Origin of the sequence: Mesorhizobium kowhaii (assembly GCF_003253745.1) — a bacterium.
GTDB classification, from domain to species: domain Bacteria; phylum Pseudomonadota; class Alphaproteobacteria; order Rhizobiales; family Rhizobiaceae; genus Mesorhizobium; species Mesorhizobium kowhaii.
The window spans coordinates 223,938-277,263 of the sequence record NZ_MZXV01000040.1; the positions used below are offsets into that span (position 1 = coordinate 223,938).

The window sequence follows — 53,326 nt, forward strand, 5'->3', positions numbered from 1 at the left end:
TTTCGGTGGGTTGATACGATCTGGCTACCGGCGCATCTAGCATAAGACAATGCTCCGGACAATAGCACTTGTCTGGCTCTCAATTCGAAACATGGCTGCCTAAAACTCACACAATCACATAAAAAGCCGCTTGACGGGCAAACTTGTCTGCATCTATGGTCCATCAGACATTGATTGTGTGAGCATACAAGTTTGGATAGCCGCCCTTGCGCGGCCAGCGTCATACGAGACCCGGACATGCACGGCAAGCAACAGCTCGTTTCGACTCGCGGCCCCTGTAGCCGCACAGAAGAAGCCTGCCGGTGATGGGCAAAGCGGCAGCCTTGTCGGTCGAAAGCGCTGGGCCTGGCGCCGATGCCGGCCGCCAGGGGTTCGTCGAGTTCGTCGACGTCGAGAAATCCTATGATGGCCGTGCCTTCGCGGTGACGCGGCTGAACCTCAGCGTCGCACGCGGTGAATTCCTCACCCTTCTCGGCCCCTCCGGCTCCGGCAAGACGACGACGCTCAACATGCTTGCCGGGTTCGAGCGGCCGACGAGCGGCGTCATCACGCTGGAAGGCCGCTCGGTCGACCGGTTGCCGCCCTATGAGCGCAACATCGGCATGGTGTTTCAGAACTACGCGCTGTTCCCGCACATGAGCGTGGAGGAGAACGTCGCCTTCCCGCTCTCGGTGCGCAAGATCGACAAGCCGGACATCGCTGCCCGCGTCAGCCGCGCGCTCGACATGGTGCGGCTCAAGCAGTTCGGCGACCGGCGACCGGCGCAGCTTTCCGGCGGCCAGCAGCAGCGTGTCGCACTGGCCCGCGCGCTGGTGTTCGAGCCGAGCCTGGTGCTGATGGACGAGCCGCTCGGCGCGCTCGACAAGAAGCTGCGCGAACACATGCAGCTCGAGATCAAGCAGTTGCACACGATGCTCGGCGTCACCATCGTCTATGTCACGCACGACCAGAGCGAGGCGCTGACCATGTCGGACCGCGTCGCCGTCTTCAACAATGGCGGCGTCGCCCAGCTCGGCTCACCCGACGATCTCTACAACACGCCGCGGAGCTCGTTCGTGGCGAGCTTCATCGGCGAGAACAACACGCTGGCTGGCAAGGTCGAGCGCGTGATTGGCAAGGAATGCCGCATCGCGCTGGATGGCGGCGGAGCCATCACCGCGCAAGCCATCGGCGTCACGGACGGTGCTGCCTGCCATGTCGCCATCCGCCCCGAGCGGCTCAGCCTCGCAGCCGGCGGACACGCCGAAAACAGACTGGCGGCGACGGTCGATGGCCGCATCTATCTCGGCGACCACCAACGGCTGCTGGCCAGACTCGAAAATGGACAGGTGCTGACCGTCAAGGTCGGCCCGGAAGCGACCATGGCGAATGGGGAGCCGGTGATGGTTTCCTGCGCGCTCGGTGATTGCCGCGCCTTTCCGGCCGATGCCGGAACGGGCGGATCGAAGTCAAAAACAACAGGGGAGTAAGATCACATGAAAATCACAAAGACCCGGCTGCTCGCGCTCGCGGCGGCCACCGCCTGGATGGCGATAGGACATGCCGCTGTCGCCGACGAACTGTCGATCATGGCCAGCGGCGGCGCCTGGCAGGACGCACAACGCAAGGCATGGTTCGAGCCGTTCAGCAAGGAAACCGGAACCAAGATCGTCGAGCAGGAATATCTCGGCGATCTCGGTAAGGTCAAAGCCATGGTCGACACCGGCAACGTGCCGATCGACCTGGTGACGGTGGAGACGGCGACCGTGCTGCAGGGCTGCGACGCAGGCATTCTCGAGCGGCTCGACTATTCCAAGATCGCGCCGCGCGAAAAGTTCATCGCAGGGTCGGCGCTCGACTGCGGTGTCGGCCTCGACGCCTATGGCGATATCCTGGCTTACGACCCGACCGTGCTGAAGGAGGCGCCGACCTCGGTGCTCGACCTGTTCGACACGAAGAAGTTTCCAGGCAAGCGCGCGATGCGCAAATTCCCGGCGCAGAATCTCGAATGGGCGCTGATGGCCGATGGCGTCGCACCCGCCGATGTCTACAAGGTGCTGGGTACGCCGGAAGGCGTCGACCGCGCCTTCAAGAAGCTCGACACGATCAAGAAGGACATCGTCTGGTGGGATGCCGGCGCGCAGCCGGCGCAGCTTCTCGCTTCTCAGGAAGTGGTGATGACGACGGCCTGGAACGGCCGCATCCAGAACGCCATCGACACCGACAAGAAGCCGTTCAAGATCGTCTGGAACAACCAGATCCTCGAATACGACATGATCGCCATCCCGAAGGGCGCCAAGAGCCCCGATCTCGCCTACAAATATCTGGCCTATATCAGCCAGCCGGAAAACAACGCCAAGCTCGCCAGCTACATCACCTATGGGCCGGTGCGCACCGATGCGGCGTCCTTCGTTGCAGCCGATGCCTTGCCGAAATTGCCGAACGCGCCCGACCATCTGGCCGGCGCCTACCTCGTCGCCGACACCGAGTTCTGGGGCGACTATGGCGAGGATCTGGTCAAGCGCTTCAACGCCTGGCTCGCGCAGTAATGATGTCGGCGCTCCAGCCCAGCGAACTCGACCGGCCTCCGCTGGCCCGTAGCCGGTCAGCCGCCGACGCCGACTTCAAGTCGGTGTCGGCGGTGCTTCGCCGGGCCGATTTCGGCGACCGGCTTCGCTCGCTGGCACTGGCGGCTCCGCTGCTGGTGCTTCTGGCGCTGAGCTTCGGCATTCCGATCGTCCTGCTTCTGTCGCGTGCCGTCTACGACCCGACGATTGCCAATGCCTTGCCGCAGACTGCCCAGGCGCTCAGCGGCTGGAACGGCCAGGGCCTGCCCGACGACGCCACCTTCGTGGCGCTCGCCGCTGATCTCAGGAGCAGCCAGGCCAAGGGCACGGCCTATGAACTGGCCAAGAGCCTGAATGCCCGCCTGCCCGGCGCACGCAGCCAAGTGCTGAAGACGGTGCGCCAACTGGAAGGCGCCGGCGACAAGCCGCCGCTCGAGGTGATGAAATCCGTGCCGTTCTGGTCGCAGCCCGGCACCTGGCCTTCTATTGCCAATGGCACCCACAGCATCACCTCGTTCTATCTGATGAGCGCGCTTGACCTGCGCTGGAACAATGATGGCGGCATCGAACGCGTGCCGCCCGAACAGGCGATCTTCCTGCAGGTCTTCATGCGGACATTCTTCGTCGCCGCCGCGGTGACGCTGGCGACGCTGATCCTGGGCTTTCCGCTGGCCTATCTCATCGCCAGCGTGCCGAAGGGCCTTGCCGCCATTCTCATCGTCGCGGTGCTGCTGCCGTTCTGGACATCGATCCTGGTGCGCACCGCCGCCTGGACGGTGCTTTTGCAGAAATTCGGCCTGGTCAACGACCTGCTGTTGTGGCTCGGTGTCGCCGAGGTCCGGCTCGACCTGATGTACAGCCGCATCGGCCTGATCATCGCCATGACCCACATCCAGCTGCCGTTCACGCTGCTGCCGATCTACAGCATCATGCGCACCATCCAGCCGTCGCAGATGAAGGCCGCCTATTCGCTCGGCGCAAAACCCTTCACCGCGTTCAGGCGCGTCTATCTTCCGCAGGTTTTCCCCGGCGTCATGGCCGGCTGCCTGCTGACCTTCATCCTGTGCCTCGGCTACTACATCACGCCGGCGCTGATCGGCGGCGCAAGCGACCAGCTGATCAGCAACTTCATCGCCAACTACGTCAATGTCGAGCTGAACTGGGAGATGGCGGCGGCACTCAGCTTCATCCTGCTGGTGTTCACGCTGGCACTGTTCGGCATCTTCGCCCGCATCCTCGGCCTCGACCGCCTCAAGCTGGTGTAGCCATGCTCCTGTCTCCCTACCCAACGCTTGGAGAACGCATCCGCATCGGGCTGCTGTGGCTTTGGTGCGGCCTGGTCATCCTGTTCCTGATCGTGCCGATCCTGATCCCGGTACCGCTGTCGTTCAACAGCGGCACCTTCTTCATCTTTCCACTGGAGGGGATTTCGACGCGCTGGTACGAAGTCGTGCTCGGCACCCAGCGCTGGCAGGCGGCAATCGGCAACAGCCTGATCGTCGCTTTCGGCACGACGCTGATCGCGACGGCGCTGGGCACGCTCACCGCAATCGCGCTGTCCGACGACAAATTTCCCTGCCGCCGCATCGTCATGCCGCTGCTCTTGTCGCCGCTTATCGTGCCGGTGGTGATCACCGCTGTCGGCTCGTACCTGTTCTACGCCCGCGTCGGCCTGGCCAGCACCTATGCAGGCATCATCCTGGCGCACACCGCGCTTGCCAGCCCCTTCGTCGTCGTCACCGTAGGGGCGAGCCTGACCGGCTTCGACCGCAATCTGATGCGCGCCGCCGCCATCTCCGGGGCGAAACCGGTGACCTCGTTCTTCCGGGTGATGCTGCCGCTGATCCTGCCCGGTGTGCTTTCGGGTGCTGCGTTTGCCTTCGTCACCTCGTTCGACGAGGTGGTGGTCGTGCAGTTCCTGGCCAGCGCCAACCAGCGCACCATGCCGCTCGAAATGTTCATCGGGCTCCGCGAAAAACTGTCCCCGGCGATCACCGCCGCGGCGACGCTGATGATGGGGCTTTCCATCGTGCTCTTGGTCGTCGCCAATCTTCTGGCGCGGCGCAGCCAGCGGCGACCGGTTGCAGGCGCTTAGCTCGGTCCGAAACTTCCCCTCAGGCCACCGGCGTCCAGATGACGTCCTCGATTTTCTGTGCGCCGGTCGCCAGCATCACCAGCCGGTCGAAGCCGAGCGCGATGCCGCTGGCCTGCGGCATGATGGCGAGGGCGGCGAGAAAATCCTCATCCAGCGGATAGCGCTCGCCATAGATGCGCTCTTTCTCGTCCATCTCGATGAGAAAGCGCCGGCGCTGCTCATCGGCATCGGTCAGCTCGCCAAAGCCGTTGGCGAGCTCGACACCACAGCAATAGAGCTCGAAGCGCTCGGCGACACGCGCATCCCTGGGGCTCGGCCGCGCCAAAGCCGCTTCGGCCAGCGGGTACTCGCACAGGATGGTCGCCTGCCCCTGCCCGAGGAACGGCTCGACCTTTTCCACCATCACCCGGCTGAACAGATCGGCCCAGCTGTCATCGGGCGCGGTGCGCAGCCCGGCCCGGACTAGGGCGGCGTAAAGCGCGTCGCGATCGGTGACGCCGTCGGCGGCGACCGTGGCCAGCAGATCGATGCTGGCATGGCGGGTGAAAGCGTCGGCCACCGTCAGCCGTTCCGGCTCGGCAAACGGATCGCAGTCGCGGCCCCGGAAAGAAAAGCGCTTCGCCGCTGCCCTTGTCGCGGCCAGCGCCAGAAGGGCGGCGCAATCCTGCATCAGGCTCTCATAGGCCTCGTCCACCCGGTACCATTCGAGCATGGTGAATTCGGGATGGTGCAAGGGGCCGCGCTCGCGGTTGCGGTAGACCGGACCGAAGCTGAAGATGCGCTGTTCGCCGGCGGCAAGCAGCTTCTTGCAGGCGAATTCCGGCGAGGTGTGGAGATAAAGCGGCGACCGCGTGCCGTCCGGCCCGATCGCTTGCGTGGCGAAAGCCGCCAGATGCGCCTCGTTGCCGGGCGAGACCTGCAGGGCCGCCGTTTCCACTTCGATAAAGTCGTGGCGGGCGAACCAGTCGCGCAGGCTGGCGGCGATGGCGTTGCGCAGCATCAGCCGCGGGCGGCGGTCGGCGTGGACATGCGGCGTCCACCAGGGCGAGGCATCGGGCGACGTATCGTTCATGGGGCTCAGATCATATGGAATGGGGCTGGCGGTTGCGGCCAAGATGCGCTAGTTCGCAGCGGACGGCTGCTGAAGCCGATTTGTACCAATCAACCATTTCAGGATTGTAAGCCGTGGTGAAAGTCATCGCCAGTTCGCTCCGTAAAGGCAATGTCGTCGACAAGGACGGCAAGCTTTATGTGATCCTCTTTGCCGAAAACATCCACCCAGGCAAGGGCACGCCGGTGACGCAGCTCGACATGCGCCGCATCGGCGACGGGGTGAAGGTTTCGGAGCGCTACCGTACCACCGAGCAGGTGGAGCGCGCCTATGTGGAGGAGCGCGAGCACACTTTCCTCTATCGTGACGGCGAAGGTTTTCACTTCATGAACCCGGAAAGCTACGACCAGGTGGCGGTGTCGGAAGCCGTGGTTGGCGACATGGCGCCTTACCTGCTGGAAGGCATGGCCGTGCAGGTGTCGCAGTTCAATGGCATTGCCATTTCACTGGTGCTGCCGCAGCGCGCCACCTTCGAAGTGGTGGAAACCGAGCCGACGACCAAGGGACAGACGGCCTCGTCGTCCTACAAGCCGGCCGTGCTTTCCAACGGCGTGCGCACCCTGGTGCCGCCGCACATCGCCCCCGGCACCCGCGTGGTGGTGATGACCGCCGATGGGGCTTATGTGGAGCGAGCGAAGGACTGAGGGGGTCCTTCGCTCATAAGCCCTTTGGGCCATCGTCAGTGATCAGGTACCGGTGTTCGAAGCGCTGGCGAAGCGCAGATTCCGCATCACTGCTTAAAGCAGTTCTCGCGGGGTTTTCCTATGCGTATCGGTCTTTCGTAAGCTCGCGCTTAAAGCCCACCCTCTAACAAAGCACCGCGATATTTTTCACGAAGCGTGTCGCAGATGGCCCCCTCGGTTCGTCCTCTGACGGAAGAAGGAGAACGCCATGCGAAAACTTATCGTCACCGAATTCATCAGCGTCGATGGCATTGCCGAGGTCGAGAAGCTGCCCAGCGTGACCTGGAATGACGAGATGAACAGGTTCAAGGAGGACGAGCTTGCCGACAGCGGCGCCATGCTTTTGGGGCGCACGACCTATGAGATCTTTGCTGGCTCATGGCCCAAGGAAACCGGAGATTTTGCCGACCGGTTCAACGCGCTGCCGAAATATGTCGCCTCGACCAGCCTGAAGGCGCTCGACTGGAAGCCGGCCGAATTGCTGAAGGGACCCCTGCCGGAAGCGGCGAGGACGCTGAAGCAAGGCAGCGGCGGCAACATCTATGTGCATGGCAGCCTCAGCGTCGCGCAGGAATTGCTGCGTCACGGTCTGGTCGACCGCGTCAGGCTGCTCAGCTACCCCGGCGCCGTCGGCCAAGGCAAACCGCTATTCCCCGCCGGCGAGCCAGTGGCGCTCGAGCTGATTTCGGCCACGCCGTTCAGCAATGGCGTTGTGGCGCTGGAGTATGCGCCGGTGGCGGCGAAGTCGTAGTTGGCTTCCATGCTTGTATGACAACAGCGCTCGACCCTAGATGATCGATTGCCGACGTCGCGCCCGCCCCTCACCCGGCCTTCTTCCCTCGCCTCCCCTTGACGGCAGCGCCATTTCTAGCCTCCAGCACCCGCTCCACCTGCCGCTTCAGCTCGTCCTTGATGTCGGCCGTCTCGTTCATCAAAGTGTCGATCTTCAGGAAATCGAGCACGCGGAATTTCGACACCGCCGGGCGGACCAGGATGTCGGGGCGGCACTGCTTCAGCTTGTTGGCGATGATCGACTGCATCATCAGTTGCGTGGCGCCGAACATCAGGTCGACGGAGGTCGGCTGCTTGCGGTCGGCTTCTTCCGGCGCGCCGACCACGTCGACGCCGATGATGATGTCGGCATCGTTCTCGATCAGGTCGAACGGCACCGGGTTGTAGATGCCGCCGTCGATCAGCAGCCTTCCGTCGCGCATCACCGGGCGGAACACGGCGGGTATCGCCGCCGAGGCCGCCAGCGCCGAGTGCAGGTCGCCTTCCTCGAACACGGCGAGCTTGTGGCCAAAATAGTCCGTCGCGGTCACCTTCAGCGGGATCTTGAGCTCGGCGAAAGTTTCGGGAATGGCCTCGGGCAGGAAGGCCTTCAGGATGCGCTCGACATTGAACTGGCTGACGCGAATGCCGTTCTGCATGGCTTCGGCGATCGTTCCCGGCCGTGCCCGCCACATGCGGCTCGCCACTTCGGCGCGGCGGCCGAGGATCGAGCGGGCATAGTCGTGGATGTCCTTGCCGGTCATGCCCGCGGCCATGCCGGCGCCCATGATGGCGCCGATCGACGAGCCAGCAATTGCCACCGGCCTGATGCCCAGTTCGTCCAGCGCCTCGATGACGTGGATATGCGCCAACCCGCGCGCGCCGCCGCCGCCAAAGGCGATGCCGAAGGTTGGGCTCATCCCTTGCCGGCCCCGGCCAGTTTCGGTCCGATGACCATGATGGTCGGCTCAGTCGACAGCAGCTGTTTCGCCGCCGCCTTGACCTGATCGAGCGTCACCGCGTTGATGTAGCCGGCGCGGCGCTGCATGTAGTCGATGCCGAGATCGTCGAGCTGCAGCTCGACCAGCGTCGCGGCGATGGAACTCGAAGAGTCCAGATTGTTGATGGCGTAGGCGCCGATCATGTATTTCTTGGTCGCCGCCAGTTCCGCTTCGGTCGGGCCTTCCTCGGCCAGCCGCTTGACCACGTCGCGGACGATGCCCAGCGTCTCGGCCGCCCGATCCGACCGGGTCCCGGTGCTGACGACCAGCGCGTCGGCGTGGTCCTGGTTGATCAGCGAAGAGTTGACGCTGTAGGCCAGCCCGCGCTTTTCGCGCACCTCCTGGAACAGGCGCGAGGTGAAGGTGCCGCCGCCGAGGATCTCGTTCATCAGCACGGCGGCAAAGAAATCCGGCGCCTTGCGCTTCACGCCGGGATAGGCCAGCTGGAGCGAGGTTTGCGGCAGGTCGTAATCGACCTCGACATGCTGCGCCAGCTTCGGGTCGACATCGGCCACGGGAGCGAGCGCCTGGTTCTGCGGCAGGTCGCCGAACACCATGTCCAGCTTCTTCTTCAGCGTCTCGGGGTCGATGGCGCCGACCACGGCGACATGCAGGCCGCCGCGCGCAAAGACCGCCTTGTGAAAGGCTTTCAAATCATCCGGCGTGATGGTGGCGATGCTCTGCCTGGTGCCCTGGTCGGAGCGGGAATAGGGATGGTCGCCATAGAGTGCGCGCGCCCATTTGTTCTGCGCGACCGTGTCGGGATCGTTCTCGCCGGCGATGATGCCGGACAGGATCTGGGCGCGGATGCGGTCGATCGGCAGCTGGTCGAAGCGCGGCTCGTTGACCGCCAGCCGCAACAGGTCGAACGCCTCGTCGCGCTGCTCGGCCAGCATGCGCATCGAGCCATAGATGCCGTCGCGGCTCTCGTCGAAGCTCATCTCGGCGCCGGCATCGTCGAGCTTGATCTGGAAGGCTTCGCTGTCGAGCGGGCCGGCACCTTCGTCGAACAGGCCGGTCATCAGATTGGCCAAGCCCTCCTTGCCGACAGGATCCTGCGTCGAGCCGCCGCCGAAGACGAAGCGGATGGCGACGATCGGCACGGAATAGTCCTCGACCAGCCAGGCGGTGATGCCCTTTGGCGAGGTGACGGACTGGATGTCCATGGCGCGCGCCGTGAGCGCCGGCAGGATCAGGAAGAGGATGGAGAGGAAGAGTGTTGCGAGGGCGCGCCATGCAGCAATCGTCGGCAGCGACCAATTGCGGAACTCGGCGCTCCCCCTGACCCAGCCTCCGCTTCGCTCGGCTGACCTCTCCCCATTGGGGAGAGGAGTTTGCCAGCGCTGGCGCCAGCTTCTTCTCCCCAGCGGGGAGAAGGTGGCCGCGAAGCGGCCGGATGAGGGGGCTGTCTCGCTCATGGGGATCGAATTCATGATCAATTCCCCACCTGTTGCTGCGGCAGCAAGTAGCCGGTCGTCGACCGGTCGAGCACCAGATAGCGCGCGGCGACGGCCTTGACCTCGTCGGCGGTGACCTTGCGGATGCGGTCGGGCCATTGCTGGACGTCCTGGACGTTGCCGCCGGTGGCCAGCGTCGAGCCGTAGATGTTGGCCATGGAATCCTGCTTGTCGCGGGCAAAGATCATCGAGCGCACATAGCGGTCCTTGGCCTTTTCCAGCTCTGCCGGCGTGACGCCGTCCCTGACGATGCGCGCCACCTCGGCATCGACCGCAGCTTCGACGTCGGCGAGCTTGGCGTCGCCGCGCGGGGCGCCATAGACGGTGAAATTGGTGTCGTCGAGCATCGTGCCCTGGAAATAGGCACCGGCGTTGGACGCGATGCCTTGCTGGACGACGAGTGCCTGGTAGAGCCGGCTGCGGTTGCCGCCGCCGAGGATTTCCGCCAGCAGGTCGAGCGCTTCCGCCTCGCCCGGCTTGCCGGAATGATAGGACGGCACCACCCACTGGGTTGAAAAATTCGGCACGCTGACGCGGGCATCGGAGAGCGTGACCGTGCGCTTGGTGTTCTGCTCCGGCTCGACCGGGCGGATGCGCGGCGGCAGATCGGGGCCACGCGCCACCTTGCCATAGGTCTTCTCGGCCAGTGCCCGCACCGTGTCCGGCTCGACATCGCCGGCGACGATCAGCACGGCGTTGTTGGGCCGATAATATTTGTCGTAGAAGGCGGTGGCATCGGTCCGGTTCAGCTGCTCCATCTCCTGCATCCAGCCGATGACCGGAATGCGGTAAGGCTGGTTCTGCCACAGCGTGGCGTCGACTTCCTCGTCCAGCACCGCCTCGGGATTGTTGTCGATGCGCGAGCGGCGCTCTTCGAGGATGACGTCGCGCTCGGTCTTGATGACATCGTCGGTGAGGATGAGGTTGCGCATGCGGTCGGCCTCGAAGCTCATCATCAGCTCGAGCGCCGACGGCGCCACCGTCTCGTGGAAGGCGGTGTAGTCGTAGGAGGTGAAGGCGTTGTTGGAGCCGCCGATGTCGGAGATGGCGCGGTCGAACTCGCCGGCCGCATGGTGGGTCGTCGCCTTGAACATCAGATGCTCGAAGAAATGGGCGATGCCGGATTTGCCCGGCGGTTCGTCGGCGCTGCCGATTTTGTACCACACCATGTGGGTGACGATCGGCGCGCGGTGATCGGGGATAACGACGACCTCCATGCCGTTGTCGAGCAGGAAATCCGTCACCTTGAACGCGTTCGGCGTCGTGTTGGGCAACACGGTGCCGTCCGCCAGCGCCGGGCCGGTCATGGTGAAAGCCAGCGATGTCGCCAGCAGCGTTGCGCGCAGCCATTCAACCCTGGATGTCATCAATGGCTCCGATTTCCTAGCAGGACGATAGGCAAGGTGCTGCCGACAAGCAAAGTGAATTGTTCGTCATGTTGCCGGCAAAGGCGGCGGCAAAGAGGCCGGCCTGGATGCAAGGCGTATCACGCAACCTCGATAAACCGGATCACGGTCTCGCCGTAACTGCGCTCGTCCAGCACGGAGAAGCCGGGGCCTGGCTCGAAGGGCGCCACAGCCGCCTCCTCGACCACGCACAGCGCGCCGGGGCGAAGCCAGCCGCCGGCCCTGGCCGACTGCAAGGCGCGCTCGCCGAGGCCCTTGCCATAGGGCGGATCGGCGAAGACAAGGCCGAACGGTGCGAGCGTGCCGGCCTCGCCAAGGCCCGTCGCATCGCGGCGGAAAATCTTGGTGCGGCCAGTCAGGCCGAACGCCTCGACATTGTCGCGGATCAGGCCACGGCCTTCGGCCGATTCCTCGATGAAGACGCCGTAGGAGGCACCGCGCGACAGCGCTTCGAGACCGAGCGCGCCGGTGCCGGCGAACAGGTCGAGCACGCGCGCCCCCTCCAGTTGCTCCGCAAAGCGATGCGCCAGCACGTTGAAGACGGCCTCGCGGGTGCGATCGGTCGTCGGGCGGATAGCGCTGCTGCGGGGTGTCGCCAGGGAACGCCCGCGAAACTCACCGCCGACAATCCTCATTAGAATCCGGGCCTCATTTCAATCCGGGCCTCATTTCGTCCTGGGACCCTTGGGGCCGCTGCGCGGCCGTTCGCCGCCACCGGCGCCGCCCGGACGCTCGCCACGCGGCTTGCCAAACGGCTTGGCGCCGGCCGGTTTGCCATAGGAGGGCTTGAACGAAGCCTTGCGCGCCTTGGCGTCAGCCGCCTTGGCGGCGTCAGCCTCAGCCCTGCCCTTGCCGATCGGCCGCGCGCCCGGTGCCATCCAGACATTGGCCTTGCGCTGGCCGGGCGGCTCGATCGGCCGCTGCTCGCGCTCGGATTTCTTGCCACCGCCCGGCTTGCCACCAAAACCACCGCGCGGCTTGTCACCAAAGCCGCCACGGGGCTTGTCACCAAAGCTGCGTTCGGGTCTCGGACCGCGTTCGCCATAGCTCTTTTCCGGCCCGGCGCCCCTGTCGGGACTTGTCGACAGCTTGCCCAGTGCCTCGTCGCGGCTGCCTTCACGGCGCTTGCGGTTCTTGATCAGCCCGCCCTCGCCGATCGGCCGGCGTTCGCCGTCGCGGGTGAATTTCGGCCGTTCCGGCTCCGGCTCGCGAATCTCGGTGCGCCGCATCGGCTTGTTGGAAAACGGCTTTGAAATCTCGGCATCGAAATTGGCGCCTGATTCCTCGACAAGACGCTCGCCAAGCTGGTCGCGCAGCACCCGGCCCTTGATCTCCAGCACATGGCCCTCGGCGAGGTCATCGAGCTGGAACGGCCCGTAGGAGATGCGGATCAGCCGCGTCACATCGAGACCAAGCGAACCGAGGATGTTCCTGACTTCGCGGTTCTTGCCTTCGCGCAGGCCGATGGTCAGCCAGGCATTGGTGCCTTGCTCACGGTCGAGCGTCGCTTCGATGGCGCCGTAAAAGACGCCGTCGACGGCAATGCCTTCACGCAGGCCGGCAAGCGCGCTTTCCTCGACCTTGCCGTGGACGCGCACGCGGTAGCGGCGCAGCCAGCCGGTGGCCGGCAGTTCGAGCACGCGCGACAAGCCGCCATCATTGGTGAGCAGCAGCAGGCCTTCGGTGTTGATGTCGAGACGGCCGATGGTCATCAGCCGCGGCAATTCAGCCGGCAGCACGTCGAAGACGGTCTTGCGGCCCTCGGGATCGCGGTTGGTGGTGACGACGCCGGCCGGCTTGTGGAACAGGAACAGGCGTGTGCGCTCGATCGGCGGGATTTCCATGCCGTCGAGATGGATGATGTCGTCGGGCATGACGTTGAAAGCCGGCGAGGTCAGCGCGCGGCCATTGACCTTGACGCGGCCGGCGGCGATCAGCTCCTCGGCGTCGCGGCGCGAAGCAAGGCCGGCACGCGCCAGCCGCTTGGCGATGCGCTCGCCTGCCTCTTCCGTCGCTTCCGCGGAACGTGGACGCGGCTTGAAGCCAGCACCCGATGCCCCTTGCGGCCGATCACTGAAGTCGCGCTTGGGACGGTCGCCACCGAAGTCACGCTTGGGATGGTCAGCGAAATCGCGCTTGGGGCCAGCGAAGTCACGCTTCGGACGATCGCCGGCGTCGCGTGGCGCACGATCGCTAAAATCTCGCTTGGGACGGTCGAAGCGATTTTCGCCGCCCTCCGCCGCCGCAGCAGCCGGACGATCGCCGCGCGGTGCATAAGGCTTGCGCGGTCCTTCGCGCTTTTCATACGGCTTGCGCTCGCCTTCGGCCGCCATCGGACGATCGCCGCGCGGTGCATAAGGTTTGCGCGGTCCTTCGCGCTTTTCATACGGCTTGCGTTCACCCTCCGCCGCCATCGGACGGTCGCCACGTGGCGCATAAGGCTTGCGCGGCCCTTCGCGCTTTTCATACGGCTTGCGCTCGCCCTCGGCTGCCATTGGACGGTCGCCGCGTGGCGCGTAGGGCTTGCGCGGCCCTTCGCGCTTTTCATAAGGCTTGCGCTCGCCTTCGGCCGCCATCGGGCGGTCGCCACGCGGTGCGTAGGGCTTGCGTGGTCCCTCCCGCTTCGCAAAAGGCTTGCCTTCGGGACGCGGCCCCTTGCTGAATGGCTTGTCGCCGCCCTTGAAGTCGCGCTTCGGCCGCTCGCCTTCGGCCGCCACCGGCCGATCGCCGCGCGGTGCGTAAGGTTTCTTGGCGCCAAAGGACGGCTTGCCGCCTTTGCCGGCGGCGTCATCGCGGCTGCGCGGTCCCGAAGCTTTCGAGCCGCTCCTGACCGGACCCTTTTTGGGTCGGAATTTCTTGTCGCTGTCGTCCATGTGGCCTTTGTCCGTTTGCGCTGCTACAGCGTGGCGCATCCTTTTGGGCGCGCAACGAACGCTGTAGCACTTTTGATTTGGCGCATGATCATTTCCGAAAACCGAGTCCGATTTTCGAGGTTATGCGCTCAATAACAGGATCACCGGAGTTTGTCAGGGAAAAGTGGTCACCGGTTTTTCCGGGAAGACAAACGAAAACCAAAAGCCTGGAGTGGCGAGGAGATAATCGGAATGGATATCGCGTGAAGCGGCCGGATTTCATGGCGCTGGCGCTGAAAGAGGCTGAAGGCGCCGCCTTGCGCGGCGAAGTGCCGGTCGGCGCCGTGATCGCCAGGGGCGGCACGGTCGTTGCCAGCGCTGGTAACCGCACCCGCGAGCTTGCCGATCCGACGGCGCACGCCGAGATGCTGGTCATCCGCGAGGCCTGCCGCAAACTCTCGAGCGAGCGGCTCACCGGCCATGATCTCTATGTGACGCTGGAACCTTGCGCCATGTGCGCCGGCGCCATTTCCTTCGCCCGGCTGCGCCGGCTCTATTTCGGCGCCGCCGACGACAAGGGCGGCGCGGTGATCAATGGCGCGCGCTTCTTCGCCTCGCCGACCTGCCACCACGCGCCCGATATCTATCCGGGCATGGGCGAGACCGAAGCGGCCCTGCTGCTCAAAGGATTTTTCCGGGAGCGGCGCGACTGACCCGGGCGCAGCGCCCGGCAACGCAAAAGCAACGAAGCGTAGCCCGTCTTTACAGCGACGGCAGCCAGTCGAACCAGCCGCTGCCCTTCTTGCCTTCCGCCTCTTTCTTGAGACGGCGTTGCTTCTTGTATTCGTCCTCGCCAAGCTGATCTTGCGGCGCGGTGCTGGCCGCGACGCGATACTGCACCGGCGGTTCGCTCAGATATTTGCGGGTGTTCGGGTCGCCCTGCTTGCTTTCGGCAAGGCGGCGCTGGATCTCGGCGGCGCGGCCCGTGTCGGAATCGGCTGGACTCCAGCGCGGCGGGTGGCTCGAGCCTGAATCCGCCATTGCCTTCTTGATCGATGCCGGATCGGTCTGCACGTCGTCGACGATCTCTGACTGATAAGCCGGATCGTTCTGATGGGCGGTCGCGTCGGCGCGCAGGCGGGCGCGGCGCTGCTCCGGCGATTCGGGCCATTCGGCGCTCGCCGTCTCGATGCTGTCCTGCGGCGCCGGCAGCGCTTCCTTCTGGCCTGGCGCCGGCTTGACCAGCGTCGGACGCGGCTTGTAGTCGATCTGTTCCTTGCGCTTCGGCGCAAACGAAAAGGCGCTGGAAATATCGCCGGCCAGCTGTTCGCCGGCGGTCTTGTCGGTGCCATAGGTCGGAGAGCCCATGCAGCCGGACAAAGCGAGGCCCGATGCGACAAGCGGCGCCAGCAGCGCCAGGCGCGCGTTATATCTCTCGGTCATGCCAAAAAGTCCCACTCTAGACAGCCTCTCGATTGCCACCGGCCTTTATGTCCGGTTCCCCATCGTCCAAGCACTTGCGACGGAAATCCGGCGACAATTTGTCTTCCGGAGTTTCGCGTGTTTACCTCAACCACTCGTTAAGGGCAACGCGCGGGCGGATTTCGCCCGCCCGGCGTGGCATTTGTGCACCGACAGAGCCTTTCTGATCGCCGGCCTATCAAAGCCGGCCAAGCGCCTTCAACTCGTGCAGCACCGCCGCATCGCGCGCCGAAACGTCGGGAAACGCAGCGTCCTGTCCGACATCGGCGGTGTAGCGCCAGGACCGTGCGCATTTCACCAGGCCACGGTCCTCGGCCTTCTCGACCACCACGGCGACGCCCCTGACGTCGTCGAGCGTGAAGGCACCAGCTGGCGCCTCGCCATGAGCGATGACCAGATCGCTGGTGATCGCCATCTCGGCCATGTCGACATCGGATATCGCCGCTTCGAGCGCTGCATCGTTGATGTTGACGACCGGCACCGCTTCCAGCGACGAGCCTATCACCTTCTGAGCACGTGCGATCTCCAGCGCACCGGTGACGACGCGTCGCACCTGCCGCACCTTGCGCCACTTTTCCGCCAGCGCTTCGTTCTTCCAGTTCGCCGGGATTTGCGGGAACTGGTCGAGATGCACCGAGACGGCGTCCGGATGACGGTCGAGCCAGGCTTCTTCCATGGTGAAAGGCAGCATCGGCGCCAGCCATTTCACCAGGCAGTCGAAGAGATGGCGCACGACCTGCACCGAGGCCCTGCGCTTCACGCTCGACGGCCCGTCACAGTAGAGGGCATCCTTGCGGATGTCGAAATAGAAGGCCGAGAGTTCCACCACCATGAAATCAAGCAGCGTGCGCGTGATGCGCTTGAATTCGAAAGCGTCGTAGCCCGAGCGCACGACTTCATCCAGCTCGGCCAGCCGGTGCAGCATCAGCCGCTCCAGCTCCGGCATCTTGTCCAGCGGCACCTCCTCGCCATCGTCATGCGCAAGCGTGCCCAGCATCCAGCGGATGGTGTTGCGCAGCTTGCGATAGGCGTCGATGTTGGTCTGCAGCACATTCTTGCCGAGCCGCTGGTCTTCCCAGTAGTCGGTCGTCACCACCCACAGGCGCAGGATGTCGGCACCCGACTGCTTGATGACGTCCTGCGGCACGACGGTGTTGCCGAGCGACTTCGACATCTTGCGCCCGTCCTCGTCCATGGTGAAGCCATGGGTGACGACGGTGTCGTAAGGCGCCCTGCCCCTGGTGCCGCAGCTTTCCAGCAGCGAGGAGTGGAACCAGCCGCGATGCTGGTCGGAGCCTTCAAGATAGACGTCGGCCGGCCATTTCAGGTCAGGACGATCCTCCAGCGTGAAGGCGTGCGTAGAGCCCGAATCGAACCAGACGTCGAGGATGTCCATCACCTGCTTCCACTTGGATGCATCGTGATTGCCAAGGAAACGCTCCTTGGCGCCGGCGGCGAACCAGGCGTCGGCGCCCTCCTGCTCGAAGGCGTCCATGATGCGCTGGTTGACCGCCTCGTCCTTCAGCACATTGCCGTCGGCATCAGCGAAGACGGCGATCGGCACGCCCCAGGCGCGCTGGCGCGACAGCACCCAATCGGGGCGCTCCTCGATCATGGCGCGGATGCGGTTCTGGCCGGCGGCGGGCACGAAACGGGTGTCGTCGATCGCCCTCAGCGCGCGGCTGCGCAACGTCGAGCCGTCGCCGAGGTCCTTGTCCATATAGACAAACCACTGCGGCGTGTTGCGGAAGATGATCGGTTTTTTGGATCGCCACGAATGCGGATAGCTGTGCTTCAGCCGGCCACGCGCAAACAGCGCGTTGCGCTTGATCAGCTCATCGATGACCGCCTGGTTGGCGTTGCCCTTCTTGCCATTGTCGTCGATGACGCGTGCGGCTCCGTCCTCGCGGTCCGGGCCAAAACCCGGCGCGTCCTTGGTGAAGAAGCCGCCATCGTCGACGGCGAACGGAATGGCGCTGTCGATGCCGCGCGCGCGCAGATCCGCCGCGGCATCCATCCAGGCGTCAAAGTCCTCGCGGCCGTGGCCGGGCGCGGTGTGGACGAAGCCGGTGCCGGCGTCGTCGGTGACATGGTCGCCGGCGAGCATGGGCACGGGGAACTCATAGCCGCCGCCAAAACCCTTGAACGGGTGCGAAAGCGTAAGACTTCCAAGCTCTTGCGCCGAAACACTGCGAAGCCGATCCAAGGTGACCTTGGCCTTGGCAGCGGACTCGTCGGCCAGCGCGTCGGCGAAGATCAGCTTTTCGCCCGGCTGTGGGCCGAACGCATTCTCGGCCGCCGTGACCTCGTAGAGGCCATAGCTGATGCGTGGCGAATAGTTGACGGCGCGGTTGCCTGGGATCGTCCATGGCGTCGTCGTCCAGATGACGACGTGGGCCTGCAACAGATCCAGCGTCCCCTCTGTCAGTTTGGTCGCGCCATCATCGACAGGCCGGACCAGGCTGACGACGGGAAACTTCACCCAAATCGTGTCGGACTCGTAATCCTGGTACTCTACCTCGGCCTCGGCAAGTGCCGTGCGTTCGACCACACTCCACATCACCGGCTTGGAGCCGCGATAGAGCTGGCCCGACATGGCAAACTTCAGCAGTTCGCCGGCGATGCGTGACTCGGCATGGAAAGCCATCGTCGTATAAGGATTCTTGAAGTCGCCGATGACGCCGAGCCGCTGGAACTCGCCGCCCTGCACCGTGATCCAGTGCGCGGCGAACTCGCGGCATTCCCGGCGGAACTCGTTGACCGGAACCTCGTCCTTGTTCTTGCCCTTGGCGCGATACTGCTCCTCGATCTTCCATTCGATCGGCAGGCCATGGCAGTCCCAGCCTGGCACGTAGTTCGAGTCATAGCCGCGCATCTGGAACGAGCGGGTGATGACGTCCTTGAGGATCTTGTTCAGCGCATGGCCGATATGGATATTGCCGTTGGCGTAGGGCGGACCGTCATGCAGCACGTATTTGGTGCGGCCGGCCGCGCTCTCGCGCAGCTTGCGGTAGAGATCCATGTCCTGCCAGCGCTGGACCAGCAGCGGCTCCTTTTCGGGCAAGCCGGCGCGCATCGGGAAATCCGTCTGCGGCAAATAAAGCGTCTTGGAATAGTCGATTGTTGAATTACTGGGCGTTTCGTCGGTCATTGGTCTGCCATGTGCATGCCCGGCGGCGAAGGGCTCGGGCGTTGAAGTCTTTGCTTTGACGCATATCGATTTCCCAAAACCGAAGCCACTTTTGGGCGAAATGCGTTGATGATCTGGAAAAAGCGCGAGAGGCCGCGCGCAAGATTCCCGGCGGCTCCGGCGACCCTCAGGCCGCCCGGAACACCGGGCCGGTAATTCGTATCGTCAGCGCGTGAAGGCGCGAAAAGCTCGTCATCGGTGGGCTTTTAGCGGAGATAGGCGCAGGAATAAAGTGTCTCTCGTTCGATTCGATTACATCGTAAAATCGAAGCGGTAGGTGGTCGACACGCCGATCATGAACTGATTGCGGTCGCCGCGTTCCCTGACCAGGCTGGAATCGGCCGCCGGTCCCATCAGGCGCGAATATTCACCGAACAGGCTGGCGGTCATCGGCTCCGTCACCTTCCAGGTTATGGCGCCACCGAGGCCGGTCGATTTCAGCCCGCCGCCGGGATGATATTCGCTGAGGCCAGAGGCGACGGCCTCCTGCGCGTCGACGCCATAATAGGCGTCGAAATACTTGGCCGAGGCGAACGACACACGCGGTCCGCCCGAAATCCTGATTGTTGGCGTCACATCGTAGAAGGCGTCAGCGGCGATATCGGCGACAAAGCCGTTATGGGCGCGAATGCCGTGGCGCAGTTCGGCGCGGGCGCGCAGCCAATCGGTCGGATAGAATTCGAAGAAGCCGCCGACCTCGCCACCCCAGCGAACCGGATCGAGGCCCTTCAGTTCATCGGCATTGTCGTCGTCACGGGAAAACAGGAACTTGCCGGTCAGACCGGCGCGAACGCCGCCATCGTCGATCAGCGCCAGCGAGATGTTGTCGTTGCGTGAGGTGAAGCGGGCCGCCGGTCCTGCCTTGCCCAGCGAGATGATCGGCGAGGCGCTGAGCAGGTATTTCTTGCCGCCCTCGAAATTCGGCGCGATCATGCCGGTGGCGCCAACGGTCAGATACCAGTCGCCGGACAGCCAGCTGCCCTCGCCCGCATTGGCAGCGCCCGCGCCACCCAGCACCGCAGCGGCCAACACCACAGAGATTTTTCCGACCGGACTCATGGCCACTCCACTAACACAACGCACACGGTTTACCGATGAAAGCTTTGGCCGTCGTTTGGTAAAATTTGATTTAAACGCGAGACATCCGATCGCGGTTTGCGGCGATCCCGCCATCGGCTGGACGTTGGCAGGCGCCGGGACTAACCTCCAGGGCGCAGTATCCCGCGAGCCCGATGGAGATGGCGACAATGACCCTGCATGGCGACACCTTGAAAACCGCGATCGAACAGACACGGACAAAATGGGGATGGTTCGTCGCGCTCGGCGTGCTGCTGCTCATCTTCGGCGGCATTGCCTTCGGCAATCTGTTCATCGCCACCGTGGCTTCGGTCTATGTCGTGGGATGGCTGATGCTGATGGCCGGCGTCATCGAGATCGTGCATGCCTTCGGCGTCAAGACCTGGAGCCGCTTCTTCTACTGGCTGCTCAGCGGGCTGCTCTATGCCATTGCCGGATTTTTCGCCTTCGACAATCCGCTGCTTGCTTCGGCGGTGTTGACGTTCCTGCTTGCGATCGCGCTTGTCGCTTCCGGGGTGCTCCGGGCCTGGGTCGGCTACAGCCACAGGCCGGAACGCGGCTGGGGCTGGATCGTCGCGGCCGGTGTGATCAGCGCGCTTGCCGGCCTGATCATCGCCATGGGCTGGCCGGTCAACAGCCTGTGGGTGCTGGGGCTCTTTCTGGCCATCGACCTGATCTTCCAGGGTTGGACCTTCATCGCCGTCGGCTTGGCACTGAAAAAGTAGATTTTTGCCTGAGCATGATCTTATCCGAAAACCGGTTCCCACTTTTCGGGATCATGCTTAGAACGCCATGGCCGCGTCGAGCACGGAGAGCGGCCTGACGCCTGCAAGCAGCGCGCGCGCTTCGGCTTCATCGCGCTTCATCTGCGCGACCAGCGCATCGAGCCCTTCGAACTTCACCTCCGGGCGCAGGAAACCGAAGAAGGAAACCTGGCAGACCTCGCCATAAAGGTCGCCTGAGAAATCAAAGACGAAGGTTTCCAGCAGCGGCGCTCCATTGTCGTCGACGGTCGGGCGGCGGCCGAAGCTGGCGACGCCGTCGTGAAGCGTGCCGTCGGCGCGACGAAAGCGGACGGCATAGATACCCTCCTTGAGCGCAGCTTCCGCGGAAAGCCTCATATTCGCGGTTGGAAAGCCAAGCGTGCGGCCGAGCTGCTGGCCGCCCATCACCTCGCTTTCGACGGTGAAGCGATAGCCGAGCAGTCCGGCGGCCTCGGCCACCGCGCCCTCGCTCAGCAAGCCGCGGATGCGGCTCGACGATACCACCTCGGCGCCCTCGTCACGAAAGGCGTCGACGAGCGTGACGCCGAAGCCATGACGCTCGCCGGCCGCCATCAGGTAGGCCGGGCCGCCCTGACGGTCCTTGCCGAAATGGAAATCGAACCCGGTCACGGCGTGGGTAATGCCAAGGTTCTTTTCCAGCACATCGGTCACGAATGCTTCCGCCGACAGCGAGGCGAAGTCGCGCGTGAACGGCTGCTCGACGAGCGCGGCAAACCCCAGCAACGACAGGAGCCGCGCCTTCATCGGCGGCGGCGTCAGCACGAACAACGGCATGTCAGGCCTGAAGACCTTGCGCGGATGCGGTTCGAATGTCAGCACCAATGCTGGTACTCCGCGCCGCCCGGCCTCGGCCAGGGCTCGCTCGAGCACCGTCTGATGGCCGCGATGGACACCGTCGAAATTGCCGATCGCCACCACGCCGCCACGCAAATCGGCGGGCAGCGGCGCGGTTGCCAAAATGTGCTGGAAGGCCGCCATCGTCACCTACCGCAGTCTGGGAATGACAGCCACCGGACGATACCCATGCTTTTCCAGGAAGGTCGCCAGCCTTGCCGGATCCGGTTGCAATGCATCGCCATAATCGCGTGCATGGATGCCGCCGGACACATAGAGAACGTCGAAACCATTGTCGACCGCGCCCTTCACGTCGGTCATCATGCCGTCGCCGATGGCCAACACCTGCGAACGCTCGAGCGGCCGGCCAAGAAGCTCCACAACCTCCTTCATCGCGACGTTATAGACCGGCGCGTAAGGTTTTCCGGCGATCAATGTGCGGCCGCCGAGCTGGGCATAGTCGCGTGCCAGCGCGCCGGCACACCAGATGATGCGCTCGCCGCGCTCGACCACGATATCGGGATTTGCACAGATGAAGGGCAGGTTCCTGGCGCGCAACCGCCGCAGAAGCTCCGTGTAGTCCTCGGGCTTCTCGACCTCGTCATCGAACAGACCGGTGCAGACGACGCCGGACGCCTCGAATTCCTCGACAAGCTCGACGTCGAGACCGTCATAGAGCGTGAAATCGCGGTCGGCGCCAATATGGAAGATTTTTCGGGGGCCCTCGGCGATCAGGTCGCGGGTCACGTCGCCTGATGTGACGACACGGTCGTAGGCTGATGGTGGCACGCCGATCGCGTTCATCTGCGCCACCACATCGGCACTTCTGCGCGGCGAATTGGTGATCAGGACAACGGGGATTGCTGCCCCTCGAGCCCTCGCCAGCGCCAAGGCTGCGACAGGAAAGTGCCTCTCGCCATTGTGCACCACACCCCAGACATCGCACAGGATTGCCGAATAAGCCTTCGACACGTCTTCGAGCGAGCCGATGATTTCAGGCGAAGCCGCCATGCCGTTTCCTTCAGTCATGATCATTGCGAGCACCGCGGCCGACGGTTCGCCGCAGCCGGTTCGGATTAGCCGAACCGCCCCGACCTGTCACCAGCTTTCGCCCGGACGCCTGCGTATCATCAGTTGATCGGCCTTTTTGCCAACGCGAGATGTCCACAGGCCCGTGAGGTGATCCACATCGGATGATGAGCAAGGTTGCCGGATTGGTTAGCGGTTGGTGAAGCGCGGACCAAGCAATCGAGCGGTTTCCCAAACCCGTCCTTCAGCGTTTTGTGGAAAGTTGACGCCTGGTCAAGAATCCGCCGGCGGGGGCCGCAGCAATACATGCATGAACTCTGGCGTCGGTTCTGCCGCGACAAACGCGGCAACTATGCTCTTATGACGGTCGTTGCGATGGTTCCGCTGATGGGCGGCCTGGCGATGGCGGTCGACTTCACCGAGATGAACCGTGAAAAGCAGGCGGTGTTGAATGCGCTCGATGCCGCCAACTTCGCCACGGCGCGACGGTTGACGGAAGGTGCGACCGACGACCAGTTGAGAGCCTATGCGCTCGACTTCTTCAACGCCAACCTCAACAACGTCGATGCCGCCAATACGACGCTCAACGTCACCTTGCCGAGCAACACCACCGGCGGCGGCTTGCTCAAGATGAGCGCGCGGCTTGACTACAAGCCCTATTTCTATCCTGCCTTCGGCCAGCTCGTCGGCAAATCCCAAACCGACGCGAACCAGAAGATCAGCTTCGACGTCACCTCGGAAGTGCGGTTGAAGAACACTCTGGAAGTTGCCCTGGTGCTCGACAATTCCGGATCGATGACCACCACCGGAACCGGCTCGGGGCAAAAGCGCATCGATCTTCTCAAAACTGCGGCCAAACAGCTGGTCGACACGCTGGCCCAGCAAGCGGCAATGATCAAGCAGGTCGACAAGCCGGTGCAATTCGGCCTCGTGCCGTTTGCCGCCTCGGTCAATGTCGGTGCCAGCAACGGCAATGCATCCTGGATGGACACCGAAGGCCTGTCGCCGGTATCGAACGAGAACTTCGACTGGTCGACGCTGAACACGGCCGCCAAATACGCCCAGCAGACCAACGGCATCTGGTACAAGCGCGGCTCCGGATGGGGTGCCGATGAAGGCCAGATGTTGACCCGGTTTTCGCTCTACCACGACATTAAGGTTGTCACCAACCACGAGCGTGTCACCAACAGCAAGCGCGTGGTGTGCGACGAGTACAACTCGAACAACACCTGCAAACGAAACCACGACGAGTATGACTACATCGATTCCTATGGCCCGTTCGCCAGTTGGCAGGGCTGTGTCGAGGCCCGCCCCTACCCCTACAATGTCAGCGACGCGCCGCCGTCCGGCGGCTCGGCGAACACCGGCATAGGGGTCGGCGATCCGGCAACGATGTTCGTGCCGATGTTCGCCCCGGACGAACCCGGCAACCATTGGAAGCTCACCCAGGATCCCGATGAGGCCATGCCGACAACCTATGGCGCTGTGAACAGCTGGTGGAATGACGACCCGACGAGCAGCACCGGCCAATCCCGGCTGCGCAACATGGCCAAATATTTTCAGCCGCGGCCGATCGATGCGCCGGCGCTGCCGGCTGGCAACGGTCCGAACTACAGCTGCACCACCAACCCGATCACGCCATTGACCGATGTCAGCGTCGCCGACGGACTCACCTCGATCAAGGCCGCGATCGACCTGATGCAGCCGAATGGGGGCACCAGCGTTCCCGAGGGCATGGCCTGGGGCTGGCGGGTGGTTTCGAGCGGCGAGCCGTTCACGCAAGGACGCCCGGAAGCAGAACGAGGCAACGACAAGGTCGTGATCGTGCTGACCGACGGCGCCAACACCTACTACACGCCTTCGTCGCTCGGCTACTCCGACCCTGCCGATTCGAAGTCGACCTATGCGTCCTATGGCTATCTCAACCCCGGCTACAACGGCACTTCGGTCGGCCGCCTGTTTCTGGGCACATCGAGCGCCATTGGCCAGTTGGACTATTCGAACGGCAATTACACAGGCGCACTCAACGAGCAGATGGCGACGCTTTGCAACAACGCCAAGGCCGCCAACATCATGGTGATGACGGTGGCGCTCGACCTGTCCACGACCAAAACCGCCGATCAAGCGGCGATCGCGGCGCTGAAATCCTGCTCGTCGAACTCGCGCTTCCGCAAGGATCCGACGGACGCGAGCAAGCCGGCCAAGCTGTTCTGGAACGCCACCGGCGCCACCTTGTCGAACGATTTCAAGGAAATCGGCAACGAATTGTCGAACCTGCGCGTCGTCAGCTGATCCGAAGGCACTAAAGCGCGTCGCGTTTGAACGGATTCAGGCGACGCGCTTTAGGTCTTTGTTTTTATGCATGTCGTTCTCCCAAGACCGGGCCACTTTTGGGCGACATGCACTGGCAGCCCTCTGGCGCAACGGCTGGCGCGGCCATGCTCTTGCGGGCGCCTGCCGGTGCGGGCAGATATTGGCCGCTCGCTTTCCGCACATCCACAGCGGCGCGCAGGGGAACGAACAGATGCCCGAAACCGCCAACCATCTCGCCTTCGCGCTGGTCTGCCTCGGCATGGTGCTGACGCCAGGCCCCAACATGATCTACCTGATCTCGCGTTCCCTGTCGCAAGGGCCAAAGGCGGGGCTAATCTCACTTGGTGGCGTGGCGCTCGGCTTTGTCTTCTATGTGCTGGCGGCGGCATTCGGCATCACCGCGCTGCTGCTTGCCGTGCCCTATGCCTATGACGCGCTGCGCTTTGCCGGCGTGCTCTATCTCCTGTGGCTGGCCTGGCAAGCGGTGAAGCCGGGCGGACGCTCGCCATTCCAGGTGCGCGAATTGCCGAGGGACCGGCCGCGCAAGCTGTTCGCCATGGGCCTGATGACCAATCTGCTCAATCCGAAGGTGGCCGTGCTCTATCTGTCGCTGCTGCCGCAGTTCATCAGCCTGGACAAAGGCCATGTCCTGTCGCAGCTTCTGGTGCTCGGTGCGACGCAGATATCGATCAGCCTCAGCGTCAATGCCATCATCGCGGTGACGGCCGGTTCGATTGCCACTTTCCTCGCCGGACGGCCGCTGTGGCTGGTCATCCAGCGCTGGATGATGGGCACGGTGCTGATGGCGCTCGCGCTGAAGATGGCTACCGACGCGCAGCGCTGAGAGCAAAACTGCAAAGCAGCGGTCGCATCGGCTGTGTTGCCAGGATCTTACGGCTTGCCTACATCGGCCGCCGGATTTGCTGCGCCCGCTCCGGCTCGACCACCTTGCGGTAGAGATGCCAGGTGGCATGGCCGAGCACCGGCATGACCACTGCGAGCCCGGCAAACAGCGGGATCGAGCCGATCACCAGCAGCACGGCAACCAACAACCCCCACAGTGCCATCTGCAGCGGGTTTGCCATCACCGCGCGCGCCGAGGTCTCGATGGCCGAAACGGCGCCGACATCGCGGTCGAGCAGCAGTGGAAAGGCAACCACGGTGGTGGCGAGCACGACCACGGCGAAGACGAAACCGGCGGCGTTGCCGGCGAGGATCAGCGTCCAGCCCTTGCCGGTCGTCAGCACCTCGCGGACAAAGCTGCCGATCGATGCCGGCGGCTGGTCGCCGAACAGACCGGTGTAGATCGACTGCGCGGTGTAGAGCCACAACAGGAACAGCGCCACCAGCATGATACCGATCACCGCGATCGACGGAATCGCTGGCGAGCGGCGCACGTCGAGAGCATGCCGCCAGGAAGTGTTCATGCCGAGCTCGCGCCGGCGGCTGATCTCGTAAAGACCGAGGGCGGCAAACGGACCGACCAGTGCGAACCCCGACATCAGGGGATAGATGAGCTGGATGGCGTTGGCGCCGGACGTCCATCGCGTCAGGATCAGACCGACGACGGGGTAGATCAGGCACAGGAACACGTAGTGCGACGGTTTTGCCCAGAAATCCTCGGCGCCGAGGCGCAGCGCATCCCTGAGATCCGCCGTGGTGATACGGCGCACCGTGGGCTGCACGTGCATTCCGCGTGCGTCCGCCATGACATGAAAGCCGGCCATAACCTTCCTCCCGTGAGTCGGGGGCGGTCATCGCCTGGATGGCCGCCCGCAGCTGCCACTAGTAGAACGAGAGTCACGATAACAGACTTGGCGCTGGTTGTCGCCGCGTCAGTGGCCTGGAGCAGTTCCTGGTTATGTTCATCCCTCCCTGGCGCCTCTCATATGGCCGTGCCTTGGCAGGCTTTCGTTTTTGGCCGACCATTGCGCTGCATTTTAGCATTTCGCATTTTAGCATTTACTGAAATGGCCCGTAGAGACCCCTGTCGTATCGCTTGGGCTTTACAAGGTTTGGCGAGGGGCGATGTTCGCATTGAAAGGCTTCTGGTCTTCGGAGCGCGGCAACTTTGCCATGGCGACCGTTGTAGCGACGCTACCGATGATACTTGGTGTGGCCGGCGCCATTGATCTGGTCGGCACGAGCCATGACGCCGCGCAACTACAGAACTCCCTGGACGCGGCGGGGCTGGCCATCGGCACGAAGTTCTCTCCCGATATGACGGCTGACGATGTTCGTCAGTTTGGGCTGCAATTCTTCGCCGCAAACATGAGCGCGGCCGACCCGCAGGAATATTCGGGCAGCGTCTCCGCTTTCGCGGCAACGGCCAGCGGCAGCCCAAGCGCCTACTTTATCTCGCTGTCGTCCAGTATAAGCCGCCCAAGCTTCATCGGTGACTCGGCCCCCTGGCAGGCCTACCGCACGGCCTCGGTCAAGATAAAACCTGGCGCGCAGGCCTGCGTGCTGGCGCTCGATCCGCATGCGTCCGCCGCCGTGAGCCTGCAAGGCTCGACCAATGTCTCGATGGACAGTTGCGTGATCGCGGCGAACTCGGACGCGTCCGATGCCGTCAATAGGGGCGGCTCCGCTCTGGTTTCAGCGGGCTGTGTCTCAACCGTCGGCGGCACCAGCGGGCTCTTGCCACCCAGCGCCAGTCTCACCTGCGGAACGCCGCACGAACATCAATACGCATCTTTTGATCCACTGGCCGACGTCATTCCTCCCCCCTACACATTGTGTTTGCCGGTCCCGAACGGCAAAACCTACACGCTGTCGCCCGGCACTTACTGCGACAAGACATTGTCGGGAAATATCACGCTCAATCCGGGCGTCTACATCATGCGCGGCACCACCATCAAGCCAGGGGGAAACGGCAGCCTGACTGGCCAGGGCGTGACTATATTCCTCATGGAAAGCGCGCAGATCTACATAAATGCCAATGAGACGGTGAACCTGTCCCCGCCGACCAGCGGCACTTATGCCGGCATCACTATTTTTCAGGATCACGGGAATACGTCTGCCTTGACGTTGAACGGCGGCGCAAATTCCGTGCTCAGCGGTTTCATCTACGCGCCGGACGCGCCGATTTCCTACGCCGGTAATTCTGATATGAGCGGCCAGGGCGACTGCCTCAGGCTTGTCGGCATGACGGTGCAGATGACCGGAAACTCATCCGTCAAGTCGGACTGCGCGGCGGCGCTTGGAAATCGCGCAATGTATGCCGACCGGATGATCACTCTGGTGAAATGAGAGACGCCTCCCACGTTTTGACCTGACGTCTCGGCGGCGCCGGCCGCTCAAACGGAAAGGCATCGATTGAACATCAGCGGCATAACCCAACCAACACAAGGGTTCCAATCGCTGTGCAGTTTCGCAATTTGACGGCCCTGCCCGGCAAAAGCCATGATCGCGACTATGTCAGGCAGGCATGAGCGTTGCAAAAACCGAGAATCAACAAGCAAATTTGAACAGGCGTGTGCTGCTCAAGGCTGCCGGCCTCGTCGCGCTGGCTGGGCTGGCTGCTTGCGCCACCACGGTGCTGCCGACCGGCGAAGGCGCCGGGGTCTCCTCTTCCGCCACCAGCACATTGACCAGTATCCGCGCTTCGGCGGGGCTGCCGCCATTGGTTACCGACCCACAGCTCGAGCAGGCCGCCCTGCAGCAGGCCGGCTATATGGCGCGGCGTGGCCGCATGAGCCACACCACCGGCTGGGGCAAGGATTTTGCCTCGCGCGTCAAGGGCAATGGCATCGCAGGCGCGGCCGCCGAGAACATCGCCGAGGGCCGCTTCGATCAGCAGAAACTGTTCGATATCTGGGTTCATTCACCTGGCCATCGCCGCAACATGCTCGACCCGCGCTTCACCCGCTTTGGCCTCGCCTACGTGCGCGACGGCCGCGATAGCGCCCTGCGCTACTGGAGCCTTGTGCTCGGGAAATAGGGAGCCGGCATGTCGTCATCGGCCGCTTGTCTTCTTCGTCAAGCTGCGTGGTAGGCCGACGGCTGATCCATCAATCCTTGTGGTTGAGCAAATTTTCGATGTCCCGTGCGGAGACCGGTTTGCTGAAATGATAGCCCTGCATTTCATCGCAATTGTTTTTGAGCAGGAAGGCGATTTGATCGTCGGTTTCGACGCCTTCGGCGATAACCCTCATGTTCAGCTTTTGACCCAACGAAATTACGGCGCTGGCAACAGCCTGATCGTTTTCGTCTTCGGCGACGTCGTTGATGAAGGATTTATCGATCTTTAGTCGCGCAACCGGAAACGTCTTGAGTGCGCTGAGGCTTGAATAGCCCGTCCCGAAATCGTCGATGGAGATCTGAACGCCCAGGCTTTGCAGTTCGTTCATCGTCGCGACCGCCAATTCTGTGTCTTGCATGATGAGGCTTTCGGTCAATTCCAGCTCAAGATAGCTTGCCTCCAGGCCACTGTCCCTGAGTGCATTGACGACACGTCCGACCAGGTTCTTTTCCTTGAATTGTCGTGCCGACACATTCACGCAAACGGTCATCGGCGGCAGACCCGCGTCCTGCCAGGCCTTGTTCTGTCGACAGGCTTCATGCAGAACCCAGTCGCCGATCGGCACGATCAAACCTGTCTCCTCGGCGGTCGGGATGAACGTCATCGGCGGTACCACGCCCAGTGTCGGATGGTTCCAGCGTATCAACGCTTCGACCGCAAAGACGCGCCCCGAGCGAAGATCGACCTGCGGCTGATAGAGCAGCACGAATTCCGAGCGGGCCACGGCATTTCGCAATTCCCCCTGAAGCACGAATTTTTCATGCGCCCTCGAGTTGAATTCGGGAGTGTAAAACTGGAAATTGTCGCGGCCGAGCTCTTTTGCGCGATACATGGCCGCATCGGCATTGGCCAGGAGTGCTTCCGGGCTCGCCCCATCGTTGGGGTAGTTTGCGATGCCGATGCTGGCCGTCGTCCTCAGGTGATGCTCTCCGATATGAACCGGCGCTGCAATCGCTGCCCGGATCATTTGCAAGGTCTCCGAAATGAGATCGACATTCGTAGGCTGGTCGAACAGAACGATGACAAATTCGTCGCCGCCAAGCCGCACGACGGTATCGGTCGCCCTTACGCATTCAACCATACGGCCGGCGACAGTCTTCAGCAGTTCGTCTCCGGCATTGTGGCCCAGCGTGTCATTGACGAGTTTGAAATTGTCCAGATCGATGAACACCACTGTCACCCAGCGATCGTATCGCTGCGCGTACAAGATCGCTTGAGAAAGCCGGTCCTCCAGCAAGGCGCGATTGGGAAGCCCCGTCAGCACATCGTGATTGGCCATGAAGTGGATCTGATCTTCAGCCAGTTTGCGCTCGATCGCGATCCCGGCGATGTGCGTCGTGAAGTCAATCAGCCGAGTCTCGGCCTCGATCGGTTCACGCACCGTCATCGAATACATCGCAAAGACACCCAACACGGCACCTTGATGCGACAGGATCGGGGTCGACCAGCACGAACGATAGCCGTAGGGCACCACCAGCTCGCGGTAATCTTCCTAGAGGGGATCCTGCAGGATGTCGGCGACAATGACCGGCTCCCGCCGATAAACGGCGGTTCCACAGGACCCTACCTTGGGACCGATGGCGATCCCGTCGATGAGAACGGTATAGTCTTTCGCCAGGCTCGGCGCGGCGCCGTGCCGCAAATGGCTGCCGTCCTTGTCTAGCAGCAAGACGGAACCGAATATCCCCGTCAGCTGAGATTCAACGAGGCACATGAGGCGGTCGAGCACATCTTCGAGCGGAGCGCTCGTCGCTATCATCTCCAGGATGTTCGCCTGCCCGTTTCGAAGGATGTCCGCCTGCTTGCGGACCGTGATGTCGTGGGCGATGCCAACCAGACCGAAGATATCATTCTGGACATTGCGCAACGGCACCTTCGTCGACGAGAGCCATTTGCCGGCGCCTGACGCATCGACAACAAACTCCTCCTCGTCGATCATCGGTTGTCCGCTATTGAGGACGTTCTGCTCGATCAGGCAAAATTTCTGCGCAAGTTCGGGGGCATGGAGATCAAAATCGGTCAAACCGATCATGTCGCTTGTCTGCTCCCGGTCACTGTCGGACGCAAGGGCGCTGTTGACCACGACGAAGCGGCTTTCGGTGTCCTTGACCCACAGATAGGCGGGCACCCAGTCGATCAGTGTTTGCAGCGAAATGCGTTCGTCCGCAATCAGACGATTCGCCGTGAGTTCCGTAATGTCCTCATGGGTGGCCACCCAACTGCCATCGGGCATAGGTTGGTGGCAGACCTGAATTGTCCGACCGTCGACAAGGTTGGCTGTCCAGACCCTCGAAGCCTTGCCCGAATTGACCGACCGGGCCAACGCGAGATAGGCGTCGGTAGCCATCGCAGATGTCCTGGCAGCGACGCGGCGTTCGATGATTTCGCTCAATATCAGGCCCGGCTGCAATTGCTCGGGCGCAATGCGGTAGATCTCCGCATAGCGACGGTTGGACAGGATCAGCCGTTCATCGGCGTCGAAAAAGCAGATGCCTTGCGAGATGTTGTCGATCACCGTCTTGAATCGGAGCGCCTGCCCTTCGAGTCCGACGATCGTAGCCCGAAGCTCGTGCTCAAGGGTTTCGTAGGAAGCAGTCGCCAGTTTTGCCAGTACGGCCAGACCGTTCGACTCGGGCGCCTTGGTGGCCAGCCTGGATGATTTCGTGACCAAACAGAGTTCCTCCGGTTTGGTGTCCGGAAAAAAATACCGCTCGCTTGCAAACGGAAAGTCTGCCCATAGTGTTACTGAAATACTAATAGCAGATGAACCAGATAGAAATCGGAGCCGTGGATCCTGGATACCTGATCAAAAAGGACTGTTCTCGAACCTATTTTGAGCTTCCAGGCTCAGTATTCTTCGATATCAGGATGAATTCGGCCGACAATCGCCGCTACATGACCGTGCCTAGCCCTACTTGATTGTCGCCTTGAACTTCGGCGCCGAGCGCCTTTTCTCCTCGGTGCCGGAGTTTTCGAACCGCCCGAGATCGAACACCGGGAATGCAGGCTGCATGATCATGATCTCCAGACTGGTTGCCATGGAGACTTACAGCCTTGAGGGCGACGGCATCTAGTCCATGTGGGCGGCGGCGGGTGCGCCACCGGCCGGCGCCTGTTTTGGCTTGCGCAGCAGGAAAACAAACGGAATGGAAATCAGGGTCATCACCATGAGTATTTTGAAGTCATTGACGTAAGAGATCATCATCGCCTGCAGATTGACCATACGATCAACCTCCGAAAGCGCCATTGGATCGCCGCTTGCGGCCGCCGGCGAGACCGCCCACAGATTGGGGTTGAACGGATTGATGAACGCCGAAAGCTCGGTGTGATTGACCTGCGTGTTGCGCACCATCAGAACCGTCACCACCGACACGCCGATGGACGAGCCAAGATTGCGCACCAAGCTGAACAAGGCCGTGGCATCGGTGCGGAAGCGCACGTCAAGCGTGGCGAAGGCCACGGTCGACAGCGGCACGAACACCATTCCCATTCCCAGGCCCTGGATGACGCCGGAGCTGATGATCAGCCAGTTGTCCATCTGCGGCGTGAAGCTGGACATTGTGTAGAGTGATTGCGCGGTCAGCAGAAAGCCGATGACGACGAGTATCCTGGCGTCGATCCTGCTCATGAGCCGCCCGACGACGAGCATCGAAATCATCGTGCCGACACCACGTGGCCCAAGGACAACGCCAATGGTGATGGTCGGATAGCCGAAGATGGTCGACAGCATCGGCGGCAGCAGCGACATGCTCGCCAGGATGAGTACACCCATGACGAAGATGAACGCCAGCCCGGTGACGAAATTGCGGTCGAGGAATATCTTGGGATCGATGAAGGGATGTTCGGCCGTCACGGTGTGGATGATGAACACCCAGAAGCCGGTCAGCGAAAGACCAAGCTCGATCCAGATCTCATTCGAGGAAAACCAGTCGACCTCGCCGCCCCGATCGAGCAGCAGCTGAAGCGCGCCGACGCCGAGCGATATCATGGCGAAGCCGAAGAAATCGAAACCGCGCACCCGCCGAGCAACAGCCGGCAAATAGGCGGCCATGCCGAGGAAGGCGACAATGCCGACCGGCAGGTTGATGAAGAACACCCAGCGCCAGTTGAAATTCTCGGTCAGCCAGCCACCGAGCGTCGGGCCCAGAATTGGCCCCAGCATGATGCCGGCGCCCCAGATGGCCATCGCCTGGCCATGGCGTTCCCTCGGGTTGATGTCGAGCAGGAAGGTCTGCGACAACGGCACAATCGCGGCGCCGAACACGCCTTGCATCAGCCGGAAGAACACTATGCTCTCCAGGCTCCAGGCGATGCCGCACAGCATCGAGAACACCGTGAAGCCGACCACCGCCGTCAGGAACAGTTCCTTGCGGCCGAAGCGGTCGGCCAGCCAGCCGGTGACCGGCGTCATGATGGCGGCGGCAACGATGTAGGAGGTCAGCACCCAGTTGATGTTGTCCGGGGAGGCGCCGAGATCGCCGGTCATGGTCGGCAGCGCGACGTTGGCGATCGTCGTGTCGAGCGCCTGCATGATCGTCGCCAGCATGAGCGCGACCGTGATCAGGCCACGATGCGGCACTTCTTTGAACGGTTCGGGCGTGCTCATGATGCGGAACTTCCGGCAGGTAACAAAATCGTGTACGGTGGGTTTCCGGGCGGCAAGGCCTTCCGTTGAGAGACCCTCATCGCGGTGGGACGCGATTTATCGATGTGGGGGTTACATCGACCGAAAGTCTCGATTGAGCGGATGCCTGCCGCCCGGAAACATGAGGACCGACGGGTCCGTGTCGAAGATTTCAGATTCCGGCCGAGTCGCGACGCGGCTCCAACCAAACGCTGATCCTTCCCACTCCTTCCTTCAGACCAATCCTGCTACCGGCTTCCACCCGCTTGGTTCCCCACGGGCTTCCGCCGATTTTACTCCGCCGCCTCGCCCGCCGTGGCGTGGCCGAATATGGTGGGAAACCCGCGGGCAACGCCGGTGTCGACGGTAACGGTCGCGCTCATGCCGGTGCGCAACGCCATCTTGGCGTCGGCATCGGTCAGCTCCAGGCGCACCGGAATGCGTTGCGTGACCTTGACCCAGTTGCCGGTGGCATTCTGCGCCGGCAGCAGCGAGAACTCGGCTCCCGTGCCGGCACCTATCGCCTTGACCGTCGCCTCGAAGGTGCGCCCCGGATAGGTGTCGACCACGATCTCGGCCTTCTGGCCGGGCTTCATGTGGGTGAGCTGGGTTTCCTTGAAATTGGCTTCGATCCAGGTATCGCCGGTCTCGACCAGCGCAAACAGCGGCGTGCCTGAGCCGACATACTGACCGACCTTGAACGACGAGGCCTGGCTGACGACACCGTCGGCCGGCGCCTTGACCGTGCTCTGCGCCAGGTCGTAGGCCGCCTTGTCGCGCGCGGCGAGCGCGGCCATCACGGTCGGATGCTTGTCGGTCTCGATGTCGGGATTGCCACCAAGGGCTGCCTTGGCGCTGATGATGCCTTGCTCGGCAACGGCCAGCTGCTGCTTGGCCTTGTCGAGATCGTTCTTGGCCTGGTCGAGCGACGACTTGGCGTTGATGCCCTTCTGGGCAAGGTCGGCGGCGCGGTCGAACTGCGACTGGGCGAAGGCGACCTCACTGGCATCGGACTTTTGCTGAGCCATCGACTGGCCATAGGCCGCGCGCAGCTGCTCGACATTGAGACGAGCGCCCGCCACCGCCGCGTCGGCCTGAGCCAGTGCGATCCGGTAGGGCTCAGGGTCGATGGCAAACAGCACATCACCTTGCTTGACCAGCTGGTTGTCGGCAATGTCGACCTGAACGATGCGGCCCGCCGTGTCGGAAGCGATCGACACCTTGGCCTGCTGCAGATTGGCGTTTTCCGTTTCCTGGTAGCGGCCGCCGGTGACCCAGACGTAACCGCCGCCGATAGCCAGCGCCGCAGGCAGCGCAACCATCAGCAGAGAGCGGCCCAGCCGGCGCTTTTTCTTCATCGGCGCCGGGGCCGGCTGTACCGGAGGAGCAACCGCCACCGGGGCCGTGGCCGGCTGCGCCGCCGCGTCCATTTCCAGCTCGGTCACCTTCTCGTCTATCTTGGCTACCGCGTTCATGCTGCTGCGCCCTCTGTATTCTTCACTTTTTCTATGGACGGCGTCTCGTCGTCAGTCAGGTTGCGGACCATCGCCTCAAGCCCCTCGATAAGGACGCGACGGGCTTCCGGCTTCACGCCGACCAGCGATTCCTCATAAACCTCTCCGGCAATGCTCTTGATCACGGCGTAGGCGTCACTCGCCTTGGGCGTCAGGAAGATCATGCGGACGCGGCGATCGGCGGCGTCGGAGCGACGCTCGATCCAGCCCCCCTCCTCCATGCGGTCGACCAAGCGCGAAACGCTGATCGGCTCGATTTCGAGAAGTTCGGCCAGCCGCGCCTGCGCGACACCGTCTTCCTTGGCAACGCGGACCAGAAGCCGCCATTGCGCCGAAGAAAGCCCCAAGCCACTGGCTCTCGCCTCGAAGCGCTTGCGCATCAGGCGCTGCACGTCGTGGATCAGGAAGCCCAATCTGTCTATGCCATCAGAAACCATGAGCGGCATATATAATAAGCGTGCTTATTATTCAAGATGCTGCGTTGCACCAGAAGCCGGCAAATGTGCATGACAGTCGTGCTTCGCAATCATGGTTAGCGAGTGGTGAACGTCTGGCCGGTGGCCATGGCAGTCGGCATGACCCTTCCACCGTATCGGGGTGTGCGCACTGGGAGGCGCAGCTTCGACCGCAGCGGTCTATACTCTGGTCGCGTGTGACATATTGATGTACAGCCGCTGGTCAGGATCGGGGGATCAACGAAATGCCGACGCTTTACGCTCTCAAGCCGGCTTTCCAGGGAAGGTTGCGGCCTCTGGTCAATCGGCTGGCGGCAATCGGCGTCACCGCAAACAGCATAACCATCCTGGCGGCCCTGATGTCGATCGCGGCCGGAACGGCCATCGCGATCCTGCATGAATGGCGCTCGCTGCTGCTGCTCGTTCCCGTCGTGATGTTCGTGCGCATGGCGCTGAATGCCGTGGATGGCATGCTGGCGCGGGAACACGGGCAGGCCTCGACGCTCGGCATGTATCTGAACGAGATTTGCGACGTCGTTTCGGACCTTGCGCTGATCCTGCCGTTCGCCGCCTTTCCAGAGTTCAGCCCATGGGGCGTCATCGCCTTCGCCCTGACCGCCGTGCTGACAGAATTCGCCGGCGTGCTCGGCATCGCCGCCGGGATCGGGCGAAACTATGCCGGGCCGTTCGGCAAGAGCGACAGGGCGCTGGCGCTGGGCGTGGTCGCCGTGCTGTGCGCCGCCGGGCTCTGGCCGGCTTCCATCGCGCCGCTTGTGTTTCCAGCCATGGCAACGCTTTCGCTGTTGACCGCCATAAACCGGATACGCGCCGGCCTTATTGGCAACGCCAGCTAAGCATCGAGGCTTCGCCATGTCGCCAGAGGGAAAGACCATGATGCACGAACCAATCGCCGCCGCGGCTGCGGAAAACCTTGAGCGGCAAGCGCAAGAGCGTGTCTTCCGCAGCCATGACGGGACGGAGATTTTCTACCGCTTCTGGCCGGCAGCTTCCGCCAATGCCAAGGGTGCGGTGGTGCTCTTCCACCGCGGCCACGAGCATGGCGGTCGCATGGCCCATCTCGTCGACGAATTGCAGATGCCGGATCACGCCTTCTATGCCTGGGATGCCCGCGGCAATGGTCGCTCGTCCGGCGAGCGCGGCTATGCTCCTTCCTTCTCGGCCCTGGTGCGCGACATCGACTGCTTCATGCGCGAGATCGCCGCCAGGGATGGCTTTGCCACGCAGGATGTTGCGCTGATCGCGCAATCCTTCGGCGCCGTGCTCGCCGCCGCCTGGGTGCACGACTATGCGCCGAAGCTGCGTGCCATGGTGCTGGCCTCACCAGCCTTTTCGGTCAAGCTCTACGTGCCTTTCGCCAAGGAAGGCATCGCGTTCTGGCAGAAGATCAAAGGCCGCTTCTTCGTCAATTCCTACGTGAAGGCGAAATTCCTGACCCACGATCCCGTGCGCATCGCCTCCTTCGAGAGCGATCCGCTGATCACGCGGCCGATCGCCTCCAACATCCTGGTCGAACTCTATCAGCACGCGGCCCGCATCGTTGCCGACGCCCGCGCCATCACCGTGCCGACGCAGCTTCTGCTTTCGGGGAGCGACTGGGTGGTGCGCCACGGCCCGCAACACGAATTCTTCGTCAATCTCGGCAGTCGTACCAAGGAACGCCATGTGCTGCCGGGTTTCTTCCATGACACGCTGGGCGAGCGCGACCGGGCGCAGGCCCTCGACCTGATCCGGCCGTTCCTGGCAAAACAGTTCGCCGCGCCGGATGCGCCGGTCGACCTGAAGCAGGCGGATATCGCCGGCTACACGCGCGACGAGGCCGACAGGCTTGCCTCGCCGCTCGATCTTTTGTCGCCCAAGGGCCTCTATTGGGCTTTCAGCCGTGCCTCCATCCGCATGGGCGCCTGGTTCTCGTCGGGTATGAAGGCGGGCATCACCACCGGCTTCGATTCCGGCTCGACGCTGGATTACGTCTACGAGAACGACGCGCGGGGTCTTACACAGCTTGGCCGCGCCGTCGACCGCATCTTCCTGGAAGCCATTGGCTGGCGCGGCATCCGCCAGCGCAAGCTGCATCTCGAAGAACTGATCGGCTCTTGCCTGGCGACGCTCAAGGCCGCCGGCCGGCCGGCGCACATTCTCGACATCGCCGCCGGCCATGGCCGCTATGTTCTCGATGCCATCGTGAAGAGCCCCGACCAGCCGGCGAGCGTGCGCCTGCAGGATTATTCCGACCTAAATGTCCAGCTCGGCCGCAAGCTGATCGCCGAGCGGCAATTGCCGGCCAGCGTCTCGTTCCAGCGCGCAGACGCGTTTGATGCCGACATGTTCGCCTCGATCGATCCGGCGCCCGATCTCGCCATCGTTTCCGGCCTCTACGAGCTGTTCTCCGACAATGCGATGATCGCCCGCTCGCTCGGTGGGCTTGCGCACGCCATGCAACCGGGCAGCCTGTTGCTCTACACCAACCAGCCCTGGCATCCACAGCTCGAGATGATCGCCCGCAGCCTGACCTCGCATCGCGGCGGCCAGGCCTGGGTGATGCGCCGGCGCACGCAAGGCGAGATGGACCAGCTCGTCGAAGCCGCCGGTTTCGACAAGCTCGACCAGCGCATCGACCAATGGGGCATCTTCACCGTCTCGGTCGCACGGCGCCGCTGAACAGGATGGTGTCATCGCTTGCATCCACGGTGCGTGCCGAACCTTATGGCCGGGTGGTCGTCAGGGCAGCGCTTTGGCTGGCCTTCCTGGCGCCGTTCTTCTACCTCTCCTACGGCTTCGCCAACTGGCTGGCGTCGCGGCGCGACGACGTCGGCAGCATCGTGTTCTCCTGGGAGCACAGCATCCCCTTCCTCGCCTGGACCATCGTGCCTTACTGGTCGATCAACCTGTTTTATGGACTGTCGCTGCTGCTCAACGACAGCAGGCAAGGGGTCGACCGCCTAGCAGGGCGTTATCTCACTGCGCAGATCGTCGCCGTTGCCTGTTTTATCCTGTTCCCGCTGACCGCGACTTTCGTGCGGCCTGCAACGACGGGCCTGCCGGGTTTCCTGTTTGCCGTACTTGGCGGTTTCGACAAGCCGTTCAACCAGGCGCCCTCGCTGCACATCGCCCTTTTGGTGATCATCTGGGACCACTGGCGCCACCGGCTCGGCGGCATTCTCCTGCCGCTCTGGCATGGCTGGTGCTTCCTGATCGGCGCTTCGGTGCTGACGACATGGCAACATCATTTCATCGACATCCCGACCGGCGCGCTGCTCGGGTTTTTCGCCCTGTGGCTGTTTCCGCGCACCGGCGAGTTGCCGTTTTCAGGCGCCCGGCTGACCGGCGATGCCAAGGCGCGTCGGCTGGCGCTGTTCTATGCGCTGGGCGCTTTCCTTGCGCTGGCCGGTGCCGCGCTCGGCGCCTTCTTTTCCGGCGTCGCGCTCTTCCTGCTCTGGCCGGCGCTGGCGCTGGCCATCGTTGCCTTCGCCTATGCCGGGGCCGGCGCAAAGGTGTTCCAGAAGACTGCGGAAGGCTATGTGTCCCTGGCAAGCCGGGTCCTGCTTTGGCCCTACCGGCTCGGCGCTGGCGTGAATGTCGCGATATGGACGCGCAAGCTTCCGCCGCTCGTAGCCGTCAGTGATGGCGTCTTTCTCGGCCGCTTTCCAACGGCAAGCGAAGCCAGCGGCTTCGGCACCGTGATCGACCTCGCCGCCGAACTTGAAAAACCGGCAGGAGCGGATTGCCGCTGGATCAGCTTTCCGATGATCGATCTGTTGCCGCCGCCAGTGACGATGCAGCAGCAGGCAGCCAGCGCGCTGGAGAGCGTGCGCCGCGACGGTACCGTGCTGGTCTGCTGCGCGCTCGGTTTTCAGCGCAGCGCAGGCGTTGTCGCCGAATGGCTGGTGGCGACCGGCAGGGCCAGGACGCCAGCGGTTGCCCGCGAGATGCTGATGGCCACCGGCCGGCCGGTTCATCTTGCCGAGGCCACGGAGCGGGTGGCGTCATGACGGGCAATGCCTACCGGGAACGCGCCGATCGCTTCGCCCGTATGCTGATGCAGCAGGCAGCATGGCCGGCTGCGGTTGTGGTGGCCGCCAATAGTCTTGCGCCCCTGGCGGCTTCGGCGCGCGGCGCCTTCGAGACCTTGCCTGCGGCCATTGCGCTGTCGGTCTCAGCCGCGAGCGCCGTTGCCGTGCTGGCGCTGTCGGCGCTTCTGGTGTTCGACGCGCTGTTGTTCCGGCTAATGGCCAGCCACAATGACGAGGCTTCCGGTGGTGCCGCGGTGGATGGCATATTGGCACGCATGCGCCTGAAACCCTCCCCGTCCACGACACGCCCGCTCGACGACCGCATGGCCGGGACGCGCCGCTTGCTGTTCAAGCAGCGCGCGGCCCTGGCCCTGTTTGCCGCAGCGCTTCTGACGGCGGGGTTTTGGGCGCCGCGATGAACAAGCTTTCGCTCAAGACCTTCACCTTGCTGCAGACGGTAACCTCCGTCGGTCTCTCGGCGCTGGCCTGGGTGGTGACCGGGGTGCGTCCGATCTGGAATGGCAGCCTGCCGTCCGACCGGCAGCGCATCTATTTCGCCAATCACACCAGCCATGGCGACTTCATCCTGCTGTCGGCCTGCCTGAGCGAAAAGGAGCGCGCGATCACCCACGCGGTCGCCGCCGGCGAGTACTGGGGAAAGTCGCGGCTGCGCCGCTTCATCGCCGAGGACATGCTGTCGTCGGTGCTGATCAACCGGCAATGGACGAAACCTGAAGAAAACCCGATCGAGATCATGCTGTCGGTTCTCGACCAGGGCCATTCGCTGATCCTGTTTCCCGAGGGCACCCGCAACATGACCGAGGAGCCGCTGCTGCCCTTCCGCTCCGGGCTCTACAACCTGTCGATGGCGCGGCCGGAGGTCGAGCTGATCCCGTGCTGGATCGAGAACATGTCGCGCGTGCTGCCCAAGGGCCAATTCCTGCCGGTGCCGCTGCTGTGCCGCGTCGTCTTCGGCGCGCCGGTGGCGGTGGCTCCGGGCGAAGAACGCCGCGCCTTTCTCGAGCGCGCCCACGCCACGCTTCTGGCGCTCAACCCGCGCCCCGAGCGAGACGATTGATGCGCCACGAGATCTCTATTCTGATTATCGGCCTGCTGGCGGTGCTAACCACTGCCAGCATCGTCGCAGCCATACTTTCGGCGCGGGCGCCAAAGCCGCTCAGTTCAACGCTGGTCAACCTCACCCAGCGCATCAACGCCTGGTGGGTGATGGTGGTGCTGATAACGGTCGCCTTCTTCTTCGGCCGCTACGGCATGACCATCCTGTTCGCGCTGATTTCCTTCGCTGCGCTGCGCGAATTCGTGACGCTGACGCATACAAGCCGCAGCGACCATTGGGTGCTGCTCGGCATGTTCGGCATCATCATACCGTTTCAATACTGGCTGGTGTGGACCGCCTGGTACGGGCTCTTCGTCATCTTCATTCCGGTCTACTGCTTCCTGCTGATGCCGGCCATCACAGCGCTGCATGGCGACACCGAACGCTTTCTCGAGCGGATTGCGGCGCAGCAATGGGCGGTGATGATCTCGGTCTATTGCGTCAGCCATGTTCCGGCGCTGCTGACACTCAATGTGCCTGATTTCGAAGGCCGCAACCTGTTGCTGATCGCCTTCCTGATCATCGTCGTGCAAGGCAGCGACGTGCTGCAGTACATCTTCGGCAAGCTCTTCGGAAAACACCGTTTTTCGCCGAACGTCTCGCCGTCGAAAACCTGGGAAGGCCTGATCGGCGGACTGGTGTCGGCGAGCCTGCTCGGCGCGCTGCTGTCGTTTGTGACGCCCTTCTCGCCGCTGCAGGCGGCAGCCGTGGCCTTCATCGCCTGCTCAATGGGTTTTCTGGGCGGGCTGGTCGCCTCGGCCATCAAGCGCGACCAGGGCGTCAAGGACTGGGGCCACCTGATCGAAGGCCATGGCGGCATGATGGACCGCACCGACAGCCTGGTCTTCGCTGCCCCGGTCTTCTTTCACATCGTGCGCTATTTCTGGACGGTCTGAGTCGGCAAACTCTTGCCCACCGCGATCAGGCCCACCGCGATCAGAGCCGGTTGCGGATGAGCATGGTGACGGCCGCGACAGATGCGGGTCATCAGTCCGACGAAGCCGATGACACCAGCTACCTAGACCAGGATCGCCGTCGAGAACGCGGCGACGAGAAAGGTCATCCTGCGCAAACCCTGAGGGACGCAGCAGACGTCTCCATGAGTAAGTGCCGACGCGACAAGGGTGAGGCTCATCGCTGAACCTAGCCCTTGATGGCATTATTTCCGTGCAGCCGCGCTTCTTTGAAAATCATCTGCTTTGCGTTCGCGTCGGGTGATTGCCGTGATCTCGACAGTGACGTCGGGTTCAACCGAAGAGCCGCAATCGGGCAGGACCTTCTTTGCCATGTCGACCGCTCCTTTGCCGCCCGCCGGACAGGTGAAGGTCGCGGCCCAGTCGACAACGCGGATTTCGTCGGCCGGCCTGGAGATGCGACAGAAAAAGATGGAAATGGTCAATCGAAGCGCTTGCGCAAGCGCTTCGATTAGATTAATTCATTCTCCGTGACGAATTTGGCAGCATAGAACCCACGCCGCCGCGTTCGCCTTCGGAGGACCAGCAACAGCCATTGTGCACACGTCGCGCCCGCGCTTCGTGGCGGCCTGGTGCTGCCTGTCATTTGTCAGATTGAACCGGGAGGAAAACGATGAACATCAAGCAGAATGGACTGTCTCGCCGCACCTTCATGAAGGCTTCCGCTGCACTTGGCGCGACCGCCGTGGCGGCGGCGTCAGGGGTCAAGATGGCGCGGGCCGCGCCAGCCGAACTCAGGTATTTCTACCGGGCGCCATGGCCGTCTTCGGAGGTCTACGCCAACTGGCTGATCGACGAATGGAACAAGAAGAACGGGGATCGGGTCCATGTCACCGGCGCCAGCGTCGACGGCGAGACCTACAAGACCAAGCAGACCATCGAGCTGTCCTCGAGCAATCCACCGGACCTTTTCTATTCCTGGGAAGGCGGACGCGGCAAGGAAATCGTCGACAATGGATTCTCGGCGGATCTAACGCCCTATTATGAAAAATACGGCTGGGAAAAGAAACTCAACCCGGCCGGCGTGACGTTGTCCATCTACAACGGCAAGAAGCATTTCGTGCCGACGGAAATGTGTGCTTCCGTGGTCTGGTACCGGAAGGACATCTACGAGCAGCTTGGCCTCAAGGTTCCCACCACATGGGACGAGCTCATGGCCAACGCGCAGAAGGGCAAGGAGGCCGGCCTCGCCGCCTTCATGCTGGCCAACCAGAAGAAGTGGCCCTCGCAGTTCATGTGGTCGGCAATCCTGGTCAACAAGCACGGTCTGGACGTCTATGACGGGTTGATCAACGGCACCATTCCGTGGACCGATCCGCGTGCCGTCGATGTCACGGCCATGATGCAGAAGCTGGCCACGGACGGCATGTTCGAGCCGTCGTTCAACTCGATCGATCTCGGACCTGCCATGGTGCCGTGGACGCAGGGCAAGGGCCTGCATTGGTATCAGGGCTCGTTCAATCTCGGCCGCTTCCGTGGCGACCAGCCGCAATGCTGCGTCGTTCCCATGGATTTCTTCCCGATGCCGGCATTTCCGGGCAAGAAGCCGGTGATGTCGGTGTTCGCCGAAGACACAATCATGATCCACGAAAACAGCCCCAACAAGGATGCCGCAGCGGAGTTTCTCGACTGGATGGTGTCCGACGAAGCGATGAGCAAGAAGCTCGAGATCGACAAGCCTTTCCCGTCGAACGTCAATTCCAACCTGTCGAAGCTGAGTGAAATGGAGCAGCGCCTCGGCAAGGCGATGGCCGAGTCCGGCTCCTTCACCTTCATGCATGTCGACCATGCCACGCCACCAGCGATTTCGGACAAGTTCCTCGATGGCGTCCAGGGCGTTCTGGCCGGCGCCATGTCGCCTGAAGACGCGATGAAGCTGACCGAGGACGAGGCGGCGCGCGTCAAGAAGTCGTAAGCGCGGACGAACCGGGAGAGGCGCCATGCGCCTCTCCCGTGTCTGCCACGACAGACATGTGCTTCATCGCCAAGGCCGCTATCCGAACCGCCGGAGCCGGGATGTTGGCGACGCCGCATCAACGACGCTGCCCAACCCGTTTCCTGAACCACGGGCCGTTTCCTGAACCAATCGAAAGGCGTGACACCATGGCCAGCAGCGCAAAGCGCTTCGATGATGGCACCTTTATCGGCTACGCCCGCCAGCATGTGTTCGTAACCGTGTTCGGCGTCGCGGTGCCGCTGCTGGTGTTCGCCTGCTTCATCGGCTACCCGATCATCTACACGATCTATCTCAGTTTCTTCGAATGGAACGGCATGGCGCCGCAGAAGAAGTTCGTCGGCTTCGCCAACTACGCCTACCTGTTCCACGACAAGTATTTCTACATAGCGCTGGTCAACAACGCCAAGTGGCTGGTCGTTTCGCTGGTCTTCCCCGTCTCGCTCGGTTTCCTGATCGCCTATGTGATGAAGGCGCGCCTGGTGTTCGCCCCATCGCTGTTGCGCACCATCGTCTTCTTTCCGGTGACCATGTCGCTGATCGCGGTCGGCCTGATGTTCCTCCTGATCCTCAATCCGGTATTCGGCGCCTTCGACACCTTGCTGCGGTCGGTCGGCCTCGGCTTCCTGGTGCATGAATGGTTCGGCGACTACCGCATCGCGCTCTATACGCTGGCGGTCATTTCCGGCTGGGCATTCACCGGCATGCCGATGATCTTCTACTTCGCCGGCCTCGGCGACGTTCCGAAGGAAACATTCGACGCCGCGCGTATCGAGGGCGCGGGACATTGGCGCATGATCCGCAGCGTCGCCCTGCCCCAGCTGCGTCCTGTCACCGCGATCATCGTCATGCTCACGCTGTTCGAATCGCTGCGCGCTTTCGACCTGATCGCCGTGCTGACCAAGGGAGCGCCTTTCGGCATGACCAACGTGCTTGGCTATCTCGTCTACATGGAGAGCTTCTGGAATTCCCGCTTCGGCTACGGCGCAGCGCTCAGCGTCGTCATCCTGGTGATTGCCGGGTCGCTGGCCGCTGTCCTGCTCGGCAAGGTCCTGAAGGGTGCTTTCGATGTCTGACACGACCATGAACGCCGCTGGCCGCAGCCGCCTCCTTGCGGTTTTGCCCAAACTCGCCGCAACCGCCCTCATGCTGGTGCTAGCTGCCGTATGGCTCGGACCGCTGCTGTTGATCGTGATGACGTCGATCAAGTCGAACGCCGAATTTCTGGCGGGGCCGTTCGCCTTGCCGAAGTCGCCGACGATCCAGCCCTACATCGACGTCTGGTTTGGACTTGGGTTCGGCACGCTTTTGAGAAACAGCCTGATCTATGCGACGGCCGGGTCGGCGCTCGCGGTGGCGCTGGCGCTGGTACCCGCCTTCGCGCTCAGCCGTATGAACGTTCCCGGGCGCAAGTGGATATTCGGCCTTTTGCTGACCGGCCTCATGCTGCCGCAGCAGACGGTGCTGATCCCGCTCTACGACACGCTGCGCACATTCCACCTGCTGGATACCAAGATCGGCCTGATCATCGTTCACGGCGTCTATGGAATGCCCTTGCAGGTTCTGATCCTGCGCGGCTTCATGACGACAATTCCACCGGAAATCGAGAAGGCCGCCTATGTCGAGGGCGCGACCGACTTCCAGGTTTTCTGGAAGGTGATCCTGCCGCTGTCGGTTCCCGGCATTCTCGTCGGCTACACGCTGAACTTCATCGCCATCTGGAAGGAATTCGTGTTCGGGCTGGTGTTCCTCAACAGCGAGGACAATTTTCCGGTGACGGTCGGCATGCTGAAACTGAACAGCGACCGCTACCTCGCCGTCTTCAACCTGCCGGCCGCGGGTCTCGTCATCTCGCAGTTGCCGATCGTCCTGTTGTTCATCCTCACCTACCGGCAGATCTCGGGCGGCAATCTCTCGGGCGCCGTGAAGGGCTGATGTCCGCGGGCTTTTTGCAATAAGGAATTTGTAATGGCTGAAGTGTCCCTGAAGGATGTCGAGAAGCGCTACGCGATGGTACCGGTTCTGTCCGGGTTGAACCTGGACATAGAAGATGGCGAATTCACCGTGCTGGTAGGCCCGTCCGGCTGCGGCAAGACGACGACGCTGAACATGATCGCCGGGCTCGAATCGATCACCAGCGGCACGCTGCGCATCGGCGCGCGCGACGTTACCGGGCTGCCGCCGAAGGATCGCGACATCGCCATGGTGTTCCAGTCCTATGCGTTGTTTCCGCACATGACGGTTCGCGACAACATAGCGTTCGGCATGAAGATCAGGAAAACCCCGAAAGCCGATATCGAAACGCAGATACGGCAAGTGGCGCAGCGGCTGCACATCTATGACCTGCTCGACAGACTGCCCAAGGCCCTCTCCGGCGGTCAGCGGCAGCGTGTCGCACTCGGGCGCGCGCTGGTTCGCCGCCCCGGCGTGTTCCTCATGGACGAACCTCTGTCCAACCTCGACGCGAAAATGCGCATCGAGGCGCGCAGTTTCCTGACCAAGATGCATCAGGAGATCGGAACAACGACCGTCTATGTCACGCACGACCAGGCGGAAGCCATGACCATGGGCAGCAAGATTGTGGTCATGAATGGCGGCAAGATCCAGCAGGCGGCAGCGCCGCTCGAAGTCTACAATCGGCCTGCCAACCAGTTTGTCGCCGGCTTCATCGGGTCGCCCGCCATGAACTTCCTGCGCCTTGTGTACGATGGCAGTTCCCTGTCGGACCAGGCCTGCGGACTGCGGATCGCGGTTCCGGAGAACCGGCGCGCGGCGCTTGCTGGCCAGAAGGGAACGATGGTCACGTTGGGCGTGCGCCCAGAACATTTCAGGATCCTGCAGCCCGGCGCCATCCCAGGCGTCGATTCGATCGCGTTCAATGTCGATGTGGTCCAGCATCTCGGCCACGAAATTCTTCTCGACCTCAGCATCGGCGATCACAGGTGCATCGCGCGGCTGCCGCCCAGCGACCGTTCCAAGCTTGGGGAAAGCCGGCTGTTTTCCATCGACATGGACCATGTCCACTATTTCGACGGCGAGAGCGGCAGAAACCTCATTGATTATGGCCGACAACAATGAATAGTCGGCGCGCGGATCGGCGGCCGCGGGACGTTCCCGGGCAGACCGGCGCCGGATTGAGGTGAGGGATGGCGAGAGCGACTGTAACGATCAGCGACGTCGCTCGCCGTGCTCGTGTGTCCACGTCCACCGTATCGCATGTCATCAACGGCACGCGCCTCGTCAGCCCCGAAAAGACCGCCTTGGTGAACGAGGCGATCGCTGCAACGGGATATCAGCCGAATGCGCTGGCGCGGTCACTCGCGCGCAACGTCAGCAACTATGTCGGCATTGCCATATCGGCGATCACCAATCCCTATTTCAGCGACATCATCTGCGCCATCGAGAGCGAGTGCGCGCGCCTCGGCCTGCTGGTCTTCCTCGCCGATACGCGCGACGAGCCCGGTCATGAACTCGCCGTGGTCCAGGCGTTGCAGGAGCGAAGGGTCGACGGCATCATCCTGGCCCCGTGCGGCGATCCCGAAAACAAGACTGTCCGCTATCTGGAGAAGAGCGGCATTCCGACCGTTCTCGTCGACAGGTTTGCCGAGTCCGCCTTCGACCATGTCGGCGTCGAGAACAAGCAGGCCGTCGCCAATCTGGTTTCGCACATGGCGGGACTTGGCCACAAACGGATCGGCATGATCGGGGCCCAGGCAGGGTTTAGCACCACCAGGGAGCGCATCGAAGGCTATAGACTAGGGCTCAAACGGAACGGTATCGATTTCGATGCGGATCTCGTGCAGCCTTCGAACCAGAATTTCGAGGCCACCCAGAACGCGGTGGCAACCTTGCTGAGACTGGCAAATCCGCCGACCGGCATCATCACCGGAAATAACCTGACAACGATCGGAGCCGTGGCAGCGATCCGCAAGGCAGGCCTTAGAATACCGCAAGACATATCGCTTGCCGGCTTCGACGATTTCGAATGGGCGGATTATTTCGAACCTCGGCTGACCTTGATCGCGCAGCCCTGCAACGAGATCGGCCACAGGGCCGCGCAGATGCTTGTCGAACGGATCAACGGATTGTCCGCCGCACCACGTTCTGTAAGGCTGAAATCAACCCTTGTTGTCAGAGATTCCTGCGCCGCCCCAGCTGTTTCCTGATCCCGCATTGCGGAAGACTGATGGTCGACCGCCTTGCGCCATCCAGAGATCGCAGTCGCCTTCGATTGCACGAGAGGCGCAATTTCGATCAAACTGGCCCCGCAGAAAGACGGCAAGATGATCTGGCCAATGCGGGAAAGAGCTCGATGAACCCGACCGAAAAAGCGCTGTGGTTCGTCGAGAGCCATCTGCCCGAAGCGGTCTCGCTCGACGATGTCGCGCAAAGCAGCGGCGTGTCGCGCTTTCATGTGACGCGGGCTTTCGGTGCCGCCACCGGCCGTTCGGTTATGGGCTACATGCGCTCGCGCCGGCTGACCGAGGCAGCGCGCAAGCTGGCTGGCGGGGCGCCCGACATCCTCTCGGTCGCGCTCGACGCCGGCTACAACTCGCATGAGGCTTTCACCCGCGCCTTCCGCGACCAGTTCTGCACCACGCCGGAACTGGTGCGCGCGCAAGGCACGCTCGACAACCTTGACCTCGTGGAGCCAATCCTGATGAACCAGTCCGTTCTTGCCAACCTCGAACCGCCGCGCTTCGAAACCAGCCGGCCGTTCCTGATCGCCGGCCTCGGCGAACGCTACAGCTGCGAAACCAGCGCCGCCATTCCGATGCAGTGGCAACGTTTCGGCCCCTATATCGGCAACATCCCTGGCGAGACCGGCAACGTCGCCTATGGCGTCTGCGTCAACGGCGACGATGCCGGCAATTTCGACTACATCGCCGGCGTCGAGGTTTCCGACTTTTCCGACCTGCCGAAGGAGCTCAGCCGTGTGCGCGTGCCGGCGCAGAAATATGCCGTATTCGCCCACCGCGAGCACATCTCGACCATCCGCCGAACCGTCAACACGATCTGGAACAAATGGTTGCCGGCCTCCGGCCACGAGATCGCGGATGCTCCCGAATTCGAGCGCTACGGCCCCGAATTCGATCCGCGCAGCGGCAATGGCGGGCTGGAGATCTGGATACCTGTGAAGGCGTAGGCGAGATCACGCCATAGGCAATGCCGGCCAGCGATCGACTATCCTGCCGCTGGAAAACACGGCGATCGATCCGAACTGCTGCAGCACGGCCTCGCTCTGCGTCGGGCGCAGGAACGCGTAGTCGCCGGGCTTTGCGGTCGCATCGTGGGGAAGGCCCATGAATTGCTGGTTCGAAGAGAGGCCGAGCAGGCCGCTCGTCTCCATCCCTTCGGGAAAGACCGGCTCGGCCATCCATTTGCCGCCATAGAGATAGCACCCCTTGCGCGGAAACCGGCCGAGCCCCTGCAGCAGGCGGGTGACGGCCGGCGGGCCGGGCAGCATCGGCTCGACGACCTTCAGGATCGGCGTCGCGATAAAGGCTGCCGGCTGGAAGCCTTCGAGGCCGGGCGTATCGAAATCGCTGGGCAGCACAAAGGCCGAGCCCATCGACACCTCGTTGGCCACGCTGCCATGATGAAGCAGCGCGGTCTTGCTGCCGCCGATGTTGAGGATACGGCGCTGCTCGGCGCCGAGGCACGCAACGAAGGCGGTGGCCTGTTCCGAGGCTTTCGCCAACGCCTTGGCGGGCCCGCCGAACAGGCCGGGAATATGCGGCGCATGCGCTTCGTAGGCCATGACGCCTTCGCAATGCAGCCGTTTATGAGCCGGCAGCAACTTAAGAGCCTGCGACAAGGCCTCCGGGCTGGCAAATCCGCCGCGATGCAGCCCGACATCGATCTCGAAAGCAATGCGCAACTCAGTGCCGAGTTCGGCCGCGAGCGCGCCATATTCGGCCAGCCGCTCCTGCGTATCGATCAGCCAGCACACCCGCGACCAGTCGGCGTCCCCTTTCACCAGTGCCGCCCTTGCCGCGTGGACCGGCATCGGCTTGCCGTACAGCATGTCGGCTTTGGGAAATGCCTTCAACACCGCTCCGCTGATCGGCGGATGGAAAGTCATGAAGCGATTGGTGCCTAGAGCCTTGCCGATGTGCGACAGCAGAGGCAGGCAAGCGAGCGACTTGTCGACAAGCCGCACGGCAAGGCCGGGGTCAAGCCTCTCTTTCACCAGTGCAATGTTGCGGTCCAGCCGGTCGAGATCGAGCAGCAGGCAAGGCTGGAAGATGCCGGCTTCCTTCAGCGCGCCCGAAAGAGTGGCGAAATAGGCGCTCATCGTTCGATGCCGAACAGGCCGGCTATGTAAGGCGAGACGAAGCGGTTCTGCGGGTCGATGTCGCGGCGTACCGCCATCGCGTCGTCCCAGCGCGGATAGAGCTTTTTCAGGTCCGCCGCCTTCAGGCTGTGCATCTTGCCCCAATGCGGCCGGCCGCCATATCTGCGGAAGATCGGCTCGGCCGCCCGCATGAACGGCAGCGGATCGCTCGCCGCATCGTGGTGGATGGCGATCGAGCAGGTTTGTCTGTTGTAGAATGGCGAAAGCCAAAACTGGTCTGGTGCGACCGAGCGCACCTCCATCGGGAAATAGACTTCGGGAAAGCGCTTCTCCGTCAGTTCGATGATCTCGGCCAGTACCTTCGGCCCCTCATCGAACGGCAGATGATATTCCATCTCGTTGAACTTGGTCTGCCGGTCGCTGGCATAGACGTTGAGCCAATCCTGCACATAGTCCTCGGCCGGCACCTTCGCGACGGCGTCGCGGATCAGCCGGCGGCGGAGCGACGGTAGCCAGGCGAGCCCGGTGCGCAGCCGGCGCAGCGTCCTCAACCCACCCTCGTCATCCTCGGTCGGACGCGTGGTGGTCGCCGCCGTGCTGAAGTCGCTGGCGATGAACTGCGCATAGCCGGAAAACGGAATGTAGTAGAATTCGGCCGAACGATGCGCGGCCATCATCGTTTCGAAATCGCGCAGCATGTCGGCGATCGGCAGCACCCATTTGCGGCGGCGCAGCCGGTAGGTCGCAATGTTGTTCAGCGTCACCTCGGTCATCACGCCAAAGGCGCCAAGCGCGACGCCGACGGCATGGATCGTCTCCTGATCCCCTGCCCGCTTGAAGTCACGCAACTTGCCCAGCCCGTCGACGATCTGCACCGTTTCAAGCTGCGTGTGGTAGGCGCCGAGCGTAGGTCCCGAGCCATGCGTGGCGGTGCCGAGTGCGCCACCAATCGCCTGGCGATCGATGTCACCCATATTGGGCAGCCCCTGGCCGATGTCTTGCAGGATGTGCATCAACGAGCCGAGCCGGGTCCCTGCCCGCACGCGTGCCTGATGTTTTTCGGTGTCGTGCGAGACCAGCCCTTCCAGCTTCTCCAGGGACAGGATCGTGCCCTCGGATTTCACCAGCGGCGTGAAGGAATGACCGGCGCCGACAACGCGGACCGGGCCGGGTGCGGTGCGAACAAGATCGCCAAGCGCGCCGGCATCGGCGGGACTGGCAACCAGCCGCGGTTCTGCGGTGACGTAGCCGGACCAGTTGCTCCAGGTGTTCGACATGTCGCCTCCTCAGGCAACGGCGCGGCGATGCCGCGACACGAGGAGGAACAGGCCGAGCAGCGCCACGCTGGCAACGGCGCTGGCGGCGGCGAATTCCGGCACCGGGCGAAAATCCTTGCCGTCGATGAGCAGCGACGCCGCGATCGGGCCGATCGCCAGGCCAAAAAGCTGTGCGGCCGGCACCAGCAGCACGGCGGTGCGCGTCTCGTCGGCGGTGATCGCCAAGCGGATCTGGTAAGGCACGATGAACAAGAGGATGAAGCCCATGACCAAGGCGGCAACCCAGAATGTGGTGAGGCCAGGTCCGCTGGCGAGGACCAGCGCGCTGACAAACGCGACGGCACCGATCACGGCGATGGCAAGGCGGTAGTCGATGCGCGCCTCGAACACGGTCGCCGTCATCGCGCCCAGGACCTGAACCGCGAGGCTGGCCGAGACGATCAGGCCGACGGTGCGGCCATCGATGCCGTATTGTGCGCCAAGCGGCTCCAGAAAGGCCCAGACTGCGCCGAAGAACATGAAGTAGCAGAAGACCGACAGCAGCGCGGTGATCGAAGGAACAGTCAGCACATTGGCCAGATTCTCTTCCTTGGGCAGATCGGCATAGTCACCAGGGACCGTGACGGCGACCGCCAGCGAAGCAATGCAGACGACGGCGAGAACGATGAAGCCGCCCGCCGATCCTGCGGCCGGGATGACATAGAGCGCCAGCAGCAGGGCAAGCGCACATTGCGCCAGGGTCTGCATGGTGACGAAATAGCCGCCGATGCGCTCGGCCCGCCGCGAACGCGCAATCAGTTCGGTGGCGACCGCCACCAGGCCGCCCTCGGCGAGGCCAGCCAGGGCGCGGGCCGCAATCAGCATGTTGGCGCCAGCGGCATAAGCCGTCCAAAAATTCGCCAGCGCCAGCAGGAGCAAAAGGATCGCACTTTTCCAGCGCATGTTGCGGGCCGAAAGCAGCATTGCCACAACGGCCGAGCCGATGGCGATGGCGATCATCTCGGCGGTGGCGACCAGCGCCAGTTCGTCGCCGCTGACATGGCCTTCGGTGTAAAGGGCGCCGAGCAGCACCGGCTGCAGGCCGAGGATGAGCAGGCCGACCGAGCCGATCCACAGGGCCGAGGCAAGCTGTCCTGCGGTCGGATTGCCGACCAGCCAGTCGCTGTTTCCGGTATGCGCGTCACCAGATGCCAAAACCGCCTCCCAACGTCCCTTGCCGTGCCGCAAAAAAGCTGACAACCTATCAGTATTCAAAAACTGATACTTGATCATATTATTTTGTCAACCATGGAGCCGGAATTGTCGCGGAAGATCGGTGCATGACGGAAGCAAGGCGAACAGTGACAAGGCTCAGGCGCAAACCCAAGCAGGAGCGCAGCCGCGAGCGCATCGACGCGATCCTGTCGACAACCATGCGGCTGATCGGCGAAAAGGGCATCGACGCCGTCACCATGAAGGAAGTCGGCATGCTGGCGGGCGGGCCGATCGCCACCGTCTACCACTATTTTCCCAACAAATCGGCGATCCTGGCGATGCTCTACGAGCGGTTTTCCGAAGTCAGCCGGGCACGATTGACTGCGATCATCGCCGACATCCGCGAGGCCAAGGACGTGATCGTGGCTGCCGACCGGTTGCTTGACGACTATCTCAGCCGTGTCGCCGGCGATCCGGCCATCCAGGATCTGCAGAACGCCATCCAGGCCGACAAGGCGCTCAAGAATCTCGACATCGCCGAAACCCGGCATCAAGCCAAGATGTTCTGCGACCATGTCGTCGCCCTGCTCGAACCCGAGAAGCGCGAGCAGTTCGAACGCATGGTTCTCCTGATCTTCCAGCTAGCCGGTGGTGTAGTGCGCCTGGCGCTTGCCGAGGGCAAAGCGGAAAGTCGCCAGACCATCGAGGACTACCGGTCGATCATCCACACCCAACTGCGGCTCTTTCTCTAAGCAGACTCCGCTCGCTTCGCCATCGCGCTGTCTGCTTAGGTTTCTTTGTTTGCCGCAGGTTCTTGTCGCAAAACCGTGGAACACTTTTGCGGAACCTGCTCAGTGGTCGTGGCGACACCGCCCCGTGCGAATTTCGCGCGTTTCGACAGCGTGTCGCGCCTTGACACTGGCAGGCCAGCGGCCTATTTCAGCGCCACGTTAGCACTCGCCATTGGTGAGTGCTAACCATACGTCCGGCGCCGCCGGATGGAGGAACTGTTCTCACCGTTCTCATCGAGGAAGAAAAAATGGCAAAGTCGAAGTTCCGCCCGCTTCATGACCGCGTGGTCGTTCGCCGGGTCGAATCCGAATCCAAGACCGCCGGCGGGATCATCATCCCCGATACGGCAAAGGAAAAGCCGCAGGAAGGCGAGATCATCGCTGTCGGCTCCGGCGCTCGTGACGAAGCCGGAAAGCTCGTCCCGCTGGACGTCAAGGCCG

48 protein-coding genes are annotated in these 53,326 nt (G+C 62.9%); 26 read left to right on the forward strand and 22 right to left on the reverse strand.

Going from position 1 to position 53,326, the window contains the following annotated elements; translation table 11 throughout:
* The first annotated feature begins 305 nt into the window (after window positions 1-305).
* Genes B5V02_RS20130 through B5V02_RS20145 form a run of 4 tightly spaced genes read left to right on the forward strand, consistent with a single transcriptional unit; the run spans window position 306 to window position 4,641 of the window.
* Window positions 306-1,469 (forward strand): ABC transporter ATP-binding protein, encoded by a 1,164-nt coding sequence (locus B5V02_RS20130; RefSeq protein WP_111545865.1) that lies wholly within the window; start codon window positions 306-308, stop codon window positions 1,467-1,469.
* Window positions 1,470-1,475: 6 nt separating this feature from the next.
* Entirely contained in the window at window positions 1,476-2,528 is a 1,053-nt protein-coding gene (locus tag B5V02_RS20135; RefSeq protein ID WP_111545866.1) for an ABC transporter substrate-binding protein, read from the forward strand.
* Complete coding sequence (locus B5V02_RS20140; RefSeq protein WP_245446037.1) at window positions 2,528-3,811, forward strand: ABC transporter permease; 1,284 nt, start codon at window positions 2,528-2,530, stop codon at window positions 3,809-3,811. Before B5V02_RS20135 ends, B5V02_RS20140 begins: the two co-directional genes overlap by 1 nt.
* Before the next feature lie 2 nt (window positions 3,812-3,813).
* Window positions 3,814-4,641, forward strand: coding sequence for an ABC transporter permease (locus B5V02_RS20145; RefSeq protein ID WP_111545867.1), 828 nt, complete (start codon window positions 3,814-3,816; stop codon window positions 4,639-4,641).
* A 19-nt stretch (window positions 4,642-4,660) separates the two neighbouring features.
* Here the strand turns inward: B5V02_RS20145 and epmA are convergent, their stop codons facing one another.
* Entirely contained in the window at window positions 4,661-5,713 is a 1,053-nt protein-coding gene (epmA, locus tag B5V02_RS20150) for an EF-P lysine aminoacylase EpmA (protein WP_111545868.1), read from the reverse strand.
* A gap of 113 nt (window positions 5,714-5,826) precedes the next feature.
* Here epmA and efp point away from each other — a divergent pair, with 113 nt between their 5' ends.
* Entirely contained in the window at window positions 5,827-6,396 is a 570-nt protein-coding gene (efp, locus tag B5V02_RS20155) for an elongation factor P (RefSeq protein ID WP_027038615.1), read from the forward strand.
* A 247-nt stretch (window positions 6,397-6,643) separates the two neighbouring features.
* Window positions 6,644-7,186, forward strand: coding sequence for a dihydrofolate reductase family protein (locus B5V02_RS20160; RefSeq protein WP_111545869.1), 543 nt, complete (start codon window positions 6,644-6,646; stop codon window positions 7,184-7,186).
* Window positions 7,187-7,256: 70 nt separating this feature from the next.
* Here B5V02_RS20160 and B5V02_RS20165 read toward each other — a convergent pair whose 3' ends face one another.
* From B5V02_RS20165 to B5V02_RS20185, 5 genes are all read right to left on the reverse strand, one after another.
* Window positions 7,257-8,126, reverse strand: coding sequence for a patatin-like phospholipase family protein (locus tag B5V02_RS20165; protein ID WP_111545870.1), 870 nt, complete (start codon window positions 8,124-8,126; stop codon window positions 7,257-7,259).
* Window positions 8,123-9,640, reverse strand: coding sequence for a M16 family metallopeptidase (locus B5V02_RS20170; RefSeq protein WP_245446039.1), 1,518 nt, complete (start codon window positions 9,638-9,640; stop codon window positions 8,123-8,125). The genes B5V02_RS20165 and B5V02_RS20170 overlap by 4 nt, the downstream gene beginning before the upstream one ends.
* Window positions 9,641-9,642: 2 nt before the next feature.
* Window positions 9,643-11,031, reverse strand: a complete 1,389-nt coding sequence (locus tag B5V02_RS20175) for a M16 family metallopeptidase (RefSeq protein ID WP_111545871.1) — start codon at window positions 11,029-11,031, stop codon at window positions 9,643-9,645.
* A 119-nt stretch (window positions 11,032-11,150) separates the two neighbouring features.
* Window positions 11,151-11,705: a 16S rRNA (guanine(966)-N(2))-methyltransferase RsmD gene (gene rsmD, locus B5V02_RS20180; RefSeq protein ID WP_111545872.1), complete on the reverse strand. Its 555-nt coding sequence runs from the start codon at window positions 11,703-11,705 to the stop codon at window positions 11,151-11,153.
* A 30-nt stretch (window positions 11,706-11,735) separates the two neighbouring features.
* Entirely contained in the window at window positions 11,736-13,943 is a 2,208-nt protein-coding gene (locus B5V02_RS20185; protein ID WP_111545873.1) for a pseudouridine synthase, read from the reverse strand.
* Window positions 13,944-14,185: 242 nt separating this feature from the next.
* Between B5V02_RS20185 and B5V02_RS20190 the strand changes: the two genes are divergently transcribed.
* Window positions 14,186-14,635: a nucleoside deaminase gene (locus tag B5V02_RS20190; protein ID WP_111545874.1), complete on the forward strand. Its 450-nt coding sequence runs from the start codon at window positions 14,186-14,188 to the stop codon at window positions 14,633-14,635.
* Between the two features lie 49 nt (window positions 14,636-14,684).
* Here B5V02_RS20190 and B5V02_RS20195 read toward each other — a convergent pair whose 3' ends face one another.
* The 3 genes from B5V02_RS20195 to B5V02_RS20205 form a co-directional block, all read right to left on the reverse strand.
* Entirely contained in the window at window positions 14,685-15,365 is a 681-nt protein-coding gene (locus tag B5V02_RS20195) for a hypothetical protein (RefSeq protein WP_111545875.1), read from the reverse strand.
* Window positions 15,366-15,582: 217 nt separating this feature from the next.
* Window positions 15,583-18,555, reverse strand: a complete 2,973-nt coding sequence (ileS, locus tag B5V02_RS20200; protein ID WP_111545876.1) for an isoleucine--tRNA ligase — start codon at window positions 18,553-18,555, stop codon at window positions 15,583-15,585.
* 291 nt (window positions 18,556-18,846) lie between these two features.
* Window positions 18,847-19,653 (reverse strand): MipA/OmpV family protein, encoded by an 807-nt coding sequence (locus B5V02_RS20205; protein ID WP_111545877.1) that lies wholly within the window; start codon window positions 19,651-19,653, stop codon window positions 18,847-18,849.
* Window positions 19,654-19,841: 188 nt separating this feature from the next.
* Between B5V02_RS20205 and B5V02_RS20210 the strand changes: the two genes are divergently transcribed.
* Window positions 19,842-20,396 (forward strand): HdeD family acid-resistance protein, encoded by a 555-nt coding sequence (locus tag B5V02_RS20210; RefSeq protein WP_111545923.1) that lies wholly within the window; start codon window positions 19,842-19,844, stop codon window positions 20,394-20,396.
* A gap of 57 nt (window positions 20,397-20,453) precedes the next feature.
* On the opposite strand, the gene B5V02_RS20215 is transcribed toward B5V02_RS20210, so the two are convergent.
* Together B5V02_RS20215 and B5V02_RS20220 are read right to left on the reverse strand one after the other, a co-directional pair.
* Window positions 20,454-21,434, reverse strand: a complete 981-nt coding sequence (locus B5V02_RS20215) for a bifunctional riboflavin kinase/FAD synthetase (RefSeq protein ID WP_111545878.1) — start codon at window positions 21,432-21,434, stop codon at window positions 20,454-20,456.
* Between the two features lie 6 nt (window positions 21,435-21,440).
* Window positions 21,441-22,301: a TIGR01459 family HAD-type hydrolase gene (locus B5V02_RS20220; RefSeq protein WP_167458580.1), complete on the reverse strand. Its 861-nt coding sequence runs from the start codon at window positions 22,299-22,301 to the stop codon at window positions 21,441-21,443.
* A 324-nt stretch (window positions 22,302-22,625) separates the two neighbouring features.
* Between B5V02_RS20220 and B5V02_RS20225 the strand changes: the two genes are divergently transcribed.
* Window positions 22,626-24,611: a TadE/TadG family type IV pilus assembly protein gene (locus B5V02_RS20225; RefSeq protein ID WP_167458571.1), complete on the forward strand. Its 1,986-nt coding sequence runs from the start codon at window positions 22,626-22,628 to the stop codon at window positions 24,609-24,611.
* 232 nt (window positions 24,612-24,843) lie between these two features.
* Window positions 24,844-25,476: a LysE family translocator gene (locus B5V02_RS20230; RefSeq protein ID WP_095086701.1), complete on the forward strand. Its 633-nt coding sequence runs from the start codon at window positions 24,844-24,846 to the stop codon at window positions 25,474-25,476.
* A gap of 58 nt (window positions 25,477-25,534) precedes the next feature.
* Here the strand turns inward: B5V02_RS20230 and B5V02_RS20235 are convergent, their stop codons facing one another.
* A complete protein-coding gene (locus tag B5V02_RS20235; RefSeq protein ID WP_111545880.1) occupies window positions 25,535-26,359 on the reverse strand; it encodes a DUF2189 domain-containing protein in 825 nt (274 codons plus the stop codon).
* A 301-nt stretch (window positions 26,360-26,660) separates the two neighbouring features.
* On the opposite strand from B5V02_RS20235, the gene B5V02_RS20240 reads away from it, so the two are divergent.
* Both B5V02_RS20240 and B5V02_RS20245 read left to right on the forward strand, forming a co-directional pair.
* Entirely contained in the window at window positions 26,661-27,884 is a 1,224-nt protein-coding gene (locus tag B5V02_RS20240) for a TadE/TadG family type IV pilus assembly protein (RefSeq protein WP_111545881.1), read from the forward strand.
* A gap of 178 nt (window positions 27,885-28,062) precedes the next feature.
* Complete coding sequence (locus B5V02_RS20245) at window positions 28,063-28,575, forward strand: CAP domain-containing protein (RefSeq protein ID WP_111545882.1); 513 nt, start codon at window positions 28,063-28,065, stop codon at window positions 28,573-28,575.
* 70 nt (window positions 28,576-28,645) lie between these two features.
* Here the strand turns inward: B5V02_RS20245 and B5V02_RS41700 are convergent, their stop codons facing one another.
* From B5V02_RS41700 to B5V02_RS20265, 6 genes are all read right to left on the reverse strand, one after another.
* Window positions 28,646-30,127: a bifunctional diguanylate cyclase/phosphodiesterase gene (locus tag B5V02_RS41700; RefSeq protein ID WP_245446041.1), complete on the reverse strand. Its 1,482-nt coding sequence runs from the start codon at window positions 30,125-30,127 to the stop codon at window positions 28,646-28,648.
* Between the two features lie 21 nt (window positions 30,128-30,148).
* The gene (locus tag B5V02_RS41705; RefSeq protein ID WP_245446043.1) at window positions 30,149-31,327 is read right to left on the reverse strand and encodes a PAS-domain containing protein; all 1,179 of its coding nucleotides are present in this window, start codon (window positions 31,325-31,327) and stop codon (window positions 30,149-30,151) included.
* A 240-nt stretch (window positions 31,328-31,567) separates the two neighbouring features.
* Entirely contained in the window at window positions 31,568-31,696 is a 129-nt protein-coding gene (locus tag B5V02_RS42280) for a hypothetical protein (protein WP_281004957.1), read from the reverse strand.
* A gap of 30 nt (window positions 31,697-31,726) precedes the next feature.
* Window positions 31,727-33,262, reverse strand: coding sequence for a DHA2 family efflux MFS transporter permease subunit (locus B5V02_RS20255; RefSeq protein ID WP_111545883.1), 1,536 nt, complete (start codon window positions 33,260-33,262; stop codon window positions 31,727-31,729).
* Window positions 33,263-33,573: 311 nt separating this feature from the next.
* On the reverse strand, window positions 33,574-34,755 hold the full coding sequence (locus tag B5V02_RS20260) for an HlyD family secretion protein (RefSeq protein ID WP_111545884.1): 1,182 nt from the start codon (window positions 34,753-34,755) through the stop codon (window positions 33,574-33,576).
* Complete coding sequence (locus B5V02_RS20265; protein WP_027038640.1) at window positions 34,752-35,231, reverse strand: MarR family winged helix-turn-helix transcriptional regulator; 480 nt, start codon at window positions 35,229-35,231, stop codon at window positions 34,752-34,754. The genes B5V02_RS20260 and B5V02_RS20265 overlap by 4 nt, the downstream gene beginning before the upstream one ends.
* Before the next feature lie 263 nt (window positions 35,232-35,494).
* On the opposite strand from B5V02_RS20265, the gene B5V02_RS20270 reads away from it, so the two are divergent.
* From B5V02_RS20270 to B5V02_RS20295, 6 genes are read left to right on the forward strand one after another with little or no spacing between them, the layout of a single operon-like run.
* Window positions 35,495-36,103 (forward strand): CDP-alcohol phosphatidyltransferase family protein, encoded by a 609-nt coding sequence (locus tag B5V02_RS20270; RefSeq protein ID WP_111545885.1) that lies wholly within the window; start codon window positions 35,495-35,497, stop codon window positions 36,101-36,103.
* A 40-nt stretch (window positions 36,104-36,143) separates the two neighbouring features.
* Window positions 36,144-37,928 (forward strand): bifunctional alpha/beta hydrolase/class I SAM-dependent methyltransferase, encoded by a 1,785-nt coding sequence (locus B5V02_RS20275; RefSeq protein WP_167458581.1) that lies wholly within the window; start codon window positions 36,144-36,146, stop codon window positions 37,926-37,928.
* Window positions 37,929-37,933: 5 nt separating this feature from the next.
* Window positions 37,934-39,259 (forward strand): phosphatase PAP2/dual specificity phosphatase family protein, encoded by a 1,326-nt coding sequence (locus B5V02_RS20280; protein ID WP_111545925.1) that lies wholly within the window; start codon window positions 37,934-37,936, stop codon window positions 39,257-39,259.
* Window positions 39,256-39,699 (forward strand): hypothetical protein, encoded by a 444-nt coding sequence (locus B5V02_RS20285; protein ID WP_111545887.1) that lies wholly within the window; start codon window positions 39,256-39,258, stop codon window positions 39,697-39,699. Before B5V02_RS20280 ends, B5V02_RS20285 begins: the two co-directional genes overlap by 4 nt.
* Window positions 39,696-40,358, forward strand: coding sequence for a lysophospholipid acyltransferase family protein (locus B5V02_RS20290; protein ID WP_111545926.1), 663 nt, complete (start codon window positions 39,696-39,698; stop codon window positions 40,356-40,358). The genes B5V02_RS20285 and B5V02_RS20290 overlap by 4 nt, the downstream gene beginning before the upstream one ends.
* The gene (locus B5V02_RS20295; RefSeq protein ID WP_111545888.1) at window positions 40,358-41,293 is read left to right on the forward strand and encodes a phosphatidate cytidylyltransferase; all 936 of its coding nucleotides are present in this window, start codon (window positions 40,358-40,360) and stop codon (window positions 41,291-41,293) included. The genes B5V02_RS20290 and B5V02_RS20295 overlap by 1 nt, the downstream gene beginning before the upstream one ends.
* A gap of 263 nt (window positions 41,294-41,556) precedes the next feature.
* On the opposite strand, the gene B5V02_RS42285 is transcribed toward B5V02_RS20295, so the two are convergent.
* Window positions 41,557-41,685, reverse strand: a complete 129-nt coding sequence (locus B5V02_RS42285) for a hypothetical protein (RefSeq protein ID WP_281004958.1) — start codon at window positions 41,683-41,685, stop codon at window positions 41,557-41,559.
* Window positions 41,686-41,984: 299 nt separating this feature from the next.
* Here B5V02_RS42285 and B5V02_RS20305 point away from each other — a divergent pair, with 299 nt between their 5' ends.
* The 6 genes from B5V02_RS20305 to B5V02_RS20330 all read left to right on the forward strand — a co-directional run bounded on the left by B5V02_RS20305 (window position 41,985) and on the right by B5V02_RS20330 (window position 48,471).
* Window positions 41,985-43,286, forward strand: a complete 1,302-nt coding sequence (locus B5V02_RS20305) for an ABC transporter substrate-binding protein (protein ID WP_111545927.1) — start codon at window positions 41,985-41,987, stop codon at window positions 43,284-43,286.
* A gap of 188 nt (window positions 43,287-43,474) precedes the next feature.
* Window positions 43,475-44,401, forward strand: coding sequence for a carbohydrate ABC transporter permease (locus B5V02_RS20310; protein WP_167458572.1), 927 nt, complete (start codon window positions 43,475-43,477; stop codon window positions 44,399-44,401).
* Window positions 44,394-45,260, forward strand: coding sequence for a carbohydrate ABC transporter permease (locus B5V02_RS20315; protein WP_111545891.1), 867 nt, complete (start codon window positions 44,394-44,396; stop codon window positions 45,258-45,260). The genes B5V02_RS20310 and B5V02_RS20315 overlap by 8 nt, the downstream gene beginning before the upstream one ends.
* Before the next feature lie 33 nt (window positions 45,261-45,293).
* Window positions 45,294-46,403, forward strand: a complete 1,110-nt coding sequence (locus B5V02_RS20320; protein WP_111545892.1) for an ABC transporter ATP-binding protein — start codon at window positions 45,294-45,296, stop codon at window positions 46,401-46,403.
* A 68-nt stretch (window positions 46,404-46,471) separates the two neighbouring features.
* Complete coding sequence (locus B5V02_RS20325; protein ID WP_111545893.1) at window positions 46,472-47,491, forward strand: LacI family DNA-binding transcriptional regulator; 1,020 nt, start codon at window positions 46,472-46,474, stop codon at window positions 47,489-47,491.
* A gap of 146 nt (window positions 47,492-47,637) precedes the next feature.
* Window positions 47,638-48,471: an AraC family transcriptional regulator gene (locus tag B5V02_RS20330; protein ID WP_111545894.1), complete on the forward strand. Its 834-nt coding sequence runs from the start codon at window positions 47,638-47,640 to the stop codon at window positions 48,469-48,471.
* A 6-nt stretch (window positions 48,472-48,477) separates the two neighbouring features.
* Here B5V02_RS20330 and B5V02_RS20335 read toward each other — a convergent pair whose 3' ends face one another.
* The 3 genes from B5V02_RS20335 to B5V02_RS20345 are packed head-to-tail and all read right to left on the reverse strand — an operon-like array spanning window position 48,478 to window position 52,094.
* Entirely contained in the window at window positions 48,478-49,623 is a 1,146-nt protein-coding gene (locus B5V02_RS20335; protein WP_111545895.1) for a DSD1 family PLP-dependent enzyme, read from the reverse strand.
* Window positions 49,620-50,900 carry a D-arabinono-1,4-lactone oxidase gene (locus B5V02_RS20340; RefSeq protein ID WP_111545896.1) on the reverse strand — a complete coding sequence of 427 codons (1,281 nt, stop codon included), beginning with the start codon at window positions 50,898-50,900 and terminating at the stop codon, window positions 49,620-49,622. Before B5V02_RS20340 ends, B5V02_RS20335 begins: the two co-directional genes overlap by 4 nt.
* 9 nt (window positions 50,901-50,909) lie before the next feature.
* Window positions 50,910-52,094: an MFS transporter gene (locus B5V02_RS20345; protein ID WP_111545897.1), complete on the reverse strand. Its 1,185-nt coding sequence runs from the start codon at window positions 52,092-52,094 to the stop codon at window positions 50,910-50,912.
* A gap of 125 nt (window positions 52,095-52,219) precedes the next feature.
* Here B5V02_RS20345 and B5V02_RS20350 point away from each other — a divergent pair, with 125 nt between their 5' ends.
* On the forward strand, window positions 52,220-52,846 hold the full coding sequence (locus B5V02_RS20350) for a TetR/AcrR family transcriptional regulator (RefSeq protein WP_111545898.1): 627 nt from the start codon (window positions 52,220-52,222) through the stop codon (window positions 52,844-52,846).
* Window positions 52,847-53,133: 287 nt separating this feature from the next.
* A partial coding sequence (locus B5V02_RS20355) for a co-chaperone GroES (RefSeq protein ID WP_111545899.1) occupies window positions 53,134-53,326 on the forward strand: 193 nt, incomplete at its 3' end.

Excerpts from the sequence above, each read along its gene's own strand:
- B5V02_RS20280 (WP_111545925.1), top strand. The coding sequence starts at position 37,934 with ATGGTGTCATCGCTTGCATCCACGGTGCGTGCCGAACCTTATGGCCGG.
- B5V02_RS20170 (WP_245446039.1), bottom strand. The coding sequence starts at position 9,640 with ATGAATTCGATCCCCATGAGCGAGACAGCCCCCTCATCCGGCCGCTTC.
- B5V02_RS20245 (WP_111545882.1), top strand. The coding sequence starts at position 28,063 with ATGAGCGTTGCAAAAACCGAGAATCAACAAGCAAATTTGAACAGGCGT.
- B5V02_RS20205 (WP_111545877.1), bottom strand. The coding sequence starts at position 19,653 with ATGAGTCCGGTCGGAAAAATCTCTGTGGTGTTGGCCGCTGCGGTGCTG.
- B5V02_RS20275 (WP_167458581.1), top strand. The coding sequence starts at position 36,144 with ATGCACGAACCAATCGCCGCCGCGGCTGCGGAAAACCTTGAGCGGCAA.
- B5V02_RS42280 (WP_281004957.1), bottom strand. The coding sequence starts at position 31,696 with ATGGCAACCAGTCTGGAGATCATGATCATGCAGCCTGCATTCCCGGTG.
- B5V02_RS20290 (WP_111545926.1), top strand. The coding sequence starts at position 39,696 with ATGAACAAGCTTTCGCTCAAGACCTTCACCTTGCTGCAGACGGTAACC.
- B5V02_RS20225 (WP_167458571.1), top strand. The coding sequence starts at position 22,626 with ATGCATGAACTCTGGCGTCGGTTCTGCCGCGACAAACGCGGCAACTAT.
- epmA (WP_111545868.1), bottom strand. The coding sequence starts at position 5,713 with ATGAACGATACGTCGCCCGATGCCTCGCCCTGGTGGACGCCGCATGTC.
- B5V02_RS20340 (WP_111545896.1), bottom strand. The coding sequence starts at position 50,900 with ATGTCGAACACCTGGAGCAACTGGTCCGGCTACGTCACCGCAGAACCG.
- B5V02_RS20160 (WP_111545869.1), top strand. The coding sequence starts at position 6,644 with ATGCGAAAACTTATCGTCACCGAATTCATCAGCGTCGATGGCATTGCC.
- B5V02_RS20295 (WP_111545888.1), top strand. The coding sequence starts at position 40,358 with ATGCGCCACGAGATCTCTATTCTGATTATCGGCCTGCTGGCGGTGCTA.
- B5V02_RS20315 (WP_111545891.1), top strand. The coding sequence starts at position 44,394 with ATGTCTGACACGACCATGAACGCCGCTGGCCGCAGCCGCCTCCTTGCG.
- B5V02_RS20165 (WP_111545870.1), bottom strand. The coding sequence starts at position 8,126 with ATGAGCCCAACCTTCGGCATCGCCTTTGGCGGCGGCGGCGCGCGCGGG.
- B5V02_RS20285 (WP_111545887.1), top strand. The coding sequence starts at position 39,256 with ATGACGGGCAATGCCTACCGGGAACGCGCCGATCGCTTCGCCCGTATG.
- B5V02_RS20235 (WP_111545880.1), bottom strand. The coding sequence starts at position 26,359 with ATGGCCGGCTTTCATGTCATGGCGGACGCACGCGGAATGCACGTGCAG.
- B5V02_RS20310 (WP_167458572.1), top strand. The coding sequence starts at position 43,475 with ATGGCCAGCAGCGCAAAGCGCTTCGATGATGGCACCTTTATCGGCTAC.
- B5V02_RS20335 (WP_111545895.1), bottom strand. The coding sequence starts at position 49,623 with ATGAGCGCCTATTTCGCCACTCTTTCGGGCGCGCTGAAGGAAGCCGGC.
- B5V02_RS20240 (WP_111545881.1), top strand. The coding sequence starts at position 26,661 with ATGTTCGCATTGAAAGGCTTCTGGTCTTCGGAGCGCGGCAACTTTGCC.
- B5V02_RS20215 (WP_111545878.1), bottom strand. The coding sequence starts at position 21,434 with ATGGCGGCCTTCCAGCACATTTTGGCAACCGCGCCGCTGCCCGCCGAT.
- B5V02_RS20325 (WP_111545893.1), top strand. The coding sequence starts at position 46,472 with ATGGCGAGAGCGACTGTAACGATCAGCGACGTCGCTCGCCGTGCTCGT.
- B5V02_RS20230 (WP_095086701.1), top strand. The coding sequence starts at position 24,844 with ATGCCCGAAACCGCCAACCATCTCGCCTTCGCGCTGGTCTGCCTCGGC.
- B5V02_RS20145 (WP_111545867.1), top strand. The coding sequence starts at position 3,814 with ATGCTCCTGTCTCCCTACCCAACGCTTGGAGAACGCATCCGCATCGGG.
- B5V02_RS20260 (WP_111545884.1), bottom strand. The coding sequence starts at position 34,755 with ATGAACGCGGTAGCCAAGATAGACGAGAAGGTGACCGAGCTGGAAATG.
- B5V02_RS20265 (WP_027038640.1), bottom strand. The coding sequence starts at position 35,231 with ATGGTTTCTGATGGCATAGACAGATTGGGCTTCCTGATCCACGACGTG.
- B5V02_RS20220 (WP_167458580.1), bottom strand. The coding sequence starts at position 22,301 with ATGGCGGCTTCGCCTGAAATCATCGGCTCGCTCGAAGACGTGTCGAAG.
- B5V02_RS20330 (WP_111545894.1), top strand. The coding sequence starts at position 47,638 with ATGAACCCGACCGAAAAAGCGCTGTGGTTCGTCGAGAGCCATCTGCCC.
- B5V02_RS20130 (WP_111545865.1), top strand. The coding sequence starts at position 306 with ATGGGCAAAGCGGCAGCCTTGTCGGTCGAAAGCGCTGGGCCTGGCGCC.
- ileS (WP_111545876.1), bottom strand. The coding sequence starts at position 18,555 with ATGACCGACGAAACGCCCAGTAATTCAACAATCGACTATTCCAAGACG.
- B5V02_RS20350 (WP_111545898.1), top strand. The coding sequence starts at position 52,220 with ATGACGGAAGCAAGGCGAACAGTGACAAGGCTCAGGCGCAAACCCAAG.
- B5V02_RS20135 (WP_111545866.1), top strand. The coding sequence starts at position 1,476 with ATGAAAATCACAAAGACCCGGCTGCTCGCGCTCGCGGCGGCCACCGCC.
- B5V02_RS20185 (WP_111545873.1), bottom strand. The coding sequence starts at position 13,943 with ATGGACGACAGCGACAAGAAATTCCGACCCAAAAAGGGTCCGGTCAGG.
- B5V02_RS20320 (WP_111545892.1), top strand. The coding sequence starts at position 45,294 with ATGGCTGAAGTGTCCCTGAAGGATGTCGAGAAGCGCTACGCGATGGTA.
- rsmD (WP_111545872.1), bottom strand. The coding sequence starts at position 11,705 with ATGAGGATTGTCGGCGGTGAGTTTCGCGGGCGTTCCCTGGCGACACCC.
- B5V02_RS20210 (WP_111545923.1), top strand. The coding sequence starts at position 19,842 with ATGACCCTGCATGGCGACACCTTGAAAACCGCGATCGAACAGACACGG.
- B5V02_RS20195 (WP_111545875.1), bottom strand. The coding sequence starts at position 15,365 with ATGACCGAGAGATATAACGCGCGCCTGGCGCTGCTGGCGCCGCTTGTC.
- B5V02_RS42285 (WP_281004958.1), bottom strand. The coding sequence starts at position 41,685 with ATGGCAAAGAAGGTCCTGCCCGATTGCGGCTCTTCGGTTGAACCCGAC.
- B5V02_RS20255 (WP_111545883.1), bottom strand. The coding sequence starts at position 33,262 with ATGAGCACGCCCGAACCGTTCAAAGAAGTGCCGCATCGTGGCCTGATC.
- B5V02_RS20175 (WP_111545871.1), bottom strand. The coding sequence starts at position 11,031 with ATGACATCCAGGGTTGAATGGCTGCGCGCAACGCTGCTGGCGACATCG.
- B5V02_RS20140 (WP_245446037.1), top strand. The coding sequence starts at position 2,528 with ATGATGTCGGCGCTCCAGCCCAGCGAACTCGACCGGCCTCCGCTGGCC.
- B5V02_RS20305 (WP_111545927.1), top strand. The coding sequence starts at position 41,985 with ATGAACATCAAGCAGAATGGACTGTCTCGCCGCACCTTCATGAAGGCT.
- B5V02_RS20270 (WP_111545885.1), top strand. The coding sequence starts at position 35,495 with ATGCCGACGCTTTACGCTCTCAAGCCGGCTTTCCAGGGAAGGTTGCGG.